Genomic DNA, 56,806 nt, shown 5'->3' with positions numbered 1-56,806 from the left:
CGGGGGGCTGCACATCCACCACGTCGTACCGGGGGTCGTGCTCACCGTGGTCGGGGGGTTCGGTGCCGTGGCGAGCGGCGCCGCGGGGTTCGGGGCGCTGCTGTCCGCCGTGCTCTTCGGGATCGGGGCCGGGCTGGTGCTGGACGAGTTCGCGCTGATCCTGCACCTGGACGACGTGTACTGGACGGAGGAGGGCCGCAAGAGTGTCGAGGTGGTCGTGCTGACCGCGGCGCTGGTGCTGCTGCTGCTCGGGGGCTTCGTTCCGTTCGGCGTGAACGACCTGACGGCCGATGAGATGCAGGACCGGGCCGTCGTGGTGCTGAACATCGCCGTGAACTTCGCCTTCTCGCTGGTCGCCCTCGTCAAGGGCAAGCTCAGACTGGCGGTGATCGGCGCGATCGTGCCGTTCGTGGCCTTCTTCGCCGCGGTCCGGCTGGCCCGTCCCCACTCGGTGTGGGCGCGCAGGTTCTACCGGAACCGTCCGCGCGCCCGGGCCCGGGCGCAGCTGCGGGCGTACCACCACGACCGCCGCTGGTCGGGCCCGAGCCGCCGGATTCAGGACTGGATCGGGGGCAAGCCGGACCCGCTGCCGACCCGGTCGACGGACCGGCGCTGACGTACCGCCGTGACGCCGTACAGGGTGAGGACCCCGGCGATCGCGGCCAGGTGCTCCTTGCCGGCCAGGTTCGGCTTGCACAGGGCCTCGACCGCCATGGCGGAGGCCACGAGGGACGCCGTGACGTAGGCGCGGTTGCGCACGGCGACGTACACCGCGAGGCCGACCACCGCCGCCGAGGGGCCCGCGTCGACGACGCGCGCCTGGGTGCCGGGCAGCCCGACGACGCTGTCCGGGCCGATCGCGATGGCGACGCGTGCGTACAGAGTGCCGCACAGGGTCGCGAGATAGGCGATGGAGAGGGTGTGCCGCCAGCCCAGGAAGATCTCGGCGATGCCGAACACGAGCAGTATCTGCACCAGCGCGCCCCACACCGGCAGGTCCAGGGCGGGGACGAAGACCGAGAGCGGGGTGCGCAGCAGGGCGTGGGGGAGCGGGTCGGCGGCGCGCGGAGCGCCGAGCTCCTGGATCACGGGGTAGCCCCACGGCCGGTTCTGCACGTACTGGAGCAGCGCCGTGAGGCAGACCGCGCAGAGGGTTAAGGGGATCGCCCGCCACCCCCGCGCCGTGAGGACGTCCCTCGCGGTCTCCCACAAGGGTCTCCACTCGGCGCGTGCGAGGCGGGCGACGGATTTCATTCCGGAGGCTCCAGGGGGGTGCGTCGGGACTGCAGGTGGGTGCGGTGCAGCCACTTGGGCAGTCCCGGCGCCTCCAGGAACCCCTCGGCGCGGCCGGACGCGATCCCGATGCGCAGCAGGTCCGCGCTCTTCTCGAAGAGCAGGAAGCGCGGCTCCCAGATGGGCCGGTACTTCGCGTTGGCGCGGTACAGGGACTCGATCTGCCACCAGCGGGAGAAGAAGCTCAGCAGCGAGCGCCAGGCGCGGAGCACCGGGCCCGCGCCGAGGCGCGAGCCACGTTCGAAGACGGAACGGAACATCGCAAAGTTGAGCGAAACCTGAGTGATCCCGATCTCTCCGGATCGCTGCAGAAGTTCGATGACCATGAACTCCATCAGGCCGTTCTCGGAGTCCCGGTCGCGTCGCATCAGGTCCAGCGAGAGGCCATGCGGGCCCCACGGCACGAAGGACAGCAGGGCCCGCAACTCGCCCTGTGCGTCCGTGCACTCCAGCATCACGCACTGGCCGTCGGCGGGGTCGCCGAGCCGGCCCAGTGCCATCGAGAAGCCGCGCTCCGTCGCCCCGTCCCGCCAGTCGTCCGCGCGCGCCAGCAGTACGTCCATCTCGGCGGCCGGGATGTCCGCGTGGCGCCGGATCCGCACCTGGTAACCGGCTCTCCTGACCCGGTTGTAGGCCTGCCGGACGGTCCGCATCGCACGGCCCTCCAGCGTGAACTCGGCGGTTTCGACGATCGCTTCGTCGCCCAGCTCCAGTGCGTCGAGGCCGTGCCGGGCGTAGATGGTGCCCGCCTCCTCGCCCGCGCCCATCACCGCCGGGATCCAGCCGTGCTCGCGCGCCTCGGCGAGCCAGGGACCGATGGCGCCGGGCCAGGCCTCCGGGTCGCCGATCGGGTCGCCGGAGGCGAGCGAGACCCCGCCGACGACGCGGTAGGCGACCGCGGCCTTGCCGGTCGGCGACCACACCACGCTCTTCTCGCGGCGCAGCGCGAAGTAGCCGAGCGAGTCCCGTTCGCCGTGCCGGTCCAGCAGCTCCCGCAGCCGTTCCTCGTCGTCCTCCGTCAGCGGGTCCACGGCCCGCCGGGAGCGGAAGGCTGCGTACAGCACGGCGAGCAGCAGCACGGTGCTGATGACGTTGATGGTGACGTCGACCCAGTTCGGCGTGGCGATACCGGAGTAGTGCGAGTCGTCGGCGGCTACCGAGATCAGCCGCAGGGTGCCGTAGCGCCAGCGCTCCATGAAGGTCGAGCTGGTCCCGGCCGGGGGATGGTTGGTGACGGTGACCAGCAGTCCGGCCAGCAGGGACGACATGAGCAGTCCGCCGGCCGCGACGGCCGAGGCCAGCTTCGGGTTGGAGCGGTCGCCCTTCGCGTAGAACTCCCGCCGGCCGCCCCACAGTGCCCCGACGAACGCGGCGGTCAGGACGAGCGAGATCCAGTTCTGCGCGTACCGCCGGATCTCCGGGAAGCACATCGCGAAGGCGAACAGCAGCAGGAAGAGCCCGCTGAGCACCGTGTTGAGGATCCATGCGGCCCGCTTGCGGCGGCGCATCGTGATCGCCAGGAACATCGTGAACACGCCCGAGGCGAAGCCCGCGGTCAGCAGGTACGGAGTGAAGAAGTTCTCCGTGTTGTGCCGCCGCAGATCCTGGCCGAGCGAAACCCACACGGCGCTCAGCAGGTTGACGAACGTGACGGCCCGCAGATACCACACGGCAAAAGCGGCACATCGCCGCGATGCGGTACCGCCGGGTCGACGTACCGGGCCTTCCCGGTCGGTCTCGACCCGTCGTACCGGGTCCCGTTCCACCACCACCTGGACGTCTCCCATGAAAAGCGATCATATGGGGCATTGAGGGGCGCCAACGGGAGCCTGATCGTCCAGGGTTCCCTGTCACTGCTGTGACGGCGCCCGGCCCCGGTGCCCACGGTGGACGCCGGAGCCGGTGTCGGTCAGCGGTCCAGCACCGGTGCCTCCGGCAGCTCTGCGGCCAGCGCCGCCGCGGCCTGCACCGTCGGCAGGGCCAGCAGCGCGCCGACGCCCTCGCCCACAGTGACGCCGTGGTCGAGCAACGGGTTGAGTGCCATCCGGTCCAGTGCCTTCGCCTGCGCGGGCTCCCCGCTGCCGTGGCCCGCGAGCCACCAGTCCGGCGCCCGGAACGCGATCCGCTGTCCCACCAGCGCGCACGCCGCCGACACGACACCGTCCAGGATCACCGGCGTCTTGCGCACCGCGCACTGCAGAAGGAAGCCGGTGATCGCCGCCAGGTCGGCGCCACCCACGGTGGCCAGCAGCTGGAGCTGGTCGCCCAGGACCGGCCGGGCCCGTCGCAGGGCGTCCCGCACGGCCGCGCACTTGCGCATCCACGCGAGGTCGTCGATCGCCTGCCCGCCCCGGCCGGTCACCACCGACGCGTCGGTGCCGCACAGCGCGGCGACGAGCGTCGCCGCGGGCGTCGTGCCGCCGACGCTCACATCGCCGAGCACCACCAGGTCCGTACCCGCGTCGGCCTCCTCGTCGGCGACCGCCACGCCCGCACGGAAGGCCGCCTCCGCCTCCTCCGGCGTCAGCGCGTCCTCGGTGTCGATACGTCCCGAGCCGCGCCGCACCCGGTGGCGCACCACCTCCGCGGGCAGTTCGTCCGGGTCGCAGTCGAGCGCCATGTCGACCACCCGTACGGGCACGCCGAGCCGCCGTGCCAGCACCGAGACCGGGCTCGCGCCCTCCAGCACCGCGCGCACCAGCGTGGCGGCGCCGCCCGCCGGACGTGCGGAGACGCCCAGCTCCGCGATGCCGTGGTCGCCCGCGAACAGCACCACCCGCGGCCGCTCGACCGGCCGGACCGGCACGGCGCCCTGCGCCGCGGACAGCCACTCGCCCAGTTCGTCGAGGCGGCCCAGTGAGCCGGGAGGCACGACCAGCCGCTCCCGCCGCTCCTCGGCGTCGCGGCGCACCCCGCCGTCGGGCCGCTCGATCAGGTCGGTGAAGTCGTCGACATTGAAGGCGCTCATCTGCCGAACAGTACCGGGGAGTTCCGGCCCCGGCGGCGCGCGTCCCCGGCCCCCGCCGGAGCGCCACGCGGCCCATCGACCCGGGAACGTGATTGATCACGTTGCGGTGATCACCTACGTTCCGCTTTGCACCGGATTGTCACAAAACCCCGGACCACGGAGCCCCCGCCATGCCACCCACCCAGCAGGACGTCGCGGAACGCCGCCCCGGCTATCTGGCCGAGCTCGCCCGGGGCACCGACCGGTTCCACGGGCCACGCCGCACGGACTGCCCGTGGTGCGGATCGGCGCGGCTGCACACCCGCCTGCGCACCACCGATCTGGTGCAGCGCAAACCGGGCACCTTCGTGCTCGACCGGTGCCGCGACTGCGCACACGTCTTCCAGAACCCGCCGCTGACCGACCAGGGCCGCGACTTCTACCACCGGGACCTCCGCGGCGGCATCGGCCCCGAGGCCGCCGTGAAGCTCTTGGGCGCCCGCGACAGCGCCCGGCGCCACCGCGCCGCCGCCCTCGCCATGCTGCCGCACGGCGAACCCGAGAGCTGGCTCGACGTCGGCACCGGCTACGCGCACTTCCCCGCGGCGGCCAAGGACGTGCACCCGTACACCGCCTTCGACGGCCTCGACACCAGCGCCGTGGTCGAGGACGCCGTCGGGCTCGGCCGGATCGAGGAGGGCCATCGCGGCACCCTCACCGGCCTGGCGCCCGAGCTCGCAGGCCGCTACGACGTCCTGAGCATGTTCCACCGCCTGGAGCAGGGGCCCGACCCGCGCGCCGAACTCGCCGCGGCCCGCACCGTGCTGCGCCCCGGCGGTCATCTGCTCGTCGAGTCGGCCGACCCCGCGTGCCGCTGGGCGCCGCTGCTCGGCGGCTGGTGGCTGTCCTGGTTCCAGCCGCAGCACCTGCACCTGATCCCGCTCGACAACCTGTGCAGCGCCCTGCGGGAGCTCGGCTTCGAGGTCGTCGCCACCGGCCGCCGCGAGGCCCATGTGCCCGTCGACCTCGCCGCCGCGCTCACCCTCGCCCTCGGCCGCGGACTGCCCGCGCCCGACGCCCCGTGGCGCGTCCGGCCGCCGTCCGGCCTCCAGCGCACGGCCCGTGCGGCGTTCTCCCGGGCCGGGGCCCCCTTCATCGGCGCCGCCCGCGCCGCCGACCGGCTCCTGGCCCCGCTCGCGACCCGCACCGGCTTCGCCAACGCGTACCGGGTGATCGCCCGCCGGGCACCCTGAAGGTGCCCCCGGGCGGACGCCCCACGGAACATGCCGGGCCCGCGCCCCTAACCCTTGAGCGTCACCGCCTGCCCCGCGACGATCAGCAGGACATGCTCGCACTCGGCCGCGAACGCCGCGTTCAGCCGGCCGAGTTCGTCGCGATAGCGGCGGCCCGACGCGGTCGTCGGAACGATCCCCGAGCCGACCTCGTTCGACACGGCGACCAGGGTGCGACGCGTCGCGCGCACCGCGTCCGTCAGCTCGGCGACCCGGCGCCGCAGTTCACGCTCGCCGCCGCCCGCCCATTCGGCGTCGTCCCACGCGTTCACGGCGTCCATCACATACGTCAGCCACAGCGACAGACAGTCGATGAGCAGCGGCGGCCCGTCCGTACCGAGCAGCGGCACCAGGTCGCAGGTCTCCTCCGTGTGCCATGAGCCCGGCCGGCGGTCACGGTGCGCGGCTATCCGGGCCGCCCACTCGGTGTCCCCGTTGCGGGACCCGCCCGTCGCCACGTACACCACGTCCGGATTCGACTCCAGGCGCCGCTCGGCCTCCACCGACTTGCCGGAACGCGCGCCGCCGAGCACCAGGGTGCGGCGCGGCACGTCCGGAACGTCCCCGAACGCGCCCACGCTCAGCGTCGTACCGTCCGGCACCGCCCGCGCCCCCGCCGCCGCCAGCCGCCGCCGCAACTCCGGCCCCGGCGGCACGTCGTGGTCCAGATGGACCGCGATCACATCCGTCGTCGGGCCGACGGCCCCGGCCGCCCGCAGCCGCGCCAGCGCGTCCGGCCGCCCCACGACGTCGCACAGCACCGTGTCGTACGTCGTGCCCTCGGCGAGCCCCGACGACGAACCGGCCGGCGGCAGATACAGCACCCGCTGCCCCGACGGCCCCGTCACCTCGTACCCCGTGCCCGGCGAGTCCAGCGCCACCGCCAGCACCCGGTGGCCCGTCGGCAGCGCCAGCTCCGCGCCGTCCGGCACCCGCGCGGGCGTCGGCAGACCCGCCGGCACCTCCAGCGCCGGGCCGTCGTGCGGATGCGAGAGCAGCACCTGCGTCACACCGCTCAGCGAGTGCCCCGCGCGGGCGGCCGCGAACGCCGCCCCGGGGGTCAGGTCGAGCAGCAGCGCGTCGTCCACCAGGACGGAGGTCGCGGCGCGGGCGTTGCCGCCGAGGGCCAGGGCGCACGCGGCGCAGGGGCAGCCGGGTCGGGGAAGGCCCTCGGGGGCCCCGGTGCCGAGCAGTGTCAGTTCCACGGGAAGATCCTCCCGCGCCGCCGGGACGGCTGCGCGTCCGGCTACGCTTCATGCGGCACTGATCGACCCTCGGGAGGCTGACATGGCGTTGTGGACGTGGCGGTTCGAGAACTCCGACGGGACGGAGGTCCAGCCGGCGGTGCAGCCCGAGGAGTTCACGACCCAGGGGGATGCCGAGTCCTGGATCGGCGAGCACTGGAAGGAGCTCGCCGAAGGCGGCGCCGACCAGGTGCGGCTCTTCGAGGACAACACCGAGATCTACGGGCCGATGAGCCTCCACGCCGAGGACGCCCAGGCGTAGGGCCCGCCCGGGGCTCCCCGGCTCTGTCCGCCCCGGTTCCGGGACGGGCAGGGCCGGGCGGACTAGACCGCCCCCAGGGTGACGTCCACCTTCGTCTCGCTCCCGCCCCTCCGGTACGTCACCCCCACCTTCTGCCCCGGCCTGTCGGATGCGAGGCCCTCGGAGAGGGCGGTCATCGTGGTCACCGGATCGTCCCCGAGCCCGACGATGGTGTCCCCGGGCCTGATGCCCACCCGGTCCGCCGCCCCGTCACGCTTCACCTCCACCACGGCGACCCCGGCCGGCCGGTAGTCGTCGCCGAGGACCGTCCGCCCGGTGATGCCGAGCGCGGCACGCCCGGAGTCGGTGACCTTCCCGGTCCGTACGACCTGGTCGGCGACCGTCTTCACCATGGACGCCGGGATCGCGAACCCGACACCGGGCGCCGGCCCGTCACCGAGCGCGGGATCGGTCGCGGCGAGCGTGGGGATCCCGACGACCTCCCCGTCGAGGTTGACCAGCGCACCCCCGCTGTTGCCGGGGTTGATCGGCGCCGAGGTCTGCACCACGTTCCCCAGCGTCGTGCCCTGACCCCCGCTCGTGCGCTCCTCGCTGACGGTCCGCCCGGTCGCCGACACGATGCCCTGCGTGACGCTGGACGACAGCCCCAGCGGCGACCCCATCGCGAGCACGATGTGCCCGACCTCGACCTTCGACGAGTCGGCGAACGTCGCGGGCCTCAGCCCCGACGGCACGCTGTCCAGCCGGACCACCGCAAGATCCTGGTCCGGGTACGCGTACAGCAGATGCGCGCTCAGCGCCCGCTCGCTGCCGGCCGTGGTGACCTGGAACGACTTCCGGTCGCCGACCACGTGCGCGTTGGTCACGATGTCGCCCCGGTCGTCGAACACGACACCGGACCCCAGCGGTTTGGTCCCCTGGATCTGTACGACGGACGGCAGCACGCCCTCGACGACCCTCACGTAGTCGTCCTGAAGCTCCCGCGCGGCCAGGGGCACGGCCGCCTGAGTGCCCGGGTCCGCGTCCTCGGCGGAGGAGTACGCCGCGAGCCCGGAACAGCCACCGACCAGCGCCGCGATCCCGAGGACCGCGACCGGCGAGCGGAGCCACCGGGCCCCGCGGGCACGCATCCGTACGACGTCCATGCCTGGAGTGTCCCCGTGGGAGGGCCCGTCCGGCTCGCCATGGACCCCCGATGGGGTCAGCAGCGGCTCACCGCAGGGCCCGGCCGATGCGGTTCCGCGCCTCCCGGTGGGCCCGTGCGCTGCCCGGCCCCCGGAACCCCGCCCGGTCCGCGCGGCTCAGCCACGCACCCCGCACAGGTGCAGCAGCGCCGCCACCCCACGGTACGGATCCGTCCGCCCGGCCCGCTCCTCGGCGGCCAGCAGCGCGTCCGGGTCGTCGGGCAGCTCCGCGTCGTCGGACGCGGTGTCCGTGAAGACACGCACTCCGTACCAGGCGTGCAGCGGCGCCCCGATCCCGGCGAGCGTCGCGGTGAGCGCATCGCGGCGGTCGGCGCGCACGTCGAGGCCGAGACGGTTGGTGTAGGCGTCGGTGCCGAAGGCGGCGAGTGCGCCCGTCCAGTCCCCGGCGAGACCGGGCCGCATCGCGAGCGCGTCGGCGTTCCGCACCAGCAGCGACAGCAGCCCGCCGTGGTCCAGCATCCGCGCCAGCCCGGCGAGCAGCGCGTCCGGCTCCTCGACGTACATGAGGACGCCGTGGCACAGCACGACGTCGAAACTGCCCGGCAGGAAGTGGACGCCCGTGTCCCGGCCGTCCCCCTCGATCAGCCGCACCCGGCTGCGGATGCCCTCCGGCTCCTCGGCCAGCGCCTCACGCGCCACCGCGAGCATCCGGGCGTCCTGCTCCAGGCCCGTCACCTTGTGCCCGGCACGGGCCAGCCGCAGCGCCTGCGTGCCCTGTCCCATGCCGACGTCGAGCACCCGAAGCCGCTGCCCGACCGGGAAGCGGCCGGCTATCTGCTCATCGAGCTGGCGGGCGACCAGCTCCTGCCGTACGGCATTGCGCAGGCCACCGAGACCCTTCAGCCACGTGGCCGCACCCCCCGAGAACGACTCAGTGCTCAGGGCCGCTCTCCACGCTTGACCTGCGGCTTGGGCAGCCGGAGCCGGCGCATCTGGAGCGAGCGCATCAGGGCGTAGGGGATCGCGCCCTTCTTCGGGGTGTCCGGGAACTTCTCGGCCAGCCGCTTCCGGAGCCGGATCGCGACACCGATGGAGTCGAGGACGATCAGGACGATCACACCGAGCCAGAGCAGCAGCGCGATCTGCTGGAGCTGCGGCACCCGCACCATGCTCAGCACGAGGATGACGACCGCCAGCGGCAGGAAGAACTCGGCGACGCAGAAGCGGGAGTCGACGAAGTCGCGCGCGAACTTGCGCACCGGGCCCTTGTCCCGCGCGGGCAGATAGCGCTCGTCGCCGTTCGCCAGGGCCTGGCGCTGGCGCTCCAGCTGGACGCGGCGCTCCTCGCGCTGGCGCTTGGCTGCGTCCTTGCGCGTCATCGGCGTCTGGGCGACGCTGCGGCGCTGCGACTGGGCCTGGCTGCGCTTGGGGGTCGGACGGCCCTTGGGGGCCTGAGGGTCACGGGGCTGCGTGGAGTCGGTCACCGGCGCCTTGTCGGCCGGGGCCTTCTCATCCTTGGATCGGCTACGGAACACAAAAGCCAAGGGTACGGGGTGCCGGCGCATGGGCCCCAGCCCGGCGGGGAACGATCCGGCAACGCCGAGCGTCTGTAGGGAGGCACAGCGGACGCCGCCGAGGGTGCTTCCGGGAAATCCCGGGATGCTTTCTACTCCCCAGGCGGGAGCAGGGCCCGACGCAGTCGTTCTCGGGGAGGAGCCCATCCGGCCCCGAACAGTGCGGTAATGGTTACAGGGCCCGTAGGCTGGGTTCTGTTGCAGTTCTGGAGCTGGAGTCCGTCAGAAGGGGGCGCGCGAAGCCCATGAGCGGTGTCATGAAGCGTATGGGGATGATCTTCCGCGCGAAGGCGAACAAGGCCCTTGACCGGGCCGAGGACCCGCGCGAGACCCTCGATTACTCGTACCAGAAGCAGCTGGAGCTGCTGCAGAAGGTGCGCCGCGGTGTCGCCGACGTGGCGACCTCCCGCAAGCGCCTCGAACTGCAGCTGAACCAGCTCCAGGGTCAGTCGGCCAAGCTGGAGGACCAGGGCCGCAAGGCGCTCGCCCTGGGCCGCGAGGACCTGGCGCGCGAGGCGCTGTCCCGCCGCGCCGCGCTCCAGCAGCAGGTCACGGACCTGGAGACGCAGCACCAGACGCTGCAGGGCGAGGAGGAGAAGCTCACGCTCGCCGCCCAGCGTCTGCAGGCCAAGGTCGACGCCTTCCGTACGAAGAAGGAGACCATCAAGGCCACGTACACCGCCGCCCAGGCGCAGACCCGCATCGGCGAGGCGTTCACCGGCATCTCCGAGGAGATGGGCGACGTCGGCCTCGCGATCCAGCGCGCCGAGGACAAGACCGCGCAGCTCCAGGCCCGCGCGGGCGCGATCGACGAGCTGCTCGCCTCTGGCGCCCTCGACGACCCCACCGGCATGGCGAAGGACGACATCACCGCGGAGCTGGACCGCATCTCGGGCGGTTCGGACGTGGAGCTGGAGCTCCAGCGCATGAAGGCCGAGCTGGCGGGCGGCTCCGCCCCCCAGGCCATCGAGGGCGGACAGGGCAACGGCCAGGCGCAGCAGCAGCAGGACACCCCCCGCTTCGACAAGCAGTAGGTCAGCCACCAGTCACCGCGGTCGCCCGACCGCACGGCCCGAGCCGTGGACCCACGCCGAGGAGGGCGTCATGATCGTACGGATCATGGGGGAGGGGCAGGTGGAGCTGGACGACGTCCACTTCACCGAGCTGAACAAGCTGGACGACGACCTGCTCGCCGAAATGGAGAGCGGCGACGGCCCCGGCTTCCGCCGTACGCTTCACGCGCTCCTCGACAAGGTCCGCGACCTCGGCACCCCCCTGCCGGACGACTCCCTGGAGCCGTCGGAGCTGATCCTGCCGTCCCCCGACGCGACACTCGACGAGGTCAGGGAGCTGCTGAGCGACGACGGTCTCATTCCGGGCTGACGCCGGCTTCCACCACGGCGGCTGTGGCCTCCGACCGGCCACAGCCCCGGGTGCCCCGGGGTCCGACGTTCAGCATGCACGGGAGACCCGCGTGAGCACCCTCACCGACATACGCCGCTGGCTCAGGTCCCACCCCCTGGCCATCGACGGCGCGCTCGCCGCCGGGGTACTTGCCGCCATGGTCGTCGGCTCCTTCGCCGACCCGCACGGCCCGAACGGGCCCACCTGGGGCACCCGCACGCCCGACGCCGCCAGCCTCACCCTCATGGTCCTCGGCGCCGCGGCGCTGGTCTTCCGCCGCCGCGCCCCGCTCGCGGTCCTCGCGGCGACGTCGGCCGTCTCCCTGGTGGAGCTCGTCACCGGCGAACCCCGTGCCCCCGTCGCGATGAGCGCGGTCGTCGCGCTCTTCACCGTCGCCGCCACCACCGACCGTCCCACGACCTGGCGGGTCGGTGTGCTCACCATGAGCGTGCTGACGGGCGCCGCGATGCTGGCGGGCCCGCTGCCCTGGTACGCGCAGGAGAACATCGGCATCTTCGCCTGGACCGGCATGGCCGCTGCCGCGGGCGACGCCGTCCGCAGCCGCCGCGCCTTCGTGGACGCCATCCGCGAGCGCGCCGAACGCGCCGAACGCACCCGCGAGGAGGAGGCTCGCCGCCGGGTGGCGGAGGAGCGGCTGCGCATCGCCCGTGATCTGCACGACGTGGTCGCCCACCACATCGCCCTGGTCAATGTGCAGGCGGGGGTGGCGGCGCACGTCATGGACAGGCGCCCCGACCAGGCCAAGGAGGCCCTCGCCCACGTCCGCGAGGCGAGCCGCTCCGCGCTGGAGGAACTCCGCGCCACCGTCGGCCTGCTGCGCCAGTCCGGCGACCCCGAGGCACCCACCGAGCCCGCCCCGGGCCTCGACCGCCTCGACGACCTGGTCGACACCTTCCGGCACGCCGGGCTGCCCGTCGAGGTCGCCCGCACCGGCCTCGGCGGCCCCGTGCCCGCGGCCGTCGACCTCGCCGCGTACCGGATCGTCCAGGAGGCCCTCACCAATGTGCAGAAGCATGCGGGCGACGGGGCCGCCGCGGAGGTCAGCATCGTGCGCGTGGGCACCGGCATCGAGGTCACGGTGCTCGACGACGGACGGGGGGCCGAGGGGGCACCGCACGACGGCGAGGCGGACGGCGGCGGGCACGGCCTCGTCGGCATGCGCGAACGCGCTGCCGCCCTCGGCGGCGGCTGCACCGCGGGCCCCCGGTACGGCGGCGGCTGGCGCGTCCATGCGATCCTGCCCCTCACGACCGGGACGCCCCAGGGCGCGGGAGAGACGGGGGACGAGGCGTGACGATCCGGGTGGTGCTCGCCGACGACCAGGCGCTGCTGCGCAGCGCGTTCCGGGTGCTGGTCGACTCCGAGCCCGACATGGAGGTCGTCGGGGAGGCGTCGGACGGCGCCGAGGCCGTGCGGGTCGCCCGGGCCGAGCGTGCCGACGTGGTCCTCATGGACATCCGTATGCCCGGCACCGACGGCCTCGCCGCGACCCGGCTGATCAGCGCCGACCCCGAACTGGCGCATGTGCACGTGGTCATGCTGACGACCTTCGAGGTCGACGAGTACGTGGTGCAGTCCCTGCGGGCCGGCGCCTCCGGATTCCTCGGCAAGGGCTCCGAGCCGGAGGAGCTGCTGAACGCGATCCGGGTCGCCGCTGCGGGTGACGCCCTGCTCTCCCCGGTCGCCACCAAGGGCCTGATCGCCACGTTCCTGGCCCAGGGCGGCGACGCGGACGCCGGCGACCCCGCACACACGGAGCGGCTCGACGCACTCACCGGCCGGGAACGCGAGGTGCTGGTCCAGGTCGCGGGAGGCCACTCCAACGACGAGATCGCCGAACGGCTCACCGTCAGCCCGCTCACCGTGAAGACCCACGTCAACCGCGCCATGGCCAAACTCGGGGCCCGCGACCGCGCCCAGCTCGTCGTCATCGCCTACGAATCGGGTCTGGTGCGCCCCCGGGCGCTGTGACGCCCGGCGGTTCCGCGACGTACGGACCCCGCGGTTCCATGCCCTACGGACCCCGCGGCGCCGTCACCGGGCCGGGATCCGCAAGCCCGCGAGGGCGTCCTGCGGGTCACGCCGGGCTCGCGGGGCCGGCAGTACGCCTCCTAGACCTCACGGTGTAGTGCGCGTACTCCGCCCGCAGTATGCCCCGTATAAGGAAATGGACCTGGGAGCGACGGATCGGGCTCCTTGCGTGAAGGAAGGTGTTAGGAGGGCGCATCCGTGTGCCCCGTCCTGCCGCGCACGCCACGGAAGAGAGACCGGTCACCCATGTCCTGGCTGTCGAAATTCAGCCTCGCGCAACGGGCCCTGATAGGGCTGATGTCGATCGTCGCGCTGCTCTTCGGAGCGATAGCGATTCCGCAGCTGAAGCAGCAGCTGCTGCCCACCATCGAGCTGCCCATGGTGTCCGTGCTGGCGCCGTACCAGGGTGCGTCCCCCGACGTGGTCGAGAAGCAGGTCGTCGAACCGCTCGAGAACACCATCGAGTCGGTCGACGGCATCACCGGCATCACCTCGAAGGCCAGCGAGGGCAACGCCGTCATCATGGCCCAGTTCGACTACGGCAACGGCTCCAAGCAGCTCGTCGCCGACGTCCAGCAGGCCGTGAACAGGGCCCGCGCCCAGCTCCCCGACGACGTGGATCCGCAGGTCATCGCCGGCTCCACGGACGACATGCCGACCGTGGTGCTCGCCGCGACCTCCGACAAGGACCAGCAGGCGCTCAAGGACCAGCTCGACCGGACCGTCGTCCCGGACCTGAAGGACATCGACGGCGTCGGCCGGGTCACGATCACCGGCGTCCGCGACCTCCAGGTGACGGTCACCCCGGACGACAGGAAGATGGCCCGGGCGGGCCTGACCTCGGCCGCCGTCGGGCAGGCGCTCCAGGCGGGCGGCGCGACCGTTCCGGCCGGCTCCTTCGACGAGGGGGGCAAGAACCGCACCGTCCAGGTGGGCGGCGGCTTCACCTCGCTCCAGCAGATCAAGGACCTGAGGATCGCCGCGGCCGGCGGCCAGGCCGGGCCCGCGGGCCGGACCGGCGCCCCCGAGCAGGGAGGCAGCAAGCCCGTACGCCTCGGCGACGTCGCCACCGTCGAGCAGCAGCCGTCCGCGGCGGACTCCATCACCCGGACCAACGGCAGGCCCAGTCTCGCCGTGATGGTCACCATGGACCACGACGGCAGTGCGGTCGCGATCTCGGACGCGGTCAAGGACAAGCTTCCCGAGCTCCGCAAGGACCTCGGCGCCGGCGGCACGCTCACCGTCGTCAGTGACCAGGGCCCCGCGGTCTCCAAGTCCATCGACGGTCTGACCACCGAGGGCGCGCTCGGCCTGCTCTTCGCGGTCATCGTGATCCTGGTCTTCCTGGCCTCGCTGCGCTCCACCCTCGTGACCGCGGTCTCCATCCCGCTGTCGGTCGTCCTCGCACTGATCGTGCTGTGGATCGGCGACCTGTCGCTGAACATGCTCACGCTGGGCGCGCTCACCATCGCGATCGGCCGGGTCGTCGACGACTCGATCGTGGTCCTGGAGAACATCAAGCGGCACCTCGGCTACGGAGAGGAACGCCGAGCCGCCATCCTCGGCGCCGTGCGGGAGGTCGCCGGCGCCGTGACCTCCTCGACCCTCACCACGGTCGCGGTGTTCCTGCCGATCGGTCTGGTCGGCGGCATGGTCGGACAGCTCTTCGGCTCCTTCAGCCTGACGGTCACGGCGGCGCTGCTCGCGTCCCTGCTCGTCTCGCTGACGGTCGTGCCCGTCCTCTCCTACTGGTTCCTGCGCGCCCCGAAGGCCGTGCGCGGCCTCGACCCGGAGGAGGCGCGCCGCACGGCGGAGGAGAAGGAGACGCGCGGCCGTCTGCAGCGCCTGTACGTCCGTGTGCTGCGCTTCGCCACCCGGCGCCGTCTCACGAGCGTCGCGCTCGCGGTCCTCGTGCTCATCGGCACCTTCGGCATGGCACCGCTGCTGAAGACCAACTTCTTCGACCAGGGCGACCAGGACGTCCTGACCGTCAAGCAGCAGCTGAAGCCCGGCACCAGCCTGGCGGCGACCGACGCCGCGGCCAGGAAGGTCGAGAAGATGCTCGACGGCATCGACGAGGTCAAGGACTACCAGGTCACCGTCGGCTCCTCCGGCTTCATGGCGGCGTTCGGCGGCGCCACGGACAGCAACCAGGCGTCGTACCAGGTCACGCTGAAGGACAGCAAGAAGTCCGACACGGCGCAGCGGCACATCGAGGACGGGCTGGCGAAGCTGTCCGGCATCGGCCGGACGACGATCGCCGCCGGTGCAGGCTTCGGCAACCAGGACCTGAGCGTCGTCGTCAAGGCGGCCGACCCGGCCGTGCTGCGCAAGGCGGCCGACCAGGTGCGCGACGAGGTCGCCCGGCTCGACGACGTCACCGACGTACAGAGCGATCTGTCGCAGTCGGTGCCGCGGATCTCGGTCAAGGCCAACGCGAAGGCGGCGGAGGCCGGGTTCGACGACGCCACGCTGGGGCAGGCCGTCGCCCAGGCGGTGCGCGGCACCACCAGCGGCAAGGCGATCCTGGACGACACCGAGCGCGACATCGTCGTGAAGTCCCAGAAGCCGGCCAGGACGCTGGCGCAGCTGAAGAAGCTGTCGCTCGGCCCGGTGAAGCTCGGTGACATCGCCACCGTCGAGCTCGTCGACGGCCCGGTCTCGATGACCCGTATCGACGGCGCGCGCGCCGCGACGATCACGGCGCGGCCGACCGCCGAGAACACGGGCGCGGTCAGCAACGCCCTCCAGCAGAAGATCAACGCGCTGAAGCTCCCGGACGGCGCGACTGCGTCGATCGGTGGTGTGTCCCAGGACCAGAAGGACGCGTTCTCGAAGCTGGGCCTGGCGATGCTCGCAGCGATCGCGATCGTGTTCATGCTGCTGGTCGCCACCTTCCGGTCGCTGGTCCAGCCGCTGATCCTGCTGGTGTCCATCCCGTTCGCGGCGACCGGCGCGATCGGTCTGCTGGTCGCGACCGGCACCCCGATGGGTGTTCCCGCGATGATCGGCATGCTGATGCTGATCGGCATCGTGGTGACCAACGCGATCGTCCTCATCGACCTGATCAACCAGTACCGCCGACAGGGCTACGGCACGATCGAGGCGGTCGTCGAGGGCGGCCGGCACCGGCTCCGCCCGATCCTCATGACGGCGCTGGCGACGATCTTCGCGCTGCTCCCGATGGCGCTCGGCGTCACGGGCGAGGGCGGCTTCATCGCCCAGCCGCTCGCCGTGGTGGTGATCGGCGGTCTGATCACGTCGACCCTGCTCACCCTCCTCCTCGTGCCGACGCTCTACGCGATGATCGAACTGCGCAAGGAGCGCCGCGCGAAGAAGAAGGCGGCGAAGCGGGCGGCCAAGGACGGCGCCGAGGCCAGGTCGGAGGACCCGGAGCCGGCGGCGGTCTGAGACCGGCGCGCGAGACGAAAGGGCCCGGCCGGCACCTGTGGGTGCCGGCCGGGCCCTTCGGCGTCCGGGCCGCCTGCGGCTACGGCAGCGCGAGCATCCGCTCCAGCGCCAGCTTGGCGAACGCCTCGGTCTCACGGTCCACCTGGATGCGGTTGACCAGGTTGCCCTCGGCGAGGGACTCCAGGGCCCAGACCAGGTGGGGGAGGTCGATACGGTTCATGGTCGAGCAGAAGCAGACCGTCTTGTCGAGGAAGACGATCTCCTTGCCCTCGGGGGCGAAGCGGTTCGCCAGTCGGCGCACCAGGTTCAGCTCGGTGCCGATGGCCCACTTGGAGCCGGCGGGCGCCGCCTCCAGCGCCTTGATGATGTACTCAGTGGAGCCCACGTAGTCCGCCGCGGCCACGACCTCGTGCTTGCACTCGGGGTGGACCAGCACGTTCACACCCGGGATGCGCTCGCGCACGTCGTTCACGGAGTCCAGCGAGAAGCGGCCGTGCACCGAGCAGTGGCCCCGCCACAGGATCATCTTCGCGGCGCGCAGCTGCTCCACGGTGACGCCGCCGCCCGGCTTGTGCGGGTTGTAGACGACGCAGTCGTCGAGTGTCATCCCCATGTCGCGGACGGCCGTGTTCCGGCCGAGGTGCTGGTCCGGCAGGAAGAGCACCTTCTCGCCCTGCTCGAAGGCCCACTCCAGCGCACGCTTGGCGTTCGACGACGTGCAGATCGTGCCGCCGTGCTTGCCCGTGAACGCCTTGATGTCGGCGGACGAGTTCATGTACGAGACGGGCACCACCTGCTCGGCTATGCCGGCCTCGGTCAGCACGTCCCAGCACTCGGCGACCTGCTCGGCCGTGGCCATGTCGGCCATCGAGCAGCCGGCCGCGAGGTCCGGCAGCACGACCTTCTGGTCGTCCGTGGTCAGGATGTCCGCCGACTCGGCCATGAAGTGCACACCGCAGAAGACGATGTACTCGGCCTCCGGCCGCGCGGCCGCGTCCCGGGCCAGCTTGAAGGAGTCGCCGGTGACGTCCGCGAACTGGATGACCTCGTCGCGCTGGTAGTGGTGACCGAGCACGAAGACCTTGTCGCCGAGCTTCTCCTTGGCCGCGCGGGCGCGTGCGACGAGGTCCGGGTCGGACGCGGCGGGCAGGTCGCCGGGACACTCCACCCCGCGCTCGCTCTTCGGGTCGGCCTCCCGGCCGAGCAACAGCAGGGCGAGGGGCGTCGGCTGGACGTCGAGATCCAGTCGGGGTTGGGCGGTGGTCACGTCACGCACCCTTTCTTCTCTGCGGACTCTCTGTGGCCCGTACGACAGGTGCGGCTCGTACGGTGAAGCCTTTTCGTCGAAATGACGCTATCTATCATAACCGCTTCACGTCAGTTTGACGATGGCCATCGTGTCGATGTGACGCGATCGCGGGGGGCTTGACGCGGCCGGACCGGTGCCGCCCGCGCCCGCCGTCCGCCGACCGGACTCGCGGCCTGGGGTCACCGCTGCGCCATGTGCGAGCATGGGAATGAATACGCAGCCCCGTCGGTTGCTACCGTCGGCAAGCAGTCTCCGTACAACCCGGGAGAGATGTAGATGTCCGTATCGGACGAGACCACCACCGTCACCGACGGCATCATCCTGACCGACGCCGCCGCGGCCAAGGTCAAGGCCCTGCTCGACCAGGAAGGCCGCGACGACCTCGCGCTGCGCGTCGCCGTTCAGCCCGGCGGCTGCTCCGGCCTGCGGTACCAGCTCTTCTTCGACGAGCGTTCGCTCGACGGTGACGTCGTCAAGGACTTCGGCGGCGTGAAGGTCGTCACCGACCGTATGAGCGCCCCGTACCTGGGCGGTGCCTCCATCGACTTCGTCGACACCATCGAGAAGCAGGGCTTCACGATCGACAACCCGAACGCCACGGGCTCCTGCGCCTGCGGCGACTCCTTCAGCTGAGTCGTCCCCGGTCGTACGCCGAAGGCGGCGCTCCCGAGCAGGGAGCGCCGCCTTCGGCGCGTCCGCGCAGGGCCGCCTGACCGGCGAGGTCAGTGCGCCCGGACCGTCGTGCCGCGGTCGTCGAGCACCTTCCGGTGGCCCAGCGGCTTGTCCAGGGTCACCGTCTTGGTCATGTCCTTGGCGATCATGATGCAGGCCTTGCCGGGCTCCCGGTCGGTCCCGGTCACCTTCACGGTCACCGTCGACCCGGTCTCCTTCGCCGACGCCCGGTAGTCCGAGCAGACGCCGCCCCAGAAGTGGACGGTGAGCTTCCGGCCATCGGCGCTGTACGACGCGATGCGCGCGTCACGCGGCCCGGCGTTCGGCCGGCCGGTCGGGTTGCCGGTCGGGTTGCCGGGCTCCTTCGGCGAGCTCATGAACTTCGGGTCCACCGCCGGGTAGGACACCGTGTAGTCGTCCGCCGCGCCCTGCGGCTTCACCCGGAACAGCCAGGACGGCACGAGCGTCTGGTGCCCGTCCTCGAAGTGTGTGGCGAGTCCGAACACGGCGTGCTCGACGACGATCGGCGACGGCTTCTGCGTCGGGGCACCCGGGGCGCAGGACGGGGTGGTGGGCTTCGTGCCGCGGTCCCGCTCGAGCGGCACCGGACGCGCGCAGGTGTCGGGGTGCATCCGGCTGCCGTGGCCCGACTTGTTCAGCAGCTCCAGCGTCCGCTCGGCGTCCATCACGGGATAGATGTCACCCTTCGCCGGCGCCTTCAACTCGCCGCTGCCGCCCACCACTTGGCCGCCCGCGCCGATCTGCAGCCCGGTCGACCAGCCGAAGGTCGGGAGCCCGCCGATCACCGGGTCCGCGTTCACCACGCGTACGGCGCCCATGAGCTGGCGGGCGTCGAGCTTCGCGTCGTCCTGGCCGAGCGCCTTCAGCACGGGCGCGGCCGCGGCCTTGGCGGCGGACTCGCTCACCGCGCCGCCGGTGCCGCCCGTCGGGCTGTTGTTGACACACATCTTGCCGCGCGGGCAGTTGTCGCCCTGCCCCGGCGCGAACCTGGTGAACGTCCAGGTGCCGGGCGCCTGCCTGGTGACCTGGAGCGACGGGCCCGTACCGTCCTTGCCGGGGCCGACCGTCCAGGCCCCGGCGGACATCCGCGGGGTGCCGGAGAGCCCGAGCGCCTTCGCCAGCCGCGTCACCTCGGCCGCTGTGACCGAGCCGTGCGGCCGGTACACCGGTGCCTCGTCCGGACCCGAGGGCAGCGAGCCCTTCACGGTGTACGCGGGTCCGTAGGGGTTGGGTTCGCCGGGAGCGATGCCCGGCGAACCTCCGCCCTTGTCCGCGCCCCTGTCTCCGTCCGAGTAGCCGTCGAGGGCCAGCGGGGGCGGGTTCTTGTCGTCGCCCGCCCCGGCTCCCGAACCGTGCCGGCCACTGTCACCGCCGGACGCGCTCGCGGCGACGTACGCGCCGCCACCGCACACGAGCAGCACGGCGGCCGCCACGGAGGCGATGGCCAGCGGGGAACGCCGCCTGCTCGCGGCCGCCGGTTCGTGGCCGCCCTCCGTGTCGTGGTCGCGTGCCAGGTCGTGGTCGCGCGGCGTGCCTTCGTCGTTGTGGGGTCGCTCCGTGCTCACCGCATCGCTCCTTCGACTGCGCTGCCGTCCCTTGGTCCCCGGGGCGGGCGTATGATGCCTCGCCCTCACGGGGGACAGCGATGGGACGCGGCGGGGGAGCGCACGGTTCCCTCCGTGAGCGCCTTCCGTGCCGCCGAGTGCGCGGGAGCGGTGTCCCTCAGTCGCCGTAGTCGGACATCGCCTCCAGCAGACGGGCCGACGCCGGCGGTACGACGACGCCGTGGATCGCGGGCACGGGCCGCGGGTCGGCGGGGGTGTGGGGTGCCACCCAGTGGGGCACCATCCGGGCGCAGTCACCGCGCAGCGCCGCGAGACCGCCTTCCAGGTCGAGCGGAGCGGAGTCCTTGACCTTGAGGTTCGTCATAGCCGAACCGTATGCACCGGTCACTGCATGAAAAAAGCCCTACTATCGGGTAGTTTCGATGGTGAGCCGGGGGTCGGCCGACCCGGTAGCGTGAAGAGTCAATCCATCACCCCCGCAGGAGTGTGTCTCTCGTGCGCATCGCCGTCACAGGCTCCATCGCCACCGACCACCTCATGACCTTCCCCGGTCGCTTCGCCGACCAGCTGGTCGCGGACCAGCTGCACACGGTCTCGCTGTCCTTCCTGGTCGACACCCTGGACGTACGCCGGGGCGGCGTCGCCGCCAACATCTGCTTCGGCATGGGCCAGCTCGGCACCACGCCGATCCTGGTCGGTGCCGCGGGGTCGGACTTCGACGAGTACCGGGCCTGGCTGGACCGGCACGGCGTCGACACCGGCTCGGTGCGCATCTCCGAGGTCCTGCACACCGCCCGGTTCGTCTGCACGACGGACGCCGACCACAACCAGATCGGCTCCTTCTACACCGGTGCCATGAGCGAGGCCCGGCTGATCGAGCTCAAGTCGGTCGCCGACCGGGTGGGCCGGCTCGACCTCGTGCTGATCGGCGCCGACGACCCGGAGGCCATGCTCCGCCACACGGAGGAGTGCCGTTCTCGGTCCATCCCCTTCGCCGCGGACTTCTCGCAGCAGATCGCCCGGATGAACGGCGAAGAGATCCGGATACTGCTGGACGGGGCGACCTACCTCTTCTCCAACGAGTACGAGAAGGGGCTCATCGAGTCCAAGACCGGTTGGACGGACGAGGAGATCCTCGCCAAGGTCGGCCACCGGGTGACCACGCTCGGCTCGCGCGGCGTGCGCATCGAGCGGATGGGTCAGGAGCCCATCGAGGTCGGCTGCCCCGACGAGGAGCTGAAGGCCGACCCGACCGGCGTCGGCGACGCCTTCCGGGCCGGGTTCCTCTCCGGCCTGGTGTGGGGCGTGTCGCTGGAGCGCGCCGCCCAGGTCGGCTGCATGCTCGCGACCCTCGTCATCGAGACGGTGGGCACCCAGGAGTACCAGCTGCGGCGCGGGCACTTCATGGACCGCTTCACCAAGGCCTACGGCGACGAGGCCGCCGCCGAGGTCCGCGCCCACCTGGCCTGACCCCGGTCCCCGGCGCCGGGCGGAGCACCACACCCTCCCGGCGCCGGGGTTCCCCTTCCTCGGAGCCCCCGGCACCGAGGCCGCACGGTGCCCTCCCGGCACCACAGCACGTCGCACGCCGGGGACGCGGTACCGGGGGCTGTGCCCACCCTCCCCCAAGCTCTCGACTGTGTGCTCGAGCAGGGGGGACCCCCATCGCCCCTGGGGGTACCGCCCAGGGGCTTGAGGCACTGGGGGAGGAACGATTGCCCACAGCGGGGGCGGGCCGTGCGGCGGACCCCCGTATTGCCGCAGCCGACCGCTGCCGTCGGCGCACCCGCCAGGGCGGGACAGCCGCCGAACCGGCCGCAGGGGGCGTGGCGGGACCTCCGCCCGCAGTGGCCGGCGCGCAAGTGCCGAGTGTCTGAACGTGTGACGCAGGCGCGCCGGTCCGAGGACGGAGGTCCCGGCGCGCACCCGACCCACCACGAGCAGGCGGCGCACCCGCCCGAGCGCCGCAGGCCGGGGCGCGGCAAGACCCACCACGAGCAGGCGGCGCACCCGCCCGAGCGCCGCAGGCTGCGTGGCGGTCCCCAGCCACCACCAACGACCGGCGCACCCCCGCGCCCCGCGCCCGAGCGCTGCGCACCCCCGCGCCCGCGCCCCGCGGCCGAGCGCTGCGCAGGCCGGCCGCCCAAGGCCTACGCGCGGCGGCGGACCACGTACGCCGTGCCTCCCGGGGCCGGGGATTCCCCCACGAACTCCTGCCCCCGCATCTCGCACCACGCCGGAATGTCCAGCCGTGCCGCCTCGTCGTCCGACAGGACGGTCACCGTCGCGCCGGGCGCCACGTCACCGATGACCTTGGCGAGCTCGATCACGGGGACCGGGCAGCGCTTGCCCAGGGCGTCCACCACGAGCGACGCGGCCTCCTCGCGGGGCGGCGGCGCCACCGGCGCGTCCAGCTGCCGGCGCACGGAGGCGACCACACCGGGCAGCACGTCGAGGAAGCGGTCCACGTCGTCCCCGTCCGTGCCGAGCGGCAGCGACACCCTGACGTTGCCGGAGCTCAGCACCCCCATGGCCTTGAGCACATGGCTCGGGGTGAGCGTGCTGCTCGTGCAGGACGAGCCCGAGGAGACCGAGAAGCCCGCCCGGTCGAGCTCGTGGAGGACGGTCTCGCCGTCGACGTAGAGACAGGAGAAGGTGACCAGATGGGGGAGGCGCCGGACCGGGTCGCCCACCACTTCGACGTCCGGCACCAGCTCGGGCACCCTCGCCCGGATCCGCTCGGTCAGCTCCCGCAGGCGCCCCGCCTCCTCCGCCGCCTCGGCCCGCACCGCCCGCAGCGCGGCCGCCGCCGCGACGATCGCCGGAATGTTCTCGAACCCGGGGGCCCGCCCGGACTCCCGCTCGTCGAGAGGCCCTTGGGCCGCGTATCGCACACCCTTGCGCACGGCGAGCAGACCGACCCCCGCAGGACCGCCCCATTTGTGCGCACTCGCGGTGAGCAGCGACCAGTCGCCCGGCACCGGACCCCAGAGCAGGGACTGCGCCGCATCCACCAGCAGCGGCACCCCGGCCGCCCGGCAGACCTCGGCCACCTCGGCCACCGGCTGTTCCGTCCCCACCTCGTGGTTCGCCGACTGGAGGCACGCCAGCGCGGTGTCGGGGCGCAGGGCATCCGTATACGCGCCGGGCGTGACGGCGCCCTCCCGCGACACCGGCACCCGGGTCACCGTCCCGCCGCCCGCCTCGTGCAGCTCCGCCGCATGCAGCACCGACGAGTGTTCGACGGAGGACACCACCAGGTGACGTCCGGCCCGGCGCCTGCCGGCCAGCGCGCCCGCGACACCGGTGTGCACCGCCCGTGTGCCCGACGGGGTGAAGACCAGCTCGTCCGGGCGGCAGCCGACCGCGTCCGCCGCGGCCTCCCGCGCCGCGTCGAGGAGCAGCCGGGCCCGCCGCCCCTCGCGGTACAGGCGCGCGGGGTCGGCCCATCCCTCGTCGAGCGAGGCGGCCAGGGCCTGCCGGGCGACGGGGTGCAGCGGAGCGGAGGATGCGGCGTCGAAATAAGGCACGCTGCCACGCTAACCCCAAGCCGTGGAGGGGGTGTCAGAAGGCGCCCGGAGCTGGGCATTCCGGGAGGCTCCGGAGGGCCCGCAGCAGCGATCGGCACTCCTTCGGGGAGTCGGGCGGCGCGTTGGGCACCCTCCCCGCGCGACCCCAAATAGCGTCCAGTAGGGTTTGGTCCGCATAAACATCCAAACCCCTGCCCGACGCAGGGCGGCGACCGACCAGCGAGTAAGGCCGCAGCCGACCGCGCGGGCGAGACTCTCGGGAAGGCGCTACGTGAGTCCCAACGGCTCCGACCGCTCGTCGCGGCGCCCGATGCGGCGGAAGCTGCTGCAGGTGCTGACTGCGGGCCTGGTCCTTGCAACCGCCACCGGTTGCTCATACAAGGACTTTCCTCGCCTCGGTATGCCCAACCCCGCCACGGAGCAGGCTCCGACGATCCTCAGCCTCTGGCAGGGCTCGTGGGCGGCCGCGCTCGCCACGGGCGTGCTGGTGTGGGGTCTGATCATCTGGAGCGCCGTCTTCCACCGGCGCAGCCGCACCAAGGTCGAGGTGCCCGCCCAGACCCGGTACAACATGCCCATCGAGGCGCTGTACACCGTGGTCCCGCTCATCATCGTCTCGGTGCTCTTCTACTTCACCGCTCGTGATGAGTCGAAGCTGCTCTCCCTCTCCCCGAAGCCGGCCCACACGGTCAACGTGGTCGGCTACCAGTGGAGCTGGGGCTTCAACTACGTCGAGGACGTCCCCGGTTCCACCGGCAACGCCAAGACCGACGCGAACCTGGCCGGCATCCCGGACCGGTTCAAGAAGGACTTCCCGGCGAAGGCCGGCGGCGTGTACGAGTACGGCACGCCCGGCACGCGGAACCCGGACACGGGCAACCCCGGCCCGACCCTCTGGCTCCCCAAGGGCGAGACGGTCCGCTTCGTCCTGACCTCGCGTGACGTCATCCACTCCTTCTGGGTGGTGCCGTTCCTGATGAAGCAGGACGTCATTCCGGGCCACACCAACGCCTTCCAGGTGACCCCCAACAAGGAGGGCATCTTCATGGGCAAGTGTGCGGAGCTGTGCGGCCAGGACCACTCCCGCATGCTCTTCAACGTCAAGGTCGTCTCGCCGGCGGCCTACCAGGCTCACCTCAAGGCACTCGCGGCGAAGGGTCAGACCGGTTACATCCCGGCCGGTATCGCGCAGACCAGCCACGAAAAGAACCGGGAGACGAACAACCTGTGAGCATCCTCAACGAACCTCAGGGTGCCGCGGCGGACTCGTACGAGAACGAGATCCCCGTGCGGCGCAAGCAGCCCGGTAACGTCGTGGTCAAGTGGCTCACCACCACCGACCACAAGACCATCGGCACGCTGTATCTGGTCACGTCGTTCGCGTTCTTCTGCATTGGCGGTGTGCTGGCGCTGTTCATGCGCGCCGAGCTCGCCCGGCCGGGTCTGCAGATCATGTCGAACGAGCAGTTCAACCAGGCGTTCACGATGCACGGCACGATCATGCTGCTGATGTTCGCGACGCCGTTGTTCGCCGGGTTCACGAACTGGATCATGCCGCTGCAGATCGGTGCGCCGGACGTGGCGTTCCCGCGGCTGAACATGTTCGCCTACTGGCTCTACCTGTTCGGCTCGATGATCGCCGTGGGTGGCTTCCTCACCCCGGACGGTGCCGCCGACTTCGGCTGGTTCGCGTACTCGCCGCTGTCGGACGCGGTCCGCTCGCCGGGAATCGGCGCCGACATGTGGATCATGGGTCTGGCCTTCTCCGGCTTCGGCACCATCCTCGGCTCGGTCAACTTCATCACCACGATCATCTGCATGCGCGCTCCGGGCATGACGATGTTCCGTATGCCGATCTTCGTGTGGAACGTGCTGCTGACCGGTGTGCTGGTCCTGCTGGCCTTCCCGGTGCTGGCCGCCGCGCTGTTCGCCCTGGAGGCGGACCGCAAGTTCGGTGCGCATGTCTTCGACTCGGCCAACGGCGGGGCCCTGCTCTGGCAACACCTCTTCTGGTTCTTCGGCCATCCAGAGGTGTACATCATCGCGTTGCCCTTCTTCGGAATCATTTCCGAAGTCATCCCGGTGTTCTCACGCAAGCCGATGTTCGGCTACATGGGCCTGGTGGGCGCCACCATCGCGATCGCCGGTCTGTCCGTGACGGTGTGGGCGCACCACATGTACGTCACCGGTGGCGTGCTCCTGCCGTTCTTCTCCTTCATGACCTTCCTGATCGCGGTCCCGACCGGTGTGAAGTTCTTCAACTGGATCGGCACCATGTGGAAGGGATCACTGTCCTTCGAGACACCGATGCTGTGGGCCGTCGGCTTCCTGGTCACCTTCACCTTCGGCGGTCTGACCGGCGTCATCCTGGCCTCGCCCCCGATGGACTTCCACATCTCCGACTCGTACTTCGTGGTGGCGCACTTCCACTACGTCGTCTTCGGCACCGTGGTGTTCGCGATGTTCTCCGGCTTCCACTTCTGGTGGCCGAAGTTCACGGGCAAGATGCTGGACGAGCGCCTCGGCAAGATCACCTTCTGGACGCTGTTCGTGGGCTTCCACGGCACGTTCCTGGTGCAGCACTGGCTGGGCGCCGAGGGCATGCCGCGCCGGTACGCCGACTACCTGGCGGCCGACGGCTTCACCACCCTCAACACCATCTCGACCATCAGCTCCTTCCTGCTGGGCCTGTCGATCCTGCCGTTCCTCTACAACGTCTGGAAGACCGCCAAGTACGGCAAGCCGGTCGGCGTGGACGACCCGTGGGGCTACGGCCGTTCGCTCGAGTGGGCGACGTCCTGCCCGCCGCCGCGGCACAACTTCCTCACTCTGCCGCGGATCCGCAGCGAATCCCCGGCGTTCGACCTGCACCACCCCGAGATCGTGGCTCTGGAGGAGCTCGGTCACGGCGGTCACGGTGCCAGCGTGCTCACCACCGGTGAGAAGGAGGCCGGCAAGTGAAGATCCAGGGCAAGATGTTCATCTGGCTGAGCGTCTTCGTCCTCGTCATGGCGATCGTCTATGGCGTGTGGTCGAAGGAGCCGGCCGGTACCACCGCGCTGTTCCTGGCCTTCGGCCTGTGCATCATGATCGGCTACTACCTGGCCTTCACGGCCCGGCGGGTCGACGCGGGCGCACAGGACAACAAGGAGGCCGAGGTCTCGGACGACGCCGGCGAGCTCGGGTTCTTCAGCCCGCACAGCTGGCAGCCGCTCGCGCTCGGCACCGGTGGCGCGCTCGCCTTCATGGGCGTCGTCTTCGGCTGGTGGCTGCTCTACTTCTCCGCGCCGGTCATCCTGATCGGTCTGTGGGGCTGGGTCTTCGAGTACTACCGCGGTGAGAACCGCACCCAGTAGCGCACGCTGAGGCAGCACGGGGGAGCCCGGTCACTCCGAACGGAGTGACCGGGCTCCCCTTTTGCATGCCGCGCGACATCCGCCGCGGTCGTGTTCTCCTGTCCCGTGTCCCGTGTCCCGTGTCCCGTGTGCGGGAGCCGTGCGGGGCGGTGCGGCGGCTCGCAGGGGCGGTGCGGGCCCTGTCCTCCGGTACGGCCCCCCGAACGGCTCTCTCACCGCGCTGCACCGCGGGAACGTCCATAGCGTTGACGCATGAGCCACACTCCGCGCCTGCACACGGTACTGAGCTGCACCTTGCTGGTGGCCGCCCTCGGAGCGGGCGCCACGGCCTGTGACGGCTCCGAACGCCCGCTCTCGCTCAAGCCGTACGATGCGGCGTCCCAGATCGCCTTCAACGGCCCTGTGAACGGCCGGAAGGCGGACCCGGACAAGCCTCTCGAGGTCACCTCCCGTACCGGCGACGGACGGATCACCGACGTGACCGTCGCCGACGCGCACGGCCGGTACCTCGCCGGTGCGATGTCCGCCGATGGCAAGCGCTGGCACAGCACCGTGCCCCTCGCGGCGAACGAGCACTACACGGTGACCATCAGCACCGAGGACGACCACGCGGCACCCGGCCGCAAGGTCTACGCGTTCGACACCGCGGCCCCCAAGAAGAAGAAGACCGTTAAGGTCACCTTCATCCCCGACTCCGGTCAGTACGGGGTCGGTCAGCCCGTCGTCGCCGAACTCGACCAGCCCATCAAGGACAAGGCCGCCCGCCGGGTCATCGAGAACGGCCTGAAGGTGCAGTCCACACCGGCCGTGCGGGGCGCCTGGTACTGGGTCGACGACAAGCACCTGCACTACCGCCCCGAGGAGTACTGGCCCGCCCACGCCACCGTCCGGGCCACCAGCAACCTGGAGGGCATCAAGATCAACGACCGGCTGTGGGGCGAGACCTCCAAAGCGGTGAAGATGACCATCGGCGACAAACTCGTCGCCATCACCGACGCCGCCACGCACCGGATGAAGGTCTACCGCAACGACAAGGAGATCAACGACATCCCCGTCACCACCGGCAAGCCGGGCTACGAGACCCGCAACGGCATCAAGGTGATCCTGGACAAGGAGTACTTCGTACGGATGCGCAGCGAGACCGTCGACATCGGCGGCTCCGAGTCCTACGACCTGCCGGTCTACTACGCCACCCGGGTGACCTGGAGCGGCGAGTTCGTCCACGCCGCACCCTGGTCGGTCGGTGACCAGGGGTACGCGAACGTCAGCCACGGCTGCACCGGCATGAGCACCAGCAACGCCGCCTGGTTCTTCAACAACGTCCGCGAGGGCGACGTCGTCAAGGTCGTCAACAGCAACGGGGACGAGATGGCCCCGTTCAGCAACGGCTACGGCGACTGGAACCTCACCTGGGCCACCTGGCGCAAGGGCAGCTCCCTGCCCGCCGGCACCGTGAACGTCCCCAACCAGGCCGATCAGGCGCGGCTGCAGCCCGAGGTGTGAGACGGGCCGGTCAGGCGTCCACGGACAGCCGGGAGCGCAGCAGACGGGCCAGCGCGTCGGCGAACTCCACGGGGTCCACGGGCAGGGTCACCGCGGCGTCCGCCCGGCTCCAGGTCGCCAGCCACGCGTCCTGCGGGCGGCCCATGAGCAGCAGCACGGGCGGACAGCGGAAGATCTCGTCCTTGATCTGCCGGCAGACGCCCATACCGCCCGCGGGCGCCGCCTCCCCGTCCAGCACACAGACGTCGATGCCGCCCCGGTCCAGCTCCTTGAGGACCGCAGGGAGCGTCGCGCACTCGACGAACTCGACCGGGGGAAGGTCCGGGGCGGGCCTGCGGCCGGCCGCCAGCCGCACCTGCTCGCGGGTGCTCGCGTTGTCGCTGTAGAGCAGCACCGTTGCGGTCGGTCGCATTGTTCCTCCGCGTCGTTGGTCGGGAACTCCGGGGTACCGATGCGGCGGATGCTACTCCTTCGCACACCTCGTCAACAGCGGTTCGGACACCGCTTCGATGGGCCATACGGGCTGGACACGGCCCATGGACACTCCGAACGGCACCCCCCGGAGTGAGCGCCACATAAGCGACCGACATAATGTCGGTCGTGGCGACAGCAACGACAGTAGAAACCGGGCACGCGCACCCGTCGGTCAATCGGCCGAACCTCACCAGCGTCGGAACCATCATCTGGCTGAGTTCCGAGCTGATGTTCTTCGCGGCCCTCTTCGCGATGTACTTCACCCTGCGATCGGTGACAGGGGCCGCGCACTGGAAGGCGATGGCCGACCATCTGAACTTCCCGTTCTCGGCGACGAACACCACGATCCTGGTGCTTTCCTCCCTCACCTGCCAGCTCGGCGTCTTCGCCGCCGAGCGCGGTGACGTCAGAAAGCTCCGGGCGTGGTTCATCGTCACCTTCATCATGGGCGCGATCTTCATCGGCGGTCAGGTCTTCGAGTACACCAGCCTGGTCAAGGAGGACGGCCTCTCGCTGTCCTCGGACCCGTACGGTTCGGTGTTCTACCTGACCACCGGCTTCCACGGCCTGCACGTGACAGGCGGTCTCATCGCCTTCCTGCTGGTCCTCGGCCGCACCTACGCGGCCCGGAGGTTCACCCATGAGCAGGCGACCGCCGCCATCGTCGTGTCCTACTACTGGCACTTCGTCGACGTCGTCTGGATCGGCCTCTTCGCCACGATCTACATGATCAAGTAATCGGGCACGTATCCGATCAGTCGGGCGATGCGCCCGACCCACATCCAGAAGCATCGACGCAGAAGATCCTGACACCGGGGTAATCCGTGAAAAAGCTCTCCGCACGACGACGCCATCCGCTGGCGGCGGTCGTCGTCCTACTCCTCGCGCTGGCGGCCACCGGGGGGCTGTACGCCGCGTTCGCGCCGGCGGACAGGGCGCAGGCCGATACAACCGCCCAGTCCCTCTCCATCGAAGAGGGCAAGAAGCTCTTCGCCGTCGGCTGCGCCAGCTGCCACGGTGTCGGTGGTCAGGGCACCTCCGACGGCCCCAGCCTGGTGGGCGTCGGCGCAGCCGCGGTCGACTTCCAGGTCGGCACCGGCCGTATGCCGCTGCAGCAGCAGGGCGCGCAGGCCCCGCGCAAGAAGGTCATCTACACGCAGGACCAGATCGACCAGCTCGCGGCGTACATCGCCTCGCTCGGCGCCGGCCCGGCCGTGCCGACGAAGAACCAGTACAGCCCCGCGGGCGCGGACATGGCTCATGGCGGTGAGCTCTTCCGTACCAACTGCGCGCAGTGCCACAACTTCACCGGTAAGGGTGGCGCCCTGACGCACGGGAAGTACGCCCCGACGCTCGAGGGCGTCGACCCCAAGCACATCTACGAGGCCATGCAGACCGGCCCGCAGAACATGCCCTCCTTCCCGGAAACGACGATGCCCGAGAAGGACAAGAAGGACCTCATCGCTTACCTCCAGGCCGTCGACAGCTCCCAGACCACCAACCCCGGTGGCCTCGAGCTGGGCGGCATCGGACCGGTCAGCGAGGGCCTCTTCGCGTGGATCTTCGGACTCGGCGCCGCGATCGTCATCGCTGTCTGGGTCGCAGCTCGGACCGCAAAGGCCAAGAAGTCATGAGTAGCCAAGACATTCCAGAAGAGAACCTGCCCGTCGCGCAGGACGCCGCCCACACCGGCGTAGCGGTCAAGGACGATCCGTTCGCGGACCCGGGCCTTCCGCCCCACGAGCACCGCATCCAGGACATCGACGAGCGGGCCGCCAAGCGCTCCGAGCGCACGGTCGCCCTGCTGTTCACGGTCTCCATGCTGTCCACCGTCGGGTTCATCGCGTCCTACGTGACGATCCCGAAGGACCGGGACATCTTCGTCTTCCCGGTCGGTCACATGAGCGCGCTGAACCTCGCGCTCGGTATGACCCTCGGCCTGGCGCTGTTCTGCATCGGTGCCGGCGCGGTCCACTGGGCCCGCACGCTGATGTCGGACGTCGAGGTGGCGGACGACCGTCACCCGATCGAGGCCGCGCCGGACGTCAAGGCCAAGGTCATGGCCGACTTCAGGGCGGGTGCCGAGGAGTCCGCGATCGGCCGTCGCAAGCTGATCCGCACCACGATGGTGGGCGCGCTCGGCCTGGTGCCGCTGTCCGGCCTCTTCCTGCTGCGCGACCTCGGTCCGCTGCCGGGCGACAGCCTGCGCCACACCGCGTGGTCCAAGGGCAAGCTGATCGTGAACATGAACACGAACCAGCCGCTGCGCGCCTCGGACATCCCGGTCGGTTCGCTGACCTTCGCCAAGCCCGAGGGCCTCGAGGAGACCAACCCCGAGTTCCAGGAGGAGATCGCCAAGGCCGCCCTGATGCTCGTCCGGATCGCTCCGGAGAACATCAAGGACAAGCGCGAGCTCGACTGGTCGCACCAGGGCATCGTGGCGTACTCGAAGATCTGCACCCACGTGGGTTGCCCGATCTCCCTCTACGAGCAGCAGACGCACCACGTCCTCTGCCCGTGCCACCAGTCCACCTTCGACCTCTCCGACGGTGCCCGGGTCATCTTCGGTCCGGCCGGTCACGCCCTGCCGCAGCTGCAGATCGGCGTCAACTCGGACGGTTACCTCGAGGCGCTCGGCGACTTCGCAGAGCCCGTCGGTCCTGCCTTCTGGGAGCGCGGATGAGCACTACGACGAACACCGGCACCGACTCACGCCGCAAGGCGCCCGCCGGCGAGCGGGTGGCGGACTGGGCGGACGGCCGGCTGGGGATCTACTCCCTGGCGAAGTCCAACATGCGCAAGATCTTCCCGGACCACTGGTCCTTCATGCTGGGTGAGGTCGCGCTCTACAGCTTCATCATCATCATCCTCACGGGTGTGTATCTGACGCTGTTCTTCCACCCGTCGATGAACGAGGTGGTGTACGACGGCAGCTACACCCCGCTCCAGGGTCAGCTGATGTCGGAGGCGTTCAACTCGACGCTGCACATCAGCTTCGACGTCCGCGGCGGTCTGCTCATCCGGCAGATCCACCACTGGGCGGCGCTGATCTTCCTCGCGGCCATGTTCGTGCACATGATGCGCGTCTTCTTCACGGGTGCGTTCCGCAAGCCGCGCGAGATCAACTGGCTGTTCGGCTTCCTGCTGTTCGTCCTGGGCATGTTCACCGGCTTCACCGGTTACTCGCTCCCGGACGACCTGCTCTCCGGCACCGGTGTCCGCTTCATGGAGGGCGCGATCCTGTCCGTGCCGATCGTCGGCACGTACCTGTCGTTCTTCCTGTTCGGCGGCCAGTTCCCGGGCCACGACTTCGTGGCGCGCTTCTACTCGATCCACATCCTGCTGCTGCCGGGCATCATGCTCGGCCTCGTGGTGGCGCACCTGATCCTGGTCTTCTACCACAAGCACACGCAGTTCGCGGGTCCCGGCAAGACCAACAACAACGTGGTCGGCATGCCGCTGCTCCCGGTCTACATGGCCAAGGCCGGAGGCTTCTTCTTCCTGGTCTTCGGTCTGATCGCGGTCATCGCGGCGATCGCCCAGATCAACCCGATCTGGGCCATGGGCCCGTACCGGCCGGACCAGGTGTCCACCGGCGCCCAGCCCGACTGGTACATGGGCTTCGCCGAGGGTCTGATCCGCTTCATGCCCGGCTGGGAGATCAACTTCTGGGGTCACACGCTCGTCCTGGGCGTCTTCATCCCGCTGGTGCTCTTCCCGTTGGTCCTGGCCCTGATCGCGATCTGGCCGTTCCTGGAGTCCTGGGCCACCGGCGACAAGCGCGAGCACCACATCCTGGACCGCCCGCGCAACGCCCCGACCCGTACGGCCTTCGGTGTCGCCTGGGTGACGGCGTACATGGTCATGCTGGTCGGTGGTGGAAACGACCTCTGGGCCACGCACTTCCACCTGTCGATCAACGCGATCACGTGGTTCGTCCGGATCTTCTTCTTCGTCGGCCCGGTCATCGGGTTCGTCCTGACGAAGCGGATCTGCCTGGGTCTCCAGCGCCGCGACAAGGAGAAGGTGCTGCACGGCCGCGAGACCGGCATCATCAAGCGCCTGCCGCACGGTGAGTTCATCGAGGTCCACGAGCCGCTCGACCAGGAGCAGCTGCACACGCTGACCGCGCACGAGCAGTACAAGCCGCTCGAGCTCGGCCCGGAGGTCGACGAGAACGGCGTGGAGCGCAAGATCCCCGCCACGCAGAAGCTCAAGGCCAAGCTCTCCGAGAACCTGTACGGAGAGGGGAACCAGATCCCCAAGCCGACGGTGGAGGAGTACAAGGAGATCACCAGCGGCCACGGCCACCACTGATGTCCTGACCCAACAGGTCGCCACGGCAGGAGCCCCGTCCATTGCATGGACGGGGCTCTTTGCCGTACCGGGACCTGGATAGGGTGGAGGCACCGGATACGTACGGGATGCGTACCCGGCACGGAGACGACCCAGGAGCGGCATATGAGCGCTGTGACCCCCGCTGGAGGCGACACCGCGGCGGGCCGTTCCTGGCCCCAGGTACTGGACTCGCTGCTGACCGGGCACGACCAGAGCGCGGACGCCACCGCCTGGGCGATGGACCGGATCCTGAGGGGCGAGGCCACGGACGCGCAGATCGCCGGGTTCGTGGTGGCACTGCGTGCCAAGGGGGAGACCGTCGAGGAGATCTCCGGGCTGGTCCGCACCATGTACGCGCACGCGAGGACCATCGACGTGCCCGGCCCGAGCGTCGACATCGTCGGTACGGGCGGCGACGGCGCCAAGACCGTCAACATCTCCACGATGTCGGCGATCGTCGTCGCCGGCACCGGTGCGCGGGTCGTCAAGCACGGCAACCGCGCAGCATCGAGCGCGTCCGGCGCCTCGGACGTCCTGGAGAAGCTGGGCGTCAACCTCGATCTGACCCCCCAGCGGGTCGTCGAGGTGGCCGAGGAGGCGGGGATCACCTTCTGCTTCGCGGTGAAGTTCCACCCCGCGCTGCGTCATGTGGCGCTCGCGCGCAAGGAGTTGGGGATCCGGACCGTCTTCAACTTCCTCGGCCCGCTGACGAACCCGGCCCGGGTGAAGACGCAGGCGACCGGGGTCGCCGACGCCCGTATGGCGCCCATCGTGGCCGGTGTGCTCGCCGACCGCGGCTCCTCCGCACTGGTCTTCCGCGGCGACGACGGCCTGGACGAGCTCACCACCACGGCGACCTCCAAGGTATGGGTGGTCCGCGACGGGGCGGTGGCCGAGCAGCACTTCGACCCTCGGGACGTGGGGATCGAGCTGGTGCCGGTCGAGGCGCTCCGCGGCGCCGACGCCTCCCACAACGCCGATGTGGCCAGACGTCTGCTCTCCGGCGAGACGGGCCCGGTGCGCGACGCCGTGCTGCTGAACTCGGCGGCGGCCCTGGTCGCCCTCCACCCCACCGACGAGCCCCTGGCGGACCAGCTCCGCGCCGGGATCGCCCGCGCCGCCGAGTCCATCGACTCGGGCGCGGCCAAGCGGGTCCTGGACCGCTGGGTGCGGGCCAGCAACGCATAGGGGACTTCCCGTCCCACGGATCAACGCGCCCGGCGCACCGCCCCGCAGGGGGTTCGCGGTGCGCCGGAGCGCCGACGTCCCGGCATCCGGACACGAGTTGCACCGCGACGATCAGCTCGCGTAGGTTTTTCGGCAGGTCATGAGTGACAGCGACACGGCCCCGGCCCGCTGTCCGGCAACCCTCCGTCCGTGGCGGGGTGCCCCGGGTGAAGACCAGGTCGCAGGCAGCAAGGCCTGCGGCAAGCGCGGACCCCTTGCAGTCCCTGGGGTCCTGGCCTCGAGGGAGCTGTCTCCGTGAGCAAGCGAATGCGCTAGGGCCGTCGGCCCCTTTCCCGTCCCACCTCCGCACGAGCGCGTCCCATGACGCCGTGCGTCGAGGTCCCCCCCGTGCCGTGAAGGCGTGTCACGCCGTACCCGCGCCGGGGTCCCCCAGCCATTTCGCCTTGTCCCGCCGGGAGATACCGCCATGTCCGCATGCCCGAACACCGCCGTCGCCACTGCCACCGCCGCCGCCCCCTGCTGTGCCACCGCACCGCTGCCCGTCCTGGGCCGGGACGTCACCGTGCCGCTCGTGACCGGCGGCGAGGTCACCTACGCGGCACTGGACTACGCCGCCAGCGCGCCCGCCCTGCAGCGCGTCTGGGACGACGTCGCCGCGTACGCCCCGTACTACGGCAGCGTGCACCGCGGCGCCGGATACCTCTCCCAGCTGTCCACCGACCTGTTCGAGAACGCCCGGAAGACCGTCGCCGGGTTCCTCGGCTGCCGCGCCGACGACCAGGTGGTCTTCACCCGGTCGACCACCGACTCGCTGAACCTGCTCGCCGCGGCCCTTCCGGCCGGCTGCCGGGTCTTCGTCTTCGAGACCGAGCACCACGCCTCGCTGCTGCCGTGGCGGGACGCCCGGGTGACGTACCTCGACGCCCCCCGTACGCCCGGCGACGCCGTGCGCACGCTGGAGCGCGCCCTCGCCGAGCACGAGGGCTCCTCCCCGGGGTCCCCGCTCCGTCCGGGCGGCGGACGCCCGGACGGCCCGGCGCTGGTCTGCGTCACCGGCGCCTCGAACGTCACCGGTGAGCTGTGGCCGGTCCGGGAGCTGGCCGCCGTCGCCCACGCGCACGGCGCCCGGATCGTCCTCGACGCCGCCCAGCTCGCCCCGCACCACCCCGTGGACATCGCCGGCCTGGACGTCGACTGGGTCGCCTTCTCCGGGCACAAGCTGTACGCACCCTTCGGCTCCGGTGTCCTCGCCGGCCGCGCCGACTGGCTGCGCGCCGCCGAGCCCTACCTGGCGGGCGGCGGCGCCAGCCGCACGGTGGCGCGGCGTGCCGACGGCGGCGTCGACGTGGAGTGGCACGAGACGGCCGCCCGCCATGAGGCAGGTTCGCCGAACGTCATCGGCGCCTATGCGGTCGCGTCCGCCTGCAAGGCGCTCACCGAGGCGGGCTTCGACGCCCTCGTCGCCCGTGAGCAGGACCTGATCGCGAAGGTGCGCACCGGACTCGCCGCGATTCCCCAGGTCAAGGTGTTGTCGCTGTTCGGCGACGACGCGCCCAGGGTCGGCGTCATCTCGTTCGTCGTCGAGGGCTGGAACAGCTCCCACTTCGCCGCGGCGCTCTCCGCCGAGTACGGCATCGGCGTGCGCGACGGCCTGTTCTGCGCCCACCCGCTGCTCCGTACGCTGCTCGGCGGCGAGCCCGACGAGCCGGGGGAGTGCGGCGCCCCCGAGGCCGCACCCGGCACGCCGTCCCTCAACGCGATCCGGGTGAGTTTCGGTGCCGGCACGCCCGACGAGCACGTGGAGCGGTTCGTCCGTGCCGTCGGCGAGCTCGTGAGCGACGGCGCCCGCTGGACGTACCGCACCGAGGACGGCCGCTGCGTGCCCGACACGGCGGCGCACTGACCCCGGACACGCAGGAGCCCCCGGTCGTCCTGCCGGGGGCTCCGTGCTGCCCGTACGGACCCGTGCCGCGCACCGCGCAGGCGACGGGGCTCCGGCCCCGCGGTGCGGGGCCCTGCGGCCCTACGAGTCCAGGCCGATCGCGAAGGCGGCCTCCAGGTCGTGCTGCGAGTACGTCCGGAACGCGACATGCGTGTCCGTGGCCTCCACGCCCGGGATCTTGCTGATCCTGCCGGGGATGACGTCCGCCAGGTCGTCGTGGGCCTTGACCCGGACCATGGCGATCAGGTCGTAGGTGCCGGTGACGGAGAAGACCTCGCTGACGCTGTCCAGCGCGGCGATCGACTCGGCGATCTCGGGGATGCGGTCCACGCTGGTCTTGATGAGCACGATCGCGGTGATCACGGCTTGCTGTCTCCCTCGGTGGCCGGCGCTGTGTCCTTCACTCTATCCGGCCGTCCCTCGCCCCCCAGCGCCCTTGCGGGGCCGTCGTGGGCGCCCGTCCCGTGCCTGCCGTACCGGGCCCACGCGTAGAGAAAGCCCAGCGTGAAGCCCACCAGATGGGCCAGGTAGGCCACCCCGGGTCCCTGGGGGGTCTGGCGCACGGCCAGCCACTGGAGTGCGGCCCAGAACGGCAGCACGACCCACGCGGGGAAGCGCAGAGGTAGGAAGAACAGGAACGGGAAGAGACTGGTCACGCGGGCCTTAGGGAAGAGGAAGAGAAAGGCGCCGAGGACGGCGGAGATCGCCCCCGACGCGCCGACCAGGGTCTGCGCCGAATCCGCGTGGGCGACCGCGTAGCCCAGCAGCGCCAGATAGCCGCAGACGAGGTAGAAGAGCAGGAACGCGACGGAGCCCATGCGCTCCTCCGCCATCGCCCCGAAGACGTACAGGAAGAGCATGTTGCCCAGCAGATGCAGCCAGCTGCCGTGCACGAACAGGGCGGTCGCCGGGGTGATGACGGCGCGCGGCACGCCGGTCAGCAGTTCCGTCGGCACCACCCCCCAGCGCTCGAAGTAGGCGCGTTGCGCCGCGAGGAGCGCGTCGCCGGAGCCGTACATCGGACTGAGTCCGGAGACCGGGCTCAGCACGAAGAGAAGACAGCACAGCCCGATCAGTCCGTACGTCACCTTGCTGATCATGTGCAGAGCATGACGTAACCGGACCGAACCGCACAGACCGCCTCGCCGCAGACGGGCGCCGAGCACACCTGAGCCCGCAGGCCGTAGGGTTACGACCCAAACGCACCTAGGGTTACGACGCGGAAGCACCATGGAAACGGACGCACCATGGAATACAGGTGCACCGGACACGACGAAGGAAGCGACGGTCACGATGACGGTTCCCCTCCCGACCGCGACGACTCGGTGGCGCTGCACGCTCTGCGGCAACCTCACCCGGTTCGACGTGACCCGATCGTCGAAGGTCGTGGAGTACCTCCATCTCGACCTCGCGGGCGAGCCGAAGGTCGAGGAGCGCGACGTGGTCAGTGAGACGATCGAGTCGGTCCGCTGTCGTTGGTGCAATGCGGTGGACCAGGTGGAACTCGTGGACAGGCCGGGCGCCGGCTCCTGAGGGAGCGGGCCCCCGCACAGCTAGTGGGGTGACGGATGGTGGAGAGCGCAGGCGGGGGGCCGGTCGACGGCACCGCTGAGGTGCTCGACCGCCCGCTGCCCGAAGGGGTGCGCCGTCGGGTCGTCCAGATCGTCTCGGACGGCTTCGGCGGGCTGACCGTAAGTGAACTTCCCGCGCAATTGCGGCAGTACGCCCGTTTCACCCCGACTCGCCGCGCCAAGTTCGGCGGCAACGCGATGGCGGCGGCGGTGGAGACCGATGCGCTGTTCCGGCAGCGCATCGCCGAGAAGCTGCGGGAGGGCCAGCAGGAACTGGCCGGCGCCCTCGACGCGGGCGCTCCGCCGCCCGCCGCCGACCCGCTCGACGTGGCCGCCGCCGCCTATGTGCTGCGTCCCGTCGGCTGGGTGAAGCTGGTGACCGCCGCCGGCGAGGAGGCCGAGCGGGCCGACGCCGAGCGGGTCGACGAGGAGACCCGGGCCGAACTGGACCGGCTGCGTGCGGAGCTGGCCGATGCGCAGGCCCAGACACGCACCGAGACCGAGCGGCTGCGCACCGAGCTGGAGGCCGCGAAGAAGGAAGCCGAATCGCTTCACCGCAAGCTCCGCGGGGCACTCAGCGACATCAAGCGGGGCGAGGCGGCGCTGCGCAAGGTCCAGGGCGAGATCGAGACCGTACGGGCCGAGGGCCAGGCGCAGGTGTCGGCAGCGGAGAGCGAGACACGGCGGCTCAAGGCCCGCCTCGGCGAGGCCGAGGCGGCGCTGGAGGCGACCCGCCGTGCCGCCCGCGAGGGCCGCAGTGTCGAGGACATGCGGGTGCGGCTGCTGCTGGACACCGTGCTGGACGCGGCCCAGGGGCTGCGGCGTGAACTCGCCCTGCCCCCTGTCTCGGTGCGTCCCGCCGAGACCGTGGATGCGGTCGAACCGGGGCGAATGTCCCCGAAGGACATCGCGGCCCGCGCCCTGTCCGAGCACGATCCCGCGATCCTGGACCAGTTGCTCGCGCTGCCGCAGGCCCATCTCGTGGTGGACGGCTACAACGTCACCAAGACCGGCTATCCCCAGATGCCCCTGGAGAAGCAGCGACTGCGGCTGCTGGGTCAGTTGTCGCTGCTGGCCGCCCAGACCGGCGCCGAGGTCACCTGCGTCTTCGACGGCGCCGAGCTGGCCGCTCCGGTGCTGCTCGCGCCGCCGCGCGGGGTGCGGGTGCTGTTCTCCAAGCCCGGTGTGACGGCCGACGAGCTGATCCGCCAGCTGGTGCGCGCCGAGCCGCCGGGGCGCCCCGTCATCGTCGCCTCGACCGACCGGGAGGTGGCCGACGGCGTGGCGAAGGCGGGGGCGCGCCCGGTGGCTTCGGTGGTGCTCCTCAAGCGCTTCTCGCGGGGCTAGGGGGTGTCTTGCCGATCACGCCGGGCTCGCGGGGCTTGGCACGCACATCTGCGGCGTTGTCGTCGGTCGCCGACTCCCCCCACGCTCGGCTGCGCTCGCGCGGGGGGACCCCCATCGCGTCGACTCCCTCCTCCGCCTTGCAGCTGCGCTCGGCATCCGGAGGATGAATCGAAGAGCCGAGGCGGAGAGAGCGAAGCGAACGCAGCGCACCAAGCCCCGCTCCCTGATCCGGCCCGATCGACAAGACACCCCCTGACGCCTCGCCCGCTCCGTCCGCCCCTCCGGCGGCCGACGGGAGTTCGGCGGAAGGGCCGGACGGGTCTTCGCCGGATCGACTCCACCCCATGCACCTTTTGCGGGAGTTTGCCGCGATGGTTCGATGCCCGGCGGGCCGGCGGGCCGGGAAGCCCCTTTCGTGCCGGTAGGCGCATACGCACCAACCGCAACAACTGTGTGAGATGCCCGAATTGGCGAAACCTTCACGCAACGTAGCGTCAATCGAGCATTACTGCACGTGAGTTGCGTGCAAAGAATGCGCTGGGTGACAGAGATTTTTCTCAAGAGGATTTGAACTGATCACAGGAAGGTCACTAGGGTCTGGCGCGAACCCCCGCTCGGTTGATCACTCATGAGGAGTGGCAGCGGGGGCACCGCCCACCGGTGCGTCGGTAGGCGGCTGAAGGAAGAAGGAGCTCGCCTTCGTGGCGTCCCACCGTCGACCCAAGCAGCCGAGCCGCACCCGTGTGACCGTGCTCACCGCAACCGCCGCCGCTGCCGTGGCCCTGACCTCGCAGGCCGCCCAGGCCGCGCCCAAGATGAGCAAGGACCAGGTCAAGGCCAAGGTCGATGCTCTGTACGAGCAGGCGGAAAAGGCCACCGAGAAGTACGACGGGGCCAAGGAGAAGCAGAAGAAGCTCGAGAAGGAGATCTCCGATCTCCAGGACAAGGTCGCCCGCGGCCAGGACGAGCTCAACACCCTCCGGGACGGCCTCGGTTCGATGGCCAGCGCCCAGTACCGCTCCGGTGGCATCGACCCCTCGGTGCAGCTCTTCCTCTCCTCGGACCCGGACGACTATCTCGACAAGGCGTCCACGATGGACCAGCTGAGCGCTCAGCAGGTCGATCAGCTGAAGAAGATCCAGGAGAAGCAGCGCTCCCTCACGCAGGAGCGCCAGGAAGCCTCCGACAAGCTCAAGGACCTCGCGGACACCCGCGCCGAGCTGGGCAAGAAGAAGCAGGAAGTCCAGGGCAAGCTCGGCGAGGCGCAGAAGCTCCTCAACACCCTGACGGCCAAGGAGAAGTCCGAGCTGGCCGCCAAGGAGGCGCGCGCCAGCCGCGCCAGCGAGCGCAGCGCCATCGGCAACGCCAAGCCCGCGTCCGGCCGCGCCGGTGCCGCCTTCGCCGCGGCGCAGAGCAAGATCGGCTCGCCGTACGTCTACGGTGCCTCCGGCCCCAGCTCCTTCGACTGCTCCGGCCTCACCTCCTGGGCGTACGCCCAGGCCGGTGTCTCCATACCCCGCACCTCCGAGCTCCAGGCCAACGCCGGAACGCGGATCTACTCGCAGAGCGACCTCCAGGTCGGCGACCTGGTCCTGTTCTACGGCGACCTGCACCACATCGGCCTCTACGCGGGCAACGGCCAGGTGCTGCACGCCCCGCACACCGGCGCCAACGTGCGCTACGAGGCGATCGCCAACATGCCCTTCCAGTTCGGCGTCCGTATCTGACACCACCTGCCGTGCCGCCCGAACGGGCGAATTCCGGCAGCCCCCGCTGACCCCACGCCCCGTCGGTGACCTGCGTCTCCGGCGGGGCGTCAGCCGTTGTGCCCGCCGCGCTCTTTGGTCCCGCTGTAGTCGCACGGCTACTGTCCGGTGTCGCATTCCCCCGAAACCGGGGGTCCGTCAGCGGAAGGGAGAGCGGCTACCCGTGGGGTCCCATCGCCGCGTTGCAGCCTCCGGCCTCGACCGGAGAACCAGTGTCACCGTCCTGTCCGCCGCCGCGGCCACCGCGGCGGCCGCCCTCGGCGCGGCACCGGCCGTGGCGGTGCCGCACGACAGGCCCTCCGACCCCCGGGCCACCGTGGACCGGCTGTTCGAGGAGACGGAGCGCGCCACCGAGGCGTACGACCGCGCCGATGAGCGGGCGGACCGGCTGCGCGCACGGGTGGCGACGGCACAGGACCGGATCGCCCGCGGCCAGGAGCGCATCAACACCATGCGGGGCGCGCTCGGTTCGCTCGCCGGGGCCCAGTACCGCTCGGGCGGCATCGACCCCTCGCTGGAGCTGTTCCTCTCCGCGGACCCCGAGGGCTATCTGGACAAGGCCTCGACGCTGGACCGCATCGGGGCGTTGCAGACCGGCAAGCTGAAGGACCTGGAGCGGGCCCAGCGAGGCCTTGCCCAGGAGCGGGCCGAGGCGATGAAGGACCTCGCCGAGCTGGAGCGGGCCCGCAAGGCGGTGGCCCGGCACAAGCGGACCGTCGAGCACAAGCTCGCGGAGGCCGAGCGGCTGCTGGGGGCGCTGCCGGCGGCGGCGCGTGCGGCGTACGAACGGGCCTCGCGCTCGGGCCGCGACCTCGTACCCGACCTGGGCGGTGCGGTCGCCCCGTCCGGGCGGGCCGCCGCCGCCGTCGCTGCGGTCCGCTCGGCGCTCGGCCGCCCCTACGTGTGGGGCGCCAGCGGTCCCTCGGGCTTCGACTGCTCGGGGCTCATGCAGTGGGCGTACGCGCATGCCGGGGTCGGGCTTCCGCGCACCTCGCAGGAACAGCGCTTCGCGGGGCGCCGGGTACCGCTGTCCGAGGCGCGGCCCGGCGATCTGGTCGCCTACCGTCAGGACGCGAGCCATATCGCCATGTACGTGGGCCACGGGCAGGTCATCCATGCGCCCCACCCGGGGGCGGCCGTGCGGTACGACCCCGTCGGGATGATGCCGGTCTCCTCGGTGACCCGGCTCTGACGCCCGGGGCTCCCGGCACGGGGTGATCGCGTACCGGTCACCTGCGGTCCGAGGCGCCGGGCACGGCCCCGTACCATCGGGCAGATGGCTGGTCGTGGGCGCGGGGCGTGGGTGGCAGCGGTGTGCGCCGCCCTGCTCGGGCTGTCGGGCGGGCTCGTCGGCTGCGATCGTGCGGCGCCGGGCGGCGCCCAGGTCGGCGTCCAGCGGGTCCTGGACCGCAGGGCGGACGCCGTGCTGCACCATGACGCGTCGGCCTTCCGCGCGACCGGCACGGACGCCGGTTTCCGCGCCCTCGCGGACGTGCCGCTGACCTCCTGGACGTACCGGATCACCGGCTTCCACCGCTCCGGGGCGCGGGCCACCGTGGAGGCCGACCTGCGCTACCGCGTGACCGGCTACGACCGCACCCCGGTCAGCGCCCTGCGCGAGCTGGACCTGCGGCAGCGCGACGGGCGGTGGTACGTCGCCGGGGACCGGCCTGCGCCGGGGGCGCCCCAGCAGCTGTGGGAGCAGGGGCCGGTCACGGTGGTGAAAGGTGCGCACAGCCTCGTGCTCGGCGTCGGGCAGCAGCGGCGGCGGCTCGGGGACTTCGCCCGGCTCGCCGATCACGCGGTGCCCGCGGTGCGCGACGCCTGGGGCGGCGACTGGTCGGGCCACGTCGTGGTGCTGGTGCCGAAGTCGCTGGAGGGCATGGCGGGACTCCTGGGCGCGGCCCCCAGCGCGTACCGCGGGATCGCCGCCGTCACCACGGGCGAGGCGGGCAGCGGCACCCGGGCGCCGGCCGACCGGGTCGTCGTCAACCCCGATGCCTACGCGGTGCTCGGCGACCTCGGCAAGCAGGTCGTCCTCACCCACGAGACCACCCATGTCGCGACCCGGGACCTGACCACCCGGGCGACCCCGCTGTGGCTCTCCGAGGGCTACGCCGACTGGGTCGGATACCGCGGTACCGGCCGCCGGCCCACGCAGGCCGCGCCCGAACTCGCGCGCGCCGTGACGGCCGGGCAGGTCCCCGCGGACCTGCCCGCCGACCGGGACTTCGGCTTCGGCGGGGACGCCACCCGCCTCGCGCAGGCCTACGAGGGCGGATGGCTGGCCTGCCGCATGATCGCCGACAACTGGGGCGAGGCGAAGCTGAACGCCTTCTACCGCACCGTCGGCGCCCACGGGAAGCGCCCGGGCGCGGTCGAGGCCGCCCTGCGCGACGTCCTGCGCACGACCCCCGACCGGTTCACCGCCCGCTGGCGTGCCTACCTGCGCACCGAACTGAGCGGCTGAGCCACGCCCTCACCGGTCTTCGGTGGGTGGCCTGTCCGGCGTGTTCACCGGCCTCCCGCCGAAGGCCCGCCCGGAGCATTCACCGGTGTCCGGCCGACGGCTTGCCCGGAGTGACCGGTCTCCGGCCGGCGGCCGGCCCGTTGTGCTCACCCGCCTCCCGCCGAAGGCCCGCCCGGCGCGCTCCGCCGGTCGAGTTCCGCGATCGTCTCCGCCAGCCACGCCTTCTCGGCCGTGCTCGTCGCCCGGGCGACCCGCAGCATGCCCTGGCGGAACAAGTCGCCCGCCTCCGCCGCGCGCACCGGTTTGCCGTCGCGGTAGAAGAAGCTCGCCGGGGTGGTCAGGAACTCCTGGCGGCGGCGGAGCACGGCGGCCTGTTCGGCCGGGTCGGGGAGATGGCGCAGAAAGGCCAGGACCGTATTGAAGCGGTGATGGTCGGTGATCTCCACGTCCTTGGGGCGGCGGAGCCGCTCCAGCAGCTGCGCACGTCCGGCGTCGGTCAGCGAGAGGATGCGGCGCGGGGCGGCGCCGGCACCGGGCTCGGTGCGCTGCTCCAGCGCACCCGCCTTCACCAGCCGGGTGAGCGCCGGATACAGCGCGCCGTCGCTGACCGGCCGGACGTGGCCGCTGAGGGCCTTGATCCGTTCCTTCAGCTCATAGCCGTGCAGCGGCTCCTCGTAGAGGAATCCGAGGATCGGCAGCTCCAGCATCCGGCGGCTCCTTGGGGTCCGTGGCCCTTGCGGGTCCCACTGCATCATGGTACCTCTCTTCGCTGTACATCGATTCGAGGTATGGATCGACGGAACACACGGGGGTCGCCATGTCCGTACACCGCAAACAGCTCGTCTCCCTCGCCGGGCCCGTCTACGTCTCACTGCTCGCGTCCGTGGCCGCCGGGATCATCAACACGGTCTGGGTGTCCCGGCTCGGCGGCCCCGCCGTGGCCGCCGTCGCCGCCGCGACGAACGCCGAGAACGTGCTGCTCGGTGTGGCCCTGGTCTTCGGGTCCGGCACGACGGTGCTCGTCGCGCACGCCAGGGGCGCCGGTGACCCCGGCGCCCTGCACGCCGCGCTGCGCGGCGGCACCGCGCTCTGCGCCCTGCTCGTGCCGTTCGTCGCCGGCGGCGGATTCCTGCTGCGCGGGCCGATTGCACGGACGGTTCTGGGGGACGGCGCCGCGGTACCGCTCGCCACCGCCTACTTCGCGATCTCACTCCCCGGCATGGCCGTGTTCTTCGTGCAGAACCTCGTCGACGGCATCCTCAAGGGCACCGGCGACACCCGCACCCCGCTGCGGCTCGCCCTGCTCGCGAACGGCCTGATCCTCGTCCTCGACCCGCTGCTCATCCACGCCTACGGGGTCCGGGGCGCCGCCGTCTCCACGGTGACCGGACGCCTGGTCGCACTCGTCGTGGGCGTCCGTGCCGTGCGTCGGGCCGCCCCGGTGCGCACCGCCCGTGCGGCCGCTCCCGCGGTGTCCGCATCCGCCGCGCTGCGCCGCACGGTGCGCACGGGGCTGCCGATGTCCGCCGACTTCACGGTCCGGCAGACCGGGGCGCTCGCCCTCGTCGCGATCGTCGCCCGGCTCGGCGTCGCACCGGTGGCCGCGTACGCCATCGGCTACAAGGTCCTGTACATCGCCACCATGGCCTTCTACGCGGTGCGCCAGGCGGCGTCCATCCACACCGCGCACACCGGTGGCCGGGGTCGTGACCAGCGACGGGCCATCGGGCGTGCGGCCGTGGCCCTGTCCGGTGCGCTGGGCCTGGCGGCCGCCCTGCTGCTGGCCGTGCTCGCCCCCTGGATCATGCGCGCCTTCGGCGCGGACGCCCGGGTCGCCGGCGAAGGCGTGCTGTTCCTGCGCTGCATCGGCCCCTACCTGCTGCTCATGGCCGGGTTCATCGCACTCGGCGGCGTCTTCGAGGGCAGCGGGGGCGCCTCGGTGCTGCTGCGGATCACCCTTGCCGGGACGGCCGTCCAGCTAGCGCTCGCCCACGCTCTGTCCGGGCTCGGGCTGCCCGGGATCTGCTGGGCGATGGGGATCGCGATGGCCGTCCAGGGCGCCCTCGCCGGGCTGTTGTTCCGACGCGGGGGCCGGGGCGGTAAGCAGGGCCGGGTCCGGCCCGTCCCCTCGTACCGGGCCGTGCACCGCGGCGGAACCGGCTGACCGCGCCGGCGCCGGGGCGGCCGCCACCGTCTGCCGCCACAGCCGGACGGCCGCCAGTGCGGTGGCGGCCGCGAGCAGACCGTTGCGGGTGTACAGCAGGGTCAGGCCCAGCCAGTCGCTCGCCACGACGTGGGCGAACCAGACGGGGAACTCCAGCAGCGTGACGAGGCTCGCCGCCAGGACCAGCGCGGCGGGCGTGGTCATGCGGGTCGCCCGGTGGGTCAGGCAGACGGCCGCCAGGCCCGCCAGCCACACCATGTACTGGGGGCTGATCACCCGGCTCGTGACCGTGAGCAGCAGGACCGCGACGAACGCCGCGTCGCCGAGCGTCGACGCCGACCAGGTGCGGGCCCGCAGCCGCCACCACAGCAGCCAGGCCAGTGCCAGCATCGACGCGATCTGGGCCAGGACGCTCACCACCGGCACGTACGGACCGATGAACTCCATCGAGCCGTAGTTCAACTGCACCAGGCCGGGCCAGCCCAGGTGCCGGGCCGTGTGGAAGACCAGCGCGCCCAGTGACTCGACCTCGGTGCCCCGGTCCCGCTGGGAGGTGACGAAGGCGAGTGCGCCCGGCATGAGCAGCGCGAACACGGCGCCGATGCCGACGGTCGTGGCCGCCGCCGCGGCGCAGGCCCGCCGCGCCGGCCGCCCGCGCCCCGCACCGCTCAGCAGCAGCACAGGCCACACCTTCAGCAGTGCGCCCACCGCCGCCAGCGCGCCCAGTCCGCCCGGCCGGCGCGCCCCGGCGAGCAGTGCGGCCACGGCGACGGCGGTGACCATCAGGTCGTAGCGCGCATAGGCGGTGGGGCCGAGCAGTGCGACGCCGCCCACCCACACCCAGGCGCCCCGCAGCGACCTGCCCGGGCGCCCGCCCGCGTACAGCAGCAGTCCCAGCACCAGCCCGTCCGTCAGACAGGCCAGGACGAAGAACGCCGCGGTGTAGGACAGGAAGGGAAGCAGGGCGGGGGAGAGGACCGCGAGGGCGGCACCGGGCGGGTACTGCCAGGTGACGTCGTGCTCCGGGAACGCTCCCGTGCGCAGCACCTCGTACCAGCCGTGGTAGATGACCGAGACATCGCTGGTCACGTCCGGGCCGGCCACGGCCACGACCTTGAAGACGCACAGCAGGAGCAGGGTTCTCGTCGCTGCCCACGCGGCGACCGCCCACACCGCAGCCGGGATGGTCCTGCGACGTGCGACCGCTGCCCGCGCGGCGACCGGCGCGACCGTCATGACCACCTCGTCCGTCCTCGTCGTGCCTGCCTCACGGCCGGAGGGCCATGATGCCGCTCCGGGTCGTACGGGAGCGAAGAGGCGCGGCCGTGCGGCGTTCGGTACTGTCGGACGGCGATGCACAAGACCCTGATCGTGACCAACGACTTCCCGCCGCGGCCCGGAGGAATCCAGGCCTTTCTGCACAACATGGCACTGCGCCTGGACCCGGAGCGGCTGGTCGTCTACGCCTCCACCTGGAAGCGCGACCGCGAGGGCATCGAGGCCACGGCGGCGTTCGACGCCGAGCAGCCGTTCACCGTCGTACGCGACCGCACGACCATGCTGCTGCCCACCCCCCGCGTCACCCGTCGTGCGGTGGGTCTGCTCCGTGAGCACGGCTGTACGTCGGTGTGGTTCGGCGCGGCCGCCCCGCTCGGGCTGATGGCGCCCGCGCTGCGCGCGGCCGGCGCCGAGCGGATCGTGGCCACCACGCACGGGCACGAGGCCGGCTGGGCACAGCTGCCCGGCTCGCGGCAGCTGCTGCGACGGATCGGCGAGGGCACGGACACGCTCACCTATCTCGGCGAGTACACCCGGTCCAGGATCGCGGCCGCGCTGACGGCGGAGGCCGCCGCGCGCATGGCGCATCTGCCGCCCGGCGTCGACGAGAAGACGTTCCACCCGGACTCCGGCGGTGACGAGGTGCGCGCCCGGCTGGGGCTCGCCGACCGGCCCGTCGTCGTGTGCGTCTCGCGGCTCGTGCCGCGCAAGGGGCAGGACACGCTGATCCGTGCGATGCCGGCGATCCTGGCGCGGGAGCCGGAGGCGGTGCTGCTGATCGTGGGCGGCGGCCCCTACGACGGTGCGCTGCGCAGGCTCGCCGCCGACACCGGGGTCGCCGACTCGGTGCGCTTCACGGGGGCCGTGCCGTGGGAGGAGCTGCCCGCGCACTACGGAGCGGGGGACGTGTTCGCCATGCCGTGCCGCACCCGGCGCGGAGGGCTCGATGTCGAGGGGCTCGGGATCGTGTATCTGGAGGCGTCCGCGACGGGGCTGCCGGTCGTCGCGGGGGACTCCGGCGGGGCGCCCGACGCGGTGCTCGACGGGGAGACCGGGTGGGTGGTGCCCGGGGGGTCCCCTGAGGCAGCCGCCGAGCGCATCGTCACCCTCCTCGGCGACGCGGAGCTGCGCACGCGGATGGGGGAGCGCGGGCGGGAGTGGGTCGAGACGACGTGGCGGTGGGATCTGCTGGCCAAGAGGCTGCAGGCCCTGCTCTGACGTTCTCCCGGAGTCCTCTCCGGCGTCCGCCCAGGCCCTGCTACGACGTTCGCCCAGCCCTGCGCTGACGTCCGCGCAGCCCTCTCTCGAACATTCTCCCGGATTTGGGTCCGCGCACCGTCTGGGCGGAAGCCGAAAATCCGCACATGCTGCGCCCATGAGCACACATCTGACGCGCCGTCACATCCTGGGGCTAGGCGCCCTGCAGGCTGCGGCCGCGCTCGGTTTCACCCGTATCGGTCTCTCCTCGGCCCGTGCCGAGGAACCTCCCGCCACCGACTTCGCCCCGGCCGTCGTCATCGGCTCCGGCTACGGCGCGGCCGTCGCCGCGCTGCGCCTCGGGCAGGCCGGTGTGCGGACCCTCGTACTGGAGATGGGCCGGCTCTGGGACAGCCCCGGGTCCGACGGCAAGGTCTTCTGTTCCACCAGCGCGCCGGACCAGCGCTCCATGTGGTTCCGCACGCGCACGGAGGCCCCCCTCGCCACCTTCCTCTGGCTGGACGTCGTGAACAGGGACATCAGCCCCTACCCCGGCGTCCTGGACCGCGTGCACTTCACCGACATGTCCGTGTACGTGGGGCGCGGTGTCGGCGGCGGCTCACTGGTCAACGGCGGTATGGCGGTGGTGCCGAAGAGGTCGTACTTCTCCGAGGTCCTGCCCCGGGTCGACGCGGACGAGATGTACGGCACCTACTTCCCGCGCGCCAACACGATGCTCGGCGTCAACACGATCGACCCGGCGTGGTTCGAGTCCACCGAGTGGTACAAGTTCGCCCGTACCTCGCGCAAGCACGCACAGAACACCGGGCTGAAGACCGTCTTCGTGCCCAACGTGTACGACTTCGGGTACATGCAGCGCGAGGCCGCGGGCACGGCCGTGAAGTCCGCCCTCGCGGGCGAGGTCATCTACGGCAACAACCACGGCAAGAAGAGCGTCGACAAGACCTACCTCGCCGCCGCGCTCGGCACCGGCAACGTCACCATCGACACCCAGCAGCACGTACGCGCGGTACGAAGACAACCGGACGGCACCTACGTCGTCACCGCCGACCGCACCGACCTCACGGGCGCCGTCGTGGGGACCCGGGAGATCGGCTGCCGCACGCTCGTCCTCGGCGCGGGCAGCCTCGGCACCACCGAACTCCTGCTGCGCGCCCGCGAGACGGGCGCCCTGCCCGATCTGAGCCCCGCCGTCGGCACCCGCTGGGGCGGCAACGGCAACATCATGACCGCCCGCGCCAACCACATCTGGGACACCGTCGGCGCCAACGAGGCCACCATGCCCACCCTCGGCATCGACGACTGGGACAACGCGGCCAACCCCGTCTTCGCCGAGATCGCCCCGCTGCCCATGGGCTTCGAGCACTGGATCAGCCTGTATCTGGCGATCACCAAGAACCCGCAGCGCGGCACCTTCTCGTACGACCCCGGGACCGACTCGGCGAAGCTCAACTGGAGCCGCGCCCAGAACCAGCCCTCGGTCGACGCCACGAAGAAGCTCTTCGACCGGATCAATCTGCGCAACCTGACGATCTACCGGTACGACCTCTTCGGCAACAACAGCCCGTTCGCCGACGACTTCTGCTACCACCCGCTGGGCGGCGTCCCGCTCGGCGAGGCGACGGACGACTACGGCCGGGTGAAGGGCTACCCGCGGCTGTACGTCACCGACGGCTCGCTGATACCGGGCTCGATCGGCGTGAATCCGTTCGTGACCATCACGGCACTGGCGGAACGGGCGATGGACCGCGTCATCGCCGACAGCTGACCCCCGCCACAGCGGAAGACCGCTGGGACGGGGGTCGGGGACGATCAGGTGAGGCCGCGGCCGGAAGCCGCCGTCGCCCGGGCGTCAGCCCCGGTAGAGCGCCTCGATCTCGTCGGCGAAGTCCTTCGCCACCACGTTCCGCTTGAGCTTCAGGGACGGGGTCAAGTGACCGGACTCCTCGGTGAACTGGGAACCGAGAACCCGGAACTTCCGCACCGACTCCGCCTTGGACACCGCGGCGTTGCCGTCGTCGATCGCGTGCTGGATCGTGGCCAGCAGATCCGCGTCGTCACGCAGCGAGGCCGCCGTGGACCCGGCCGGCTTGCCGTGCTCCTCGGCCCACCGGCCCAGGAACTCCTCGTCGACCGTGACGAGCGCGCCCACGAAGGGGCGGCCGTCGCCGACGACCATGCACTCGGCGACCAGCGCATGCGCCCGGATACGGTCCTCGATCACCGCGGGGGCGACGTTCTTGCCGCCGGCCGTGACGATGATCTCCTTCTTGCGGCCCGTGATCCGCAGATATCCGTCCTCGTCCAGGGTGCCGATGTCACCCGTGTGGAACCATCCGTCGGCCAGCGCCTCGGCGGTCGCCGCCTCGTTGTTCCAGTACCCCTTGAACAGGTGCTCGCCGTGCAGCAGCACCTCGCCGTCGTCGGCGATCCGGATCACCGAACCGGGCAGCGGCTGGCCGACCGTACCGATCTTCGTCCGGTCCCACGGGTTGAACGCGGTGGCCGCGCAGGACTCGGTGAGGCCGTAGCCCTCCAGGACCGTGAAGCCGATGCCGCGGAAGAAGTGGCCCAGGCGCTCGCCCAGCGGGGCGCCGCCCGAGATCGCGTACTCGCCGCGCCCGCCGAGCACGGCCCGCAGCTTGCTGTAGACGAGCTTGTCGAACGTCTTGTGCTTGATCTTCAGGCCGAGGGACGGGCCCGACGGGGTGTCCAGCGCCCTGCTGTACGCGATGGCGGTGTCCGCGGCCTTGTCGAAGATCTTGCCCTTGCCGTCGGCCTGCGCCTTGGCGCGCGCCGAGTTGTAGACCTTCTCGAAGACGCGCGGCACGCCCAGGATCAATGTCGGACGGAACGCGGCCAGTTCGTCCGTCAGGTGCTTGATGTCCGGTACGCAGCCCAGCTTGATCGGCGCCATCATCGGCGCGATCTGCACGAGCCGCCCGAAGACGTGCGCGAGCGGAAGGAACAGCAGGACCGAGCACTCGCCGGTGCGGAACAGCGGGCGCAGCCGCTCCACGATGTTGCCGCACTCCGCGAAGAAGCTGCGGTGGGTCAGCACACAGCCCTTGGGGCGGCCGGTGGTGCCCGAGGTGTAGACGATCGTCGCCGGGTCGTCGGCCTTCGCCAGCGAGCTGCGCTCCTCGACCGCCTCGTCGGCGAGCCCGGCACCCAGTGCGACCAGCTCGTCCAGTCCGCCGCCCTCGATCTGCCAGACGTGGGCGAGCGCGGGCAGCCGGTCGCGGACCGCGTCGACGGTCGCCGCATGCGCGTCCAGCTCCACCAGGCACGCGACCGCACCCGAGTCGCCGAGGATCCACTGCACCTGCTCCGGCGAGCTGGTCTCGTACACCGGCACGGTGACCGCGCCCGCGCTCCAGATCGCGAAGTCGAGCAGCGTCCACTCGTAGCGGGTGCGGGACATCAGGCCGACCCGGTCGCCGGGCCGCACACCGGAGGCGATCAGGCCCTTAGCCGCGGCCCGCACCTCGGCGAGGAAGGCGGTGGCGGAGACGTCCTGCCAAGTGCCGTTCACCTTGCGGGCGATGACCGCCACATCCGGGTGCTGCGCGGCGTTTCTCCGGACGATGTCGGTCAGATTGCCGTCCGCGGGGACCTCGTACAAAGCCGGAAGGCTGAACTCGCGCAAGACTGCTGCTCCTCATAGGGCGCCGGCGCCACGACGTTGTGTTGCTGCGACGGTGCGGTCCAAGGCTCGGGCAGGTGCTCGGGGCGAAGCCACTGGCCAAGCCAATGGTTGAAACCCAGAGCACGACTGGACTGCCCGGACGTTACCCATCGGTACGGCTTCTTCGATAGGGGGTCCCGGCCAGATGTTCGCTGCGTCACACGACCTTCACTCGCCATGGCGTTGCTTCGCGCACAGTAGTCCACCGGCTTCCCGACTGAGAAGTAACCGCAGGTCCGGCCACCTCTGGCCTCCTTTGCCCGCTCGGTCCTAGGGTGATCGCCATGGCAGGCACACGAGAGGGCAGCCGCCCCGGCTCCATGCGGATCCACGTCGTCAGCGACGTCCACGGCAACGCGCGCGACCTGGCCCGGGCGGGAGAGGGTGCCGACGCCCTGGTCTGCCTCGGCGACCTGGTGTTGTTCCTCGACTACGCGGACCACTCGCGCGGCATCTTCCCCGACCTCTTCGGCACCGAGAACGCCGACCGGATCGTCGCGCTGCGCACCGAGCGCCGCTTCGACGAGGCCCGCGCCTTCGGCGCCTCCCTGTGGGGCGACCTCGGCGGCGACCGGGCGACGGCCATCGAGCGGGCGGTGCGCAAGCAGTACGCAGAGATGTTCGCCGCCTTCCCGACGCCGACGTACGCGACGTACGGCAATGTCGACATGCCCCAGCTGTGGGCCGAGTACGCGGGCCCCGGCACCACCGTCCTCGACGGCGAACGCGTCGAGATCGGCGGCCGGGTCTTCGGCTTCATCGGCGGCGGCCTGAAGACCCCCATGCGCACGCCCTACGAGATCAGCGACGAGGAGTACGCGGCGAAGATCGAGGCCGTCGGCGAGGTCGACGTGCTGTGCACGCACATCCCCCCGGACGTCCCCGAACTGGTCTACGACACGGTGGCGCGCCGCTTCGAGCGCGGCAGCCGGGCGCTGCTCGACGCGATCCGCCGCACCCGCCCCCGCTACCACCTCTTCGGCCACGTCCACCAGCCCCTGGCGCGGCGCATGCGCATCGGCGCGACCGAATGCGTGAACGTCGGCCATTTCGCGGGCTCCGGCACGCCCTTCGCCCTGGAGTGGTGACCGCCTGACCGCCGCGTCCACGGTGCCGGGGACGTGCCCGGCGCCGGCGGACGCAGGGCTTGATCGGGCCCCACGCGGTGACGGCGGCCAAGTCACCGCGCGGTAGCCTTCACGCTGCACGACGCGCACGCACGACGCGCACGGCACGGCGCGCGCCGCTGCGCGCACCTCACCTCACCGGACCGCATCTGGAGGAGCCACGGCGATGGCGGAATACACCAGCTCGAGCATCACGATCGAGGCGGCACCGGCCGATGTCATGGGAGTGATCGCCGACTTCGCGCGCTATCCGGACTGGACGGGTGAGGTGAAGGAGGCCGAGGTCCTCGCCAGCGACGACCAGGGCCGCGCCGAGCAGGTCCGCCTCGTCATGGACGCCGGCGCCATCAAGGACGACCAGACCCTCGCCTACACCTGGACCGGCGACAACGAGGTCTCCTGGACCCTCGTCAAGTCCCAGATGCTGCGCTCCCTCGACGGCTCCTACCTCCTCAAGCCCACCTCCACCGGCACCACCGAGGTCACCTACCAGCTCACCGTCGACGTCAAGATCCCCATGCTCGGGATGATCAAGCGCAAGGCGGAGAAGGTCATCATCGACCGCGCGCTGGCGGGCCTGAAGAAGCGCGTCGAGTCGAAGTAGCGGGGCGGGCCGAGGGCGCCTCCCGCGGCCGCACGGGACGCCGACGGCCGACGTGCCCTCCGCCCCGTCCGGTCCCGGCAGGCGGCCCGGTCCCGGTGCCTGGCACCGCGGGACCGCCATCGGGCCCCGCAGCGGCACGCAGTACGGTCACTACCCATGCGCACAGTCCTCGTCACCGGCCCCGCCGGCTCCGGCCGCACCACGGTCACCGCAGCCACCGCGCTGACCGCGGCCCGCAACGGCACCCGAACGCTGGTGCTCTCCGGAGACCCCGCCGACACGCTGGGCGCGGCCCTGGGAACACCCACGGGCGGGACCCCGACCGAGGTCGAGCCGGGACTCACGGCCCTGCGGCCCGATGCCGCCGCCGCGTTCCGTGACGACCTCACGGCCCTCCAGTCCCGCGCCGCCTCGGTCCTGGACCTCCTGGGCGCGTCCCGCCTGGACCCCGAGGAACTGACCCCGCTTCCCGGCTCCGGCGAACTCGCCCTCCTGCGCACCCTCCGCGACGCGGCCACCGCCTCCTTCGACCTGGTGGTCGTCGACCTCCCCGCGGCCCCGCAGGCGATCGCCGCCCTCGCCCTGCCCGAGCAGCTCCGCCGCTACCTGCGCCGCCTGCTGCCCCCCGAGCGCCAGGCGGCCCGGGCCCTGCGCCCTGTGCTCGGCCGCCTCGCGGGCGTCCCCATGCCCACCGAGGCGCTGTACGAGGCGGCATCCCGCTGGGACCTGGAGCTGGCCGCCGTACAGGCCGTGATCGAGGACCCCGGGACCACCGTGCGCCTGGTCGCCGAACCCGGTCCGGCCGCCGCCGACGCCCTGCGCACCACCGCGACCGGACTCGCCCTGCACGGCCTGCGCGTGGACGCGCTCGTCGCCAACCGCATGCTGCCGGACGCCTCTGCCGACCCCTGGCTCTCCGGTCTCGCCGCACAGCAGCGCAAGGCCGTCGAGGAGTGGGCGGCGGGGTACGACGTCCACGAGGTCGCCCACCTGGGCCGCGACCCACGCGGCGCCGAGGACCTGGCGGCCCTCGCCGTGCCGCATCCCGGCGACGCCCCCGGCCGCGTCGACTGGCCGCTCGCCGACCGCCGCGCCGACGACGGCGTCCTGGTCTGGCACATCCCGCTCCCGGGCGCCGTGCGCGAGGACCTGGACCTGATCCGCCGGGGCGACGAGCTCGTGGTCACCGCGGGACCGCTGTTCCGCCGGATAGTTCCGCTGCCGTCGGCGCTGCGCCGCTGCACCGTCGCCGGGGCGGGGCTGCGCGAGGGGGAGCTGCGGATCCGGTTCACCCCGGACCCGGACCTGTGGCCGCAGCGCGGCTGACCCGATGGCCGAACCCGGACCCGGGCCGCCGGGACCCGGTGAACCGGACGCCCCCGTTCGGGTAACGTCGACCGTACGAAACGTAGCGTTCCCGTCGTCCGTCACGCTTCCGACGAGCGCTTCGCGCATCCCTCCCCGTTTCGCAGGAGTTCGACCGCCATGAGCGACGCCAACGAGAACCCCGTGCCCGACCCTGGCGGAGAGGCCCGCACCCCCGCCGACGAGGCTCCGCAGAAGGACACCCCGCGCGACGGCGGCATCGACGCCGACGCCTGGGCGCAGGCCTGCGCCGAGGACCTCGCCGACGAGAAGGCCCGCCGCCGGGCCCGCAGCACGCCACCGCCCGGCACGGCGGCCGAGGAGCTGCGCAAGCTCGTCGACGCCGTCGCCGACAAGCTCTCCGGGCTGCAGTCGCCGTTGTTCGGCATGGCCGGACAGGGCGCCGCGCAGCACGTCGTCCAGCAGATCGTGCAGCAGGCCAAGGCCGCCGTCGAACCCGTCATCGAGCGCAATCCGGACGTCTTCGACCACCTCGCCGCCGCCGGGAACGAACTGCTGGCCGCCTACCGCTCCGCCGTGGAATCCCAGGAGCGCCGCTGGACCCGCGGGGAGGGCTCAGGACCCGGTTCCCACCGGTGGGACGAGGGCCCCGGCCCCGGGGAGCACATCGACCTCGACTGACATCCACTCGGGTACGGTTGGCCATAGCGGGGCTCGACCGAACTGAGGGACACATGGGACTCACCATCGGCGTCGACATCGGCGGCACGAAGATCGCGGCCGGCGTGGTCGACGAAGAGGGCACCATCCTGGAAACGCACACGGTGCCCACTCCGACGACCGCCGAGGGCATCATCGACGCGATCGCCTCCGCCGTCACGGGCGCCGGCAAGGGGCACGACATCGAAGCCGTCGGCATCGGCGCCGCCGGATACGTCGACGACAAGCGCGCGACCGTGTTGTTCGCACCCAACATCCACTGGCGCCACGAGCCGCTGAAGGACAAGGTCGAGCAGCGCGTGGGCCTGCCGGTCGTCGTGGAGAACGACGCGAACGCCGCGGCCTGGGGCGAGTACAGGTTCGGAGCAGGCCAGGGCCACGAGGACGTCATCTGCATCACCCTCGGCACCGGCCTGGGCGGCGGCATCATCATCGGCAACAAACTGCGCCGCGGCCGCTTCGGCGTCGCCGCGGAGTTCGGGCACATCCGGGTGGTTCCCGACGGTCTGCTGTGCGGCTGCGGCAGCCAGGGCTGCTGGGAGCAGTACGCCTCCGGGCGCGCCCTCGTGCGGTACGCGAAGCAGCGGGCGGGTGCCACCCCGGAGAACGCCGAGGTCCTGCTCGGGCTGGGCGACGGCACGCCCGAGGGGATCGAGGGCAAGCACGTCAGCGCGGCGGCGCGGCAGGGCGACCCGGTCGCCCTCGACTCCTTCCGTGAGCTCGCCCGCTGGGCCGGCGCGGGTCTCGCCGACCTCGCATCGCTGTTCGACCCGTCCGCGTTCATCGTCGGCGGCGGCGTCTCGGACGAGGGGGAGCTCGTCCTCGACCCGATCCGCAAGTCCTTCCGCCGCTGGCTGGTCGGCAGCCAGTGGCGCCCGCACGCCCAGGTACTCGCCGCCCAGCTGGGCAACAAGGCGGGCCTGGTGGGCGCGGCCGACCTGGCCCGGCAGGGCTGACCGCCCGATTCCGTCATCACACCGAGCGGCCGCCGCGTCCCGAGGGGGC

General features: G+C 71.5%; 49 protein-coding genes, 1 pseudogene and 1 riboswitch (1 of these 51 cut by a window edge). Of the genes and pseudogenes, 33 read left to right on the top strand and 17 right to left on the bottom strand.

Annotation, left to right across the window (positions count from 1 at the left end; translation table 11 throughout):
* On the top strand, window positions 1-616 hold the 3' portion of the coding sequence (locus ACWCP6_RS00250) for a hypothetical protein (RefSeq protein ID WP_450930045.1). Its footprint begins 149 nt before the window's first position; only the last 616 of its 765 coding nucleotides appear in the window; its start codon lies beyond the left edge, outside the window; the stop codon is at window positions 614-616.
* On the opposite strand, the gene ACWCP6_RS00245 is transcribed toward ACWCP6_RS00250, so the two are convergent.
* From ACWCP6_RS00245 to cobT, 3 genes are all read right to left on the bottom strand, one after another.
* Complete coding sequence (locus ACWCP6_RS00245; protein ID WP_450930044.1) at window positions 556-1,254, bottom strand: hypothetical protein; 699 nt, start codon at window positions 1,252-1,254, stop codon at window positions 556-558. The two genes, ACWCP6_RS00250 and ACWCP6_RS00245, sit on opposite strands and share 61 nt — an antisense overlap.
* The gene (locus ACWCP6_RS00240; protein WP_450930043.1) at window positions 1,251-3,080 is read right to left on the bottom strand and encodes a phosphatidylglycerol lysyltransferase domain-containing protein; all 1,830 of its coding nucleotides are present in this window, start codon (window positions 3,078-3,080) and stop codon (window positions 1,251-1,253) included. The genes ACWCP6_RS00245 and ACWCP6_RS00240 overlap by 4 nt, the downstream gene beginning before the upstream one ends.
* A gap of 122 nt (window positions 3,081-3,202) precedes the next feature.
* On the bottom strand, window positions 3,203-4,261 hold the full coding sequence (gene cobT / locus ACWCP6_RS00235; RefSeq protein ID WP_450930042.1) for a nicotinate-nucleotide--dimethylbenzimidazole phosphoribosyltransferase: 1,059 nt from the start codon (window positions 4,259-4,261) through the stop codon (window positions 3,203-3,205).
* A gap of 170 nt (window positions 4,262-4,431) precedes the next feature.
* On the opposite strand from cobT, the gene ACWCP6_RS00230 reads away from it, so the two are divergent.
* Entirely contained in the window at window positions 4,432-5,493 is a 1,062-nt protein-coding gene (locus ACWCP6_RS00230) for a class I SAM-dependent methyltransferase (protein WP_450930041.1), read from the top strand.
* 47 nt (window positions 5,494-5,540) lie between these two features.
* On the opposite strand, the gene ACWCP6_RS00225 is transcribed toward ACWCP6_RS00230, so the two are convergent.
* Window positions 5,541-6,737 (bottom strand): bifunctional adenosylcobinamide kinase/adenosylcobinamide-phosphate guanylyltransferase, encoded by a 1,197-nt coding sequence (locus ACWCP6_RS00225; protein WP_450930040.1) that lies wholly within the window; start codon window positions 6,735-6,737, stop codon window positions 5,541-5,543.
* Between the two features lie 82 nt (window positions 6,738-6,819).
* Here ACWCP6_RS00225 and ACWCP6_RS00220 point away from each other — a divergent pair, with 82 nt between their 5' ends.
* On the top strand, window positions 6,820-7,038 hold the full coding sequence (locus ACWCP6_RS00220) for a hypothetical protein (protein ID WP_450930039.1): 219 nt from the start codon (window positions 6,820-6,822) through the stop codon (window positions 7,036-7,038).
* 62 nt (window positions 7,039-7,100) lie between these two features.
* Here ACWCP6_RS00220 and ACWCP6_RS00215 read toward each other — a convergent pair whose 3' ends face one another.
* From ACWCP6_RS00215 to ACWCP6_RS00205, 3 genes are all read right to left on the bottom strand, one after another.
* Entirely contained in the window at window positions 7,101-8,183 is a 1,083-nt protein-coding gene (locus ACWCP6_RS00215; protein WP_450930038.1) for a S1C family serine protease, read from the bottom strand.
* Between the two features lie 156 nt (window positions 8,184-8,339).
* The gene (locus ACWCP6_RS00210; RefSeq protein WP_450930525.1) at window positions 8,340-9,044 is read right to left on the bottom strand and encodes a class I SAM-dependent methyltransferase; all 705 of its coding nucleotides are present in this window, start codon (window positions 9,042-9,044) and stop codon (window positions 8,340-8,342) included.
* 77 nt (window positions 9,045-9,121) lie between these two features.
* Entirely contained in the window at window positions 9,122-9,748 is a 627-nt protein-coding gene (locus ACWCP6_RS00205; protein WP_450930037.1) for a DUF3043 domain-containing protein, read from the bottom strand.
* 254 nt (window positions 9,749-10,002) lie between these two features.
* Here ACWCP6_RS00205 and ACWCP6_RS00200 point away from each other — a divergent pair, with 254 nt between their 5' ends.
* The 5 genes from ACWCP6_RS00200 (at window position 10,003) to ACWCP6_RS00180 (ending at window position 16,624) form a co-directional block, all read left to right on the top strand.
* A complete protein-coding gene (locus tag ACWCP6_RS00200) occupies window positions 10,003-10,791 on the top strand; it encodes a PspA/IM30 family protein (RefSeq protein ID WP_450930036.1) in 789 nt (262 codons plus the stop codon).
* A 70-nt stretch (window positions 10,792-10,861) separates the two neighbouring features.
* Window positions 10,862-11,140 carry a PspA-associated protein PspAA gene (gene pspAA, locus ACWCP6_RS00195; protein WP_450930035.1) on the top strand — a complete coding sequence of 93 codons (279 nt, stop codon included), beginning with the start codon at window positions 10,862-10,864 and terminating at the stop codon, window positions 11,138-11,140.
* A 91-nt stretch (window positions 11,141-11,231) separates the two neighbouring features.
* Window positions 11,232-12,476, top strand: coding sequence for a sensor histidine kinase (locus tag ACWCP6_RS00190; protein WP_450930034.1), 1,245 nt, complete (start codon window positions 11,232-11,234; stop codon window positions 12,474-12,476).
* Complete coding sequence (locus ACWCP6_RS00185) at window positions 12,473-13,153, top strand: response regulator transcription factor (RefSeq protein ID WP_450930033.1); 681 nt, start codon at window positions 12,473-12,475, stop codon at window positions 13,151-13,153. The genes ACWCP6_RS00190 and ACWCP6_RS00185 overlap by 4 nt, the downstream gene beginning before the upstream one ends.
* Before the next feature lie 306 nt (window positions 13,154-13,459).
* On the top strand, window positions 13,460-16,624 hold the full coding sequence (locus tag ACWCP6_RS00180; RefSeq protein WP_450930032.1) for an efflux RND transporter permease subunit: 3,165 nt from the start codon (window positions 13,460-13,462) through the stop codon (window positions 16,622-16,624).
* A gap of 79 nt (window positions 16,625-16,703) precedes the next feature.
* On the opposite strand, the gene nadA is transcribed toward ACWCP6_RS00180, so the two are convergent.
* Window positions 16,704-17,900: a quinolinate synthase NadA gene (gene nadA, locus ACWCP6_RS00175; protein WP_450930031.1), complete on the bottom strand. Its 1,197-nt coding sequence runs from the start codon at window positions 17,898-17,900 to the stop codon at window positions 16,704-16,706.
* Window positions 17,901-18,209: 309 nt separating this feature from the next.
* On the opposite strand from nadA, the gene ACWCP6_RS00170 reads away from it, so the two are divergent.
* Complete coding sequence (locus ACWCP6_RS00170; RefSeq protein WP_450930030.1) at window positions 18,210-18,566, top strand: iron-sulfur cluster assembly accessory protein; 357 nt, start codon at window positions 18,210-18,212, stop codon at window positions 18,564-18,566.
* Window positions 18,567-18,655: 89 nt separating this feature from the next.
* Here ACWCP6_RS00170 and ACWCP6_RS00165 read toward each other — a convergent pair whose 3' ends face one another.
* The gene (locus ACWCP6_RS00165; RefSeq protein WP_450930029.1) at window positions 18,656-20,191 is read right to left on the bottom strand and encodes a hypothetical protein; all 1,536 of its coding nucleotides are present in this window, start codon (window positions 20,189-20,191) and stop codon (window positions 18,656-18,658) included.
* A 157-nt stretch (window positions 20,192-20,348) separates the two neighbouring features.
* A complete protein-coding gene (locus ACWCP6_RS00160; RefSeq protein WP_450930028.1) occupies window positions 20,349-20,555 on the bottom strand; it encodes a hypothetical protein in 207 nt (68 codons plus the stop codon).
* 131 nt (window positions 20,556-20,686) lie between these two features.
* On the opposite strand from ACWCP6_RS00160, the gene ACWCP6_RS00155 reads away from it, so the two are divergent.
* Entirely contained in the window at window positions 20,687-21,661 is a 975-nt protein-coding gene (locus tag ACWCP6_RS00155; protein WP_450930027.1) for a carbohydrate kinase family protein, read from the top strand.
* Between the two features lie 680 nt (window positions 21,662-22,341).
* On the opposite strand, the gene ACWCP6_RS00150 is transcribed toward ACWCP6_RS00155, so the two are convergent.
* The gene (locus ACWCP6_RS00150; protein WP_450930026.1) at window positions 22,342-23,721 is read right to left on the bottom strand and encodes an aminotransferase class V-fold PLP-dependent enzyme; all 1,380 of its coding nucleotides are present in this window, start codon (window positions 23,719-23,721) and stop codon (window positions 22,342-22,344) included.
* Between the two features lie 271 nt (window positions 23,722-23,992).
* Between ACWCP6_RS00150 and ctaC the strand changes: the two genes are divergently transcribed.
* From ctaC to ACWCP6_RS00130, 4 genes are all read left to right on the top strand, one after another.
* Window positions 23,993-24,952 carry an aa3-type cytochrome oxidase subunit II gene (ctaC, locus tag ACWCP6_RS00145; protein ID WP_450930025.1) on the top strand — a complete coding sequence of 320 codons (960 nt, stop codon included), beginning with the start codon at window positions 23,993-23,995 and terminating at the stop codon, window positions 24,950-24,952.
* Complete coding sequence (gene ctaD / locus ACWCP6_RS00140; protein WP_450930024.1) at window positions 24,949-26,682, top strand: aa3-type cytochrome oxidase subunit I; 1,734 nt, start codon at window positions 24,949-24,951, stop codon at window positions 26,680-26,682. The genes ctaC and ctaD overlap by 4 nt, the downstream gene beginning before the upstream one ends.
* On the top strand, window positions 26,679-27,077 hold the full coding sequence (locus tag ACWCP6_RS00135) for a cytochrome c oxidase subunit 4 (protein ID WP_450930023.1): 399 nt from the start codon (window positions 26,679-26,681) through the stop codon (window positions 27,075-27,077). The genes ctaD and ACWCP6_RS00135 overlap by 4 nt, the downstream gene beginning before the upstream one ends.
* A 252-nt stretch (window positions 27,078-27,329) precedes the next feature.
* Window positions 27,330-28,580: an Ig-like domain-containing protein gene (locus tag ACWCP6_RS00130; protein WP_450930022.1), complete on the top strand. Its 1,251-nt coding sequence runs from the start codon at window positions 27,330-27,332 to the stop codon at window positions 28,578-28,580.
* A 10-nt stretch (window positions 28,581-28,590) separates the two neighbouring features.
* Here ACWCP6_RS00130 and ACWCP6_RS00125 read toward each other — a convergent pair whose 3' ends face one another.
* On the bottom strand, window positions 28,591-28,992 hold the full coding sequence (locus ACWCP6_RS00125; protein ID WP_450930021.1) for a hypothetical protein: 402 nt from the start codon (window positions 28,990-28,992) through the stop codon (window positions 28,591-28,593).
* Window positions 28,993-29,171: 179 nt separating this feature from the next.
* Between ACWCP6_RS00125 and ctaE the strand changes: the two genes are divergently transcribed.
* The 6 genes from ctaE to ACWCP6_RS00095 all read left to right on the top strand — a co-directional run bounded on the left by ctaE (window position 29,172) and on the right by ACWCP6_RS00095 (window position 36,483).
* Window positions 29,172-29,792, top strand: coding sequence for an aa3-type cytochrome oxidase subunit III (gene ctaE / locus ACWCP6_RS00120; RefSeq protein WP_450930020.1), 621 nt, complete (start codon window positions 29,172-29,174; stop codon window positions 29,790-29,792).
* 86 nt (window positions 29,793-29,878) lie between these two features.
* Window positions 29,879-30,688: a cytochrome bc1 complex diheme cytochrome c subunit gene (gene qcrC / locus ACWCP6_RS00115; RefSeq protein WP_450930019.1), complete on the top strand. Its 810-nt coding sequence runs from the start codon at window positions 29,879-29,881 to the stop codon at window positions 30,686-30,688.
* On the top strand, window positions 30,685-31,737 hold the full coding sequence (gene qcrA, locus ACWCP6_RS00110; protein ID WP_450930018.1) for a cytochrome bc1 complex Rieske iron-sulfur subunit: 1,053 nt from the start codon (window positions 30,685-30,687) through the stop codon (window positions 31,735-31,737). Before qcrC ends, qcrA begins: the two co-directional genes overlap by 4 nt.
* Window positions 31,734-33,371: a cytochrome bc1 complex cytochrome b subunit gene (gene qcrB, locus ACWCP6_RS00105; RefSeq protein ID WP_450930017.1), complete on the top strand. Its 1,638-nt coding sequence runs from the start codon at window positions 31,734-31,736 to the stop codon at window positions 33,369-33,371. Before qcrA ends, qcrB begins: the two co-directional genes overlap by 4 nt.
* Window positions 33,372-33,515: 144 nt before the next feature.
* The gene (trpD, locus tag ACWCP6_RS00100; protein WP_450930016.1) at window positions 33,516-34,580 is read left to right on the top strand and encodes an anthranilate phosphoribosyltransferase; all 1,065 of its coding nucleotides are present in this window, start codon (window positions 33,516-33,518) and stop codon (window positions 34,578-34,580) included.
* Window positions 34,581-34,715: 135 nt separating this feature from the next.
* Window positions 34,716-34,832: riboswitch (SAM riboswitch) on the top strand.
* Between the two features lie 214 nt (window positions 34,833-35,046).
* Window positions 35,047-36,483: an aminotransferase class V-fold PLP-dependent enzyme gene (locus tag ACWCP6_RS00095; RefSeq protein WP_450930015.1), complete on the top strand. Its 1,437-nt coding sequence runs from the start codon at window positions 35,047-35,049 to the stop codon at window positions 36,481-36,483.
* 120 nt (window positions 36,484-36,603) lie between these two features.
* Here the strand turns inward: ACWCP6_RS00095 and ACWCP6_RS00090 are convergent, their stop codons facing one another.
* Both ACWCP6_RS00090 and ACWCP6_RS00085 read right to left on the bottom strand, forming a co-directional pair.
* The gene (locus ACWCP6_RS00090; RefSeq protein WP_131565796.1) at window positions 36,604-36,885 is read right to left on the bottom strand and encodes an Lrp/AsnC family transcriptional regulator; all 282 of its coding nucleotides are present in this window, start codon (window positions 36,883-36,885) and stop codon (window positions 36,604-36,606) included.
* Window positions 36,882-37,622 (bottom strand): rhomboid family intramembrane serine protease, encoded by a 741-nt coding sequence (locus tag ACWCP6_RS00085; RefSeq protein WP_450930014.1) that lies wholly within the window; start codon window positions 37,620-37,622, stop codon window positions 36,882-36,884. The genes ACWCP6_RS00090 and ACWCP6_RS00085 overlap by 4 nt, the downstream gene beginning before the upstream one ends.
* A gap of 193 nt (window positions 37,623-37,815) precedes the next feature.
* Here ACWCP6_RS00085 and ACWCP6_RS00080 point away from each other — a divergent pair, with 193 nt between their 5' ends.
* The 5 genes from ACWCP6_RS00080 to ACWCP6_RS00060 all read left to right on the top strand — a co-directional run bounded on the left by ACWCP6_RS00080 (window position 37,816) and on the right by ACWCP6_RS00060 (window position 43,676).
* Window positions 37,816-38,055: a hypothetical protein gene (locus ACWCP6_RS00080; RefSeq protein WP_450930013.1), complete on the top strand. Its 240-nt coding sequence runs from the start codon at window positions 37,816-37,818 to the stop codon at window positions 38,053-38,055.
* Between the two features lie 35 nt (window positions 38,056-38,090).
* On the top strand, window positions 38,091-39,440 hold the full coding sequence (locus ACWCP6_RS00075; RefSeq protein ID WP_450930012.1) for an NYN domain-containing protein: 1,350 nt from the start codon (window positions 38,091-38,093) through the stop codon (window positions 39,438-39,440).
* Window positions 39,441-40,141: 701 nt separating this feature from the next.
* Window positions 40,142-41,167: an NlpC/P60 family protein gene (locus ACWCP6_RS00070; RefSeq protein WP_450930011.1), complete on the top strand. Its 1,026-nt coding sequence runs from the start codon at window positions 40,142-40,144 to the stop codon at window positions 41,165-41,167.
* Between the two features lie 202 nt (window positions 41,168-41,369).
* On the top strand, window positions 41,370-42,398 hold the full coding sequence (locus ACWCP6_RS00065; protein WP_450930010.1) for an NlpC/P60 family protein: 1,029 nt from the start codon (window positions 41,370-41,372) through the stop codon (window positions 42,396-42,398).
* Window positions 42,399-42,482: 84 nt separating this feature from the next.
* On the top strand, window positions 42,483-43,676 hold the full coding sequence (locus tag ACWCP6_RS00060) for a hypothetical protein (protein WP_450930009.1): 1,194 nt from the start codon (window positions 42,483-42,485) through the stop codon (window positions 43,674-43,676).
* A gap of 146 nt (window positions 43,677-43,822) precedes the next feature.
* Here ACWCP6_RS00060 and ACWCP6_RS00055 read toward each other — a convergent pair whose 3' ends face one another.
* On the bottom strand, window positions 43,823-44,383 hold the full coding sequence (locus ACWCP6_RS00055) for a PadR family transcriptional regulator (protein ID WP_450930008.1): 561 nt from the start codon (window positions 44,381-44,383) through the stop codon (window positions 43,823-43,825).
* Between the two features lie 110 nt (window positions 44,384-44,493).
* On the opposite strand from ACWCP6_RS00055, the gene ACWCP6_RS00050 reads away from it, so the two are divergent.
* Window positions 44,494-45,840 (top strand): MATE family efflux transporter, encoded by a 1,347-nt coding sequence (locus ACWCP6_RS00050; RefSeq protein WP_450930007.1) that lies wholly within the window; start codon window positions 44,494-44,496, stop codon window positions 45,838-45,840.
* Here the strand turns inward: ACWCP6_RS00050 and ACWCP6_RS00045 are convergent.
* Window positions 45,802-47,076: pseudogene (locus tag ACWCP6_RS00045) on the bottom strand (glycosyltransferase 87 family protein); the annotation flags it as partial. The gene ACWCP6_RS00050 and the pseudogene ACWCP6_RS00045 sit on opposite strands and share 39 nt — an antisense overlap.
* A 117-nt stretch (window positions 47,077-47,193) precedes the next feature.
* On the opposite strand from ACWCP6_RS00045, the gene ACWCP6_RS00040 reads away from it, so the two are divergent.
* Both ACWCP6_RS00040 and ACWCP6_RS00035 read left to right on the top strand, forming a co-directional pair.
* Window positions 47,194-48,336: a glycosyltransferase family 4 protein gene (locus ACWCP6_RS00040; protein WP_450930006.1), complete on the top strand. Its 1,143-nt coding sequence runs from the start codon at window positions 47,194-47,196 to the stop codon at window positions 48,334-48,336.
* A 157-nt stretch (window positions 48,337-48,493) separates the two neighbouring features.
* On the top strand, window positions 48,494-50,104 hold the full coding sequence (locus ACWCP6_RS00035; RefSeq protein WP_450930005.1) for a GMC oxidoreductase: 1,611 nt from the start codon (window positions 48,494-48,496) through the stop codon (window positions 50,102-50,104).
* An 84-nt stretch (window positions 50,105-50,188) separates the two neighbouring features.
* On the opposite strand, the gene ACWCP6_RS00030 is transcribed toward ACWCP6_RS00035, so the two are convergent.
* On the bottom strand, window positions 50,189-51,985 hold the full coding sequence (locus ACWCP6_RS00030; RefSeq protein WP_450930004.1) for an AMP-dependent synthetase/ligase: 1,797 nt from the start codon (window positions 51,983-51,985) through the stop codon (window positions 50,189-50,191).
* Window positions 51,986-52,308: 323 nt separating this feature from the next.
* Here ACWCP6_RS00030 and ACWCP6_RS00025 point away from each other — a divergent pair, with 323 nt between their 5' ends.
* From ACWCP6_RS00025 to ACWCP6_RS00005, 5 genes are all read left to right on the top strand, one after another.
* Entirely contained in the window at window positions 52,309-53,112 is an 804-nt protein-coding gene (locus ACWCP6_RS00025) for a metallophosphoesterase family protein (RefSeq protein WP_450930003.1), read from the top strand.
* Between the two features lie 205 nt (window positions 53,113-53,317).
* Window positions 53,318-53,755: an SRPBCC family protein gene (locus tag ACWCP6_RS00020; RefSeq protein ID WP_450930002.1), complete on the top strand. Its 438-nt coding sequence runs from the start codon at window positions 53,318-53,320 to the stop codon at window positions 53,753-53,755.
* 156 nt (window positions 53,756-53,911) lie between these two features.
* Window positions 53,912-55,081, top strand: a complete 1,170-nt coding sequence (locus ACWCP6_RS00015; RefSeq protein ID WP_450930001.1) for an ArsA family ATPase — start codon at window positions 53,912-53,914, stop codon at window positions 55,079-55,081.
* 159 nt (window positions 55,082-55,240) lie between these two features.
* Window positions 55,241-55,762, top strand: coding sequence for a DUF5304 domain-containing protein (locus ACWCP6_RS00010; RefSeq protein ID WP_450930000.1), 522 nt, complete (start codon window positions 55,241-55,243; stop codon window positions 55,760-55,762).
* 53 nt (window positions 55,763-55,815) lie between these two features.
* Window positions 55,816-56,757, top strand: coding sequence for an ROK family glucokinase (locus ACWCP6_RS00005; protein WP_450929999.1), 942 nt, complete (start codon window positions 55,816-55,818; stop codon window positions 56,755-56,757).
* The last annotated feature ends 49 nt before the right edge of the window (window positions 56,758-56,806 follow it).

This window comes from Streptomyces sp. NPDC002004 (assembly GCF_053593975.1).
This window is presented reverse-complemented; position numbering and strand designations above follow the sequence as displayed.

Coding starts and splice junctions, on each gene's coding strand:
- ACWCP6_RS00125 (WP_450930021.1), bottom strand. CDS start 28,992: ATGCGACCGACCGCAACGGTGCTGCTCTACAGCGACAACGCGAGCACC.
- ACWCP6_RS00245 (WP_450930044.1), bottom strand. CDS start 1,254: ATGAAATCCGTCGCCCGCCTCGCACGCGCCGAGTGGAGACCCTTGTGG.
- ACWCP6_RS00055 (WP_450930008.1), bottom strand. CDS start 44,383: ATGCTGGAGCTGCCGATCCTCGGATTCCTCTACGAGGAGCCGCTGCAC.
- ACWCP6_RS00220 (WP_450930039.1), top strand. CDS start 6,820: ATGGCGTTGTGGACGTGGCGGTTCGAGAACTCCGACGGGACGGAGGTC.
- ACWCP6_RS00215 (WP_450930038.1), bottom strand. CDS start 8,183: ATGGACGTCGTACGGATGCGTGCCCGCGGGGCCCGGTGGCTCCGCTCG.
- ACWCP6_RS00025 (WP_450930003.1), top strand. CDS start 52,309: ATGGCAGGCACACGAGAGGGCAGCCGCCCCGGCTCCATGCGGATCCAC.
- ACWCP6_RS00080 (WP_450930013.1), top strand. CDS start 37,816: ATGACGGTTCCCCTCCCGACCGCGACGACTCGGTGGCGCTGCACGCTC.
- ACWCP6_RS00040 (WP_450930006.1), top strand. CDS start 47,194: ATGCACAAGACCCTGATCGTGACCAACGACTTCCCGCCGCGGCCCGGA.
- ACWCP6_RS00095 (WP_450930015.1), top strand. CDS start 35,047: ATGTCCGCATGCCCGAACACCGCCGTCGCCACTGCCACCGCCGCCGCC.
- ACWCP6_RS00205 (WP_450930037.1), bottom strand. CDS start 9,748: ATGCGCCGGCACCCCGTACCCTTGGCTTTTGTGTTCCGTAGCCGATCC.
- qcrA (WP_450930018.1), top strand. CDS start 30,685: ATGAGTAGCCAAGACATTCCAGAAGAGAACCTGCCCGTCGCGCAGGAC.
- ACWCP6_RS00230 (WP_450930041.1), top strand. CDS start 4,432: ATGCCACCCACCCAGCAGGACGTCGCGGAACGCCGCCCCGGCTATCTG.
- pspAA (WP_450930035.1), top strand. CDS start 10,862: ATGATCGTACGGATCATGGGGGAGGGGCAGGTGGAGCTGGACGACGTC.
- ACWCP6_RS00050 (WP_450930007.1), top strand. CDS start 44,494: ATGTCCGTACACCGCAAACAGCTCGTCTCCCTCGCCGGGCCCGTCTAC.
- ctaE (WP_450930020.1), top strand. CDS start 29,172: ATGTCGGTCGTGGCGACAGCAACGACAGTAGAAACCGGGCACGCGCAC.
- qcrB (WP_450930017.1), top strand. CDS start 31,734: ATGAGCACTACGACGAACACCGGCACCGACTCACGCCGCAAGGCGCCC.
- ACWCP6_RS00200 (WP_450930036.1), top strand. CDS start 10,003: ATGAGCGGTGTCATGAAGCGTATGGGGATGATCTTCCGCGCGAAGGCG.
- cobT (WP_450930042.1), bottom strand. CDS start 4,261: ATGAGCGCCTTCAATGTCGACGACTTCACCGACCTGATCGAGCGGCCC.
- ACWCP6_RS00240 (WP_450930043.1), bottom strand. CDS start 3,080: ATGGGAGACGTCCAGGTGGTGGTGGAACGGGACCCGGTACGACGGGTC.
- ACWCP6_RS00085 (WP_450930014.1), bottom strand. CDS start 37,622: ATGATCAGCAAGGTGACGTACGGACTGATCGGGCTGTGCTGTCTTCTC.
- ACWCP6_RS00060 (WP_450930009.1), top strand. CDS start 42,483: ATGGCTGGTCGTGGGCGCGGGGCGTGGGTGGCAGCGGTGTGCGCCGCC.
- trpD (WP_450930016.1), top strand. CDS start 33,516: ATGAGCGCTGTGACCCCCGCTGGAGGCGACACCGCGGCGGGCCGTTCC.
- ACWCP6_RS00160 (WP_450930028.1), bottom strand. CDS start 20,555: ATGACGAACCTCAAGGTCAAGGACTCCGCTCCGCTCGACCTGGAAGGC.
- ACWCP6_RS00170 (WP_450930030.1), top strand. CDS start 18,210: ATGTCCGTATCGGACGAGACCACCACCGTCACCGACGGCATCATCCTG.
- ACWCP6_RS00020 (WP_450930002.1), top strand. CDS start 53,318: ATGGCGGAATACACCAGCTCGAGCATCACGATCGAGGCGGCACCGGCC.
- ACWCP6_RS00035 (WP_450930005.1), top strand. CDS start 48,494: ATGAGCACACATCTGACGCGCCGTCACATCCTGGGGCTAGGCGCCCTG.
- ACWCP6_RS00075 (WP_450930012.1), top strand. CDS start 38,091: ATGGTGGAGAGCGCAGGCGGGGGGCCGGTCGACGGCACCGCTGAGGTG.
- ACWCP6_RS00005 (WP_450929999.1), top strand. CDS start 55,816: ATGGGACTCACCATCGGCGTCGACATCGGCGGCACGAAGATCGCGGCC.
- ACWCP6_RS00015 (WP_450930001.1), top strand. CDS start 53,912: ATGCGCACAGTCCTCGTCACCGGCCCCGCCGGCTCCGGCCGCACCACG.
- ACWCP6_RS00010 (WP_450930000.1), top strand. CDS start 55,241: ATGAGCGACGCCAACGAGAACCCCGTGCCCGACCCTGGCGGAGAGGCC.
- ACWCP6_RS00130 (WP_450930022.1), top strand. CDS start 27,330: ATGAGCCACACTCCGCGCCTGCACACGGTACTGAGCTGCACCTTGCTG.
- ACWCP6_RS00180 (WP_450930032.1), top strand. CDS start 13,460: ATGTCCTGGCTGTCGAAATTCAGCCTCGCGCAACGGGCCCTGATAGGG.